This window comes from Terrabacter sp. Root85 (assembly GCF_001429185.1).
In the GTDB taxonomy this organism is placed as follows: domain Bacteria; phylum Actinomycetota; class Actinomycetes; order Actinomycetales; family Dermatophilaceae; genus Terrabacter.
In genome coordinates, this window is the sequence record NZ_LMIW01000014.1 from 1 (window position 1) to 57,198 (window position 57,198).

Annotated in this window: 46 protein-coding genes (1 of these 46 only partly in view); 28 read left to right on the plus strand and 18 right to left on the minus strand. The window is 71.0% G+C overall.

Annotated features, from left to right (window positions below; genetic code table 11):
* Positions 1-391: 391 nt before the first annotated feature.
* Positions 392-994: a DUF1326 domain-containing protein gene (locus ASE25_RS20635; RefSeq protein WP_056827239.1), complete on the plus strand. Its 603-nt coding sequence runs from the start codon at positions 392-394 to the stop codon at positions 992-994.
* Between the two features lie 5 nt (positions 995-999).
* Positions 1,000-1,818, plus strand: a complete 819-nt coding sequence (locus tag ASE25_RS20640) for a DUF2182 domain-containing protein (RefSeq protein ID WP_056776073.1) — start codon at positions 1,000-1,002, stop codon at positions 1,816-1,818.
* 51 nt (positions 1,819-1,869) lie between these two features.
* Here the strand turns inward: ASE25_RS20640 and ASE25_RS20645 are convergent, their stop codons facing one another.
* Positions 1,870-2,550 (minus strand): response regulator transcription factor, encoded by a 681-nt coding sequence (locus ASE25_RS20645; protein ID WP_200959199.1) that lies wholly within the window; start codon positions 2,548-2,550, stop codon positions 1,870-1,872.
* Positions 2,547-3,743 (minus strand): sensor histidine kinase, encoded by a 1,197-nt coding sequence (locus ASE25_RS20650; RefSeq protein WP_056827240.1) that lies wholly within the window; start codon positions 3,741-3,743, stop codon positions 2,547-2,549. The genes ASE25_RS20645 and ASE25_RS20650 overlap by 4 nt, the downstream gene beginning before the upstream one ends.
* Positions 3,744-3,942: 199 nt before the next feature.
* Between ASE25_RS20650 and ASE25_RS20655 the strand changes: the two genes are divergently transcribed.
* Together ASE25_RS20655 and ASE25_RS20660 are read left to right on the plus strand one after the other, a co-directional pair.
* Entirely contained in the window at positions 3,943-4,665 is a 723-nt protein-coding gene (locus tag ASE25_RS20655) for an ABC transporter ATP-binding protein (protein ID WP_056776077.1), read from the plus strand.
* On the plus strand, positions 4,662-5,405 hold the full coding sequence (locus ASE25_RS20660) for an ABC transporter permease (protein WP_082623021.1): 744 nt from the start codon (positions 4,662-4,664) through the stop codon (positions 5,403-5,405). Before ASE25_RS20655 ends, ASE25_RS20660 begins: the two co-directional genes overlap by 4 nt.
* A gap of 83 nt (positions 5,406-5,488) precedes the next feature.
* Here the strand turns inward: ASE25_RS20660 and ASE25_RS20665 are convergent, their stop codons facing one another.
* The 3 genes from ASE25_RS20665 to ASE25_RS23295 are packed head-to-tail and all read right to left on the minus strand — an operon-like array spanning position 5,489 to position 6,887.
* Positions 5,489-5,728 (minus strand): hypothetical protein, encoded by a 240-nt coding sequence (locus ASE25_RS20665; protein WP_056827242.1) that lies wholly within the window; start codon positions 5,726-5,728, stop codon positions 5,489-5,491.
* On the minus strand, positions 5,725-6,462 hold the full coding sequence (locus ASE25_RS20670) for an RNA polymerase sigma factor (protein ID WP_056827243.1): 738 nt from the start codon (positions 6,460-6,462) through the stop codon (positions 5,725-5,727). The genes ASE25_RS20665 and ASE25_RS20670 overlap by 4 nt, the downstream gene beginning before the upstream one ends.
* A complete protein-coding gene (locus ASE25_RS23295; RefSeq protein WP_200959201.1) occupies positions 6,459-6,887 on the minus strand; it encodes a hypothetical protein in 429 nt (142 codons plus the stop codon). The genes ASE25_RS20670 and ASE25_RS23295 overlap by 4 nt, the downstream gene beginning before the upstream one ends.
* A gap of 2 nt (positions 6,888-6,889) precedes the next feature.
* Between ASE25_RS23295 and ASE25_RS20680 the strand changes: the two genes are divergently transcribed.
* The 5 genes from ASE25_RS20680 to ASE25_RS20700 all read left to right on the plus strand — a co-directional run bounded on the left by ASE25_RS20680 (position 6,890) and on the right by ASE25_RS20700 (position 12,636).
* Positions 6,890-7,351: a hypothetical protein gene (locus tag ASE25_RS20680; RefSeq protein WP_082623022.1), complete on the plus strand. Its 462-nt coding sequence runs from the start codon at positions 6,890-6,892 to the stop codon at positions 7,349-7,351.
* Between the two features lie 2 nt (positions 7,352-7,353).
* Entirely contained in the window at positions 7,354-8,235 is an 882-nt protein-coding gene (locus tag ASE25_RS20685) for a patatin-like phospholipase family protein (protein WP_157623558.1), read from the plus strand.
* Positions 8,232-8,861, plus strand: a complete 630-nt coding sequence (gene folE, locus ASE25_RS20690) for a GTP cyclohydrolase I (RefSeq protein ID WP_200959203.1) — start codon at positions 8,232-8,234, stop codon at positions 8,859-8,861. Before ASE25_RS20685 ends, folE begins: the two co-directional genes overlap by 4 nt.
* 99 nt (positions 8,862-8,960) lie before the next feature.
* The gene (locus ASE25_RS20695; protein WP_056827246.1) at positions 8,961-11,084 is read left to right on the plus strand and encodes a bifunctional lysylphosphatidylglycerol flippase/synthetase MprF; all 2,124 of its coding nucleotides are present in this window, start codon (positions 8,961-8,963) and stop codon (positions 11,082-11,084) included.
* A 166-nt stretch (positions 11,085-11,250) separates the two neighbouring features.
* Positions 11,251-12,636, plus strand: coding sequence for an NAD-dependent malic enzyme (locus tag ASE25_RS20700; RefSeq protein ID WP_056827247.1), 1,386 nt, complete (start codon positions 11,251-11,253; stop codon positions 12,634-12,636).
* A gap of 12 nt (positions 12,637-12,648) precedes the next feature.
* Here the strand turns inward: ASE25_RS20700 and ASE25_RS20705 are convergent, their stop codons facing one another.
* Both ASE25_RS20705 and ASE25_RS20710 read right to left on the minus strand, forming a co-directional pair.
* A complete protein-coding gene (locus tag ASE25_RS20705) occupies positions 12,649-13,056 on the minus strand; it encodes a DapH/DapD/GlmU-related protein (RefSeq protein ID WP_056776093.1) in 408 nt (135 codons plus the stop codon).
* A gap of 302 nt (positions 13,057-13,358) precedes the next feature.
* On the minus strand, positions 13,359-15,431 hold the full coding sequence (locus ASE25_RS20710; RefSeq protein ID WP_235508781.1) for a nickel-binding protein: 2,073 nt from the start codon (positions 15,429-15,431) through the stop codon (positions 13,359-13,361).
* A gap of 74 nt (positions 15,432-15,505) precedes the next feature.
* Between ASE25_RS20710 and ASE25_RS20715 the strand changes: the two genes are divergently transcribed.
* Positions 15,506-16,516: an aldo/keto reductase family protein gene (locus tag ASE25_RS20715; RefSeq protein ID WP_056827248.1), complete on the plus strand. Its 1,011-nt coding sequence runs from the start codon at positions 15,506-15,508 to the stop codon at positions 16,514-16,516.
* 88 nt (positions 16,517-16,604) lie between these two features.
* On the opposite strand, the gene ASE25_RS20720 is transcribed toward ASE25_RS20715, so the two are convergent.
* Entirely contained in the window at positions 16,605-18,548 is a 1,944-nt protein-coding gene (locus tag ASE25_RS20720; RefSeq protein WP_157623560.1) for a hypothetical protein, read from the minus strand.
* 185 nt (positions 18,549-18,733) lie between these two features.
* Here ASE25_RS20720 and ASE25_RS20725 point away from each other — a divergent pair, with 185 nt between their 5' ends.
* Entirely contained in the window at positions 18,734-20,392 is a 1,659-nt protein-coding gene (locus tag ASE25_RS20725; protein ID WP_056827250.1) for an NERD domain-containing protein, read from the plus strand.
* Between the two features lie 7 nt (positions 20,393-20,399).
* Positions 20,400-20,897 (plus strand): hypothetical protein, encoded by a 498-nt coding sequence (locus ASE25_RS20730; protein WP_235508782.1) that lies wholly within the window; start codon positions 20,400-20,402, stop codon positions 20,895-20,897.
* A gap of 45 nt (positions 20,898-20,942) precedes the next feature.
* Here ASE25_RS20730 and ASE25_RS20735 read toward each other — a convergent pair whose 3' ends face one another.
* On the minus strand, positions 20,943-22,595 hold the full coding sequence (locus ASE25_RS20735) for an HNH endonuclease signature motif containing protein (protein ID WP_162260627.1): 1,653 nt from the start codon (positions 22,593-22,595) through the stop codon (positions 20,943-20,945).
* A gap of 162 nt (positions 22,596-22,757) precedes the next feature.
* Between ASE25_RS20735 and ASE25_RS20740 the strand changes: the two genes are divergently transcribed.
* The 5 genes from ASE25_RS20740 (at position 22,758) to ASE25_RS20760 (ending at position 28,914) form a co-directional block, all read left to right on the plus strand.
* On the plus strand, positions 22,758-24,176 hold the full coding sequence (locus ASE25_RS20740) for an aminotransferase class V-fold PLP-dependent enzyme (protein WP_056827253.1): 1,419 nt from the start codon (positions 22,758-22,760) through the stop codon (positions 24,174-24,176).
* A 143-nt stretch (positions 24,177-24,319) separates the two neighbouring features.
* Positions 24,320-26,440 carry a CARDB domain-containing protein gene (locus ASE25_RS20745; RefSeq protein WP_056827254.1) on the plus strand — a complete coding sequence of 707 codons (2,121 nt, stop codon included), beginning with the start codon at positions 24,320-24,322 and terminating at the stop codon, positions 26,438-26,440.
* Positions 26,437-26,910: a hypothetical protein gene (locus tag ASE25_RS20750; RefSeq protein WP_056827255.1), complete on the plus strand. Its 474-nt coding sequence runs from the start codon at positions 26,437-26,439 to the stop codon at positions 26,908-26,910. The genes ASE25_RS20745 and ASE25_RS20750 overlap by 4 nt, the downstream gene beginning before the upstream one ends.
* Positions 26,911-27,047: 137 nt before the next feature.
* Positions 27,048-27,989: a universal stress protein gene (locus tag ASE25_RS20755; RefSeq protein ID WP_056776110.1), complete on the plus strand. Its 942-nt coding sequence runs from the start codon at positions 27,048-27,050 to the stop codon at positions 27,987-27,989.
* A 25-nt stretch (positions 27,990-28,014) separates the two neighbouring features.
* Complete coding sequence (locus ASE25_RS20760) at positions 28,015-28,914, plus strand: universal stress protein (RefSeq protein WP_056827256.1); 900 nt, start codon at positions 28,015-28,017, stop codon at positions 28,912-28,914.
* Positions 28,915-28,940: 26 nt separating this feature from the next.
* Here the strand turns inward: ASE25_RS20760 and ASE25_RS20765 are convergent, their stop codons facing one another.
* From ASE25_RS20765 to ASE25_RS20775, 3 genes are all read right to left on the minus strand, one after another.
* Positions 28,941-30,233 (minus strand): nuclease-related domain-containing protein, encoded by a 1,293-nt coding sequence (locus ASE25_RS20765; RefSeq protein ID WP_082623023.1) that lies wholly within the window; start codon positions 30,231-30,233, stop codon positions 28,941-28,943.
* A 175-nt stretch (positions 30,234-30,408) separates the two neighbouring features.
* The gene (locus tag ASE25_RS20770; protein ID WP_056827258.1) at positions 30,409-30,963 is read right to left on the minus strand and encodes a universal stress protein; all 555 of its coding nucleotides are present in this window, start codon (positions 30,961-30,963) and stop codon (positions 30,409-30,411) included.
* Positions 30,960-32,423, minus strand: a complete 1,464-nt coding sequence (locus ASE25_RS20775; protein WP_056776119.1) for an MFS transporter — start codon at positions 32,421-32,423, stop codon at positions 30,960-30,962. Before ASE25_RS20775 ends, ASE25_RS20770 begins: the two co-directional genes overlap by 4 nt.
* A 233-nt stretch (positions 32,424-32,656) precedes the next feature.
* Here ASE25_RS20775 and ASE25_RS20780 point away from each other — a divergent pair, with 233 nt between their 5' ends.
* From ASE25_RS20780 to ASE25_RS20790, 3 genes are all read left to right on the plus strand, one after another.
* On the plus strand, positions 32,657-33,094 hold the full coding sequence (locus ASE25_RS20780) for a ChaB family protein (RefSeq protein ID WP_056827259.1): 438 nt from the start codon (positions 32,657-32,659) through the stop codon (positions 33,092-33,094).
* Positions 33,095-33,309: 215 nt separating this feature from the next.
* Positions 33,310-34,854 carry a S8 family serine peptidase gene (locus tag ASE25_RS20785; protein ID WP_082623033.1) on the plus strand — a complete coding sequence of 515 codons (1,545 nt, stop codon included), beginning with the start codon at positions 33,310-33,312 and terminating at the stop codon, positions 34,852-34,854.
* Between the two features lie 174 nt (positions 34,855-35,028).
* Complete coding sequence (locus tag ASE25_RS20790; RefSeq protein ID WP_056827261.1) at positions 35,029-35,952, plus strand: universal stress protein; 924 nt, start codon at positions 35,029-35,031, stop codon at positions 35,950-35,952.
* 64 nt (positions 35,953-36,016) lie between these two features.
* Here the strand turns inward: ASE25_RS20790 and ASE25_RS20795 are convergent, their stop codons facing one another.
* Entirely contained in the window at positions 36,017-36,451 is a 435-nt protein-coding gene (locus ASE25_RS20795) for an SRPBCC domain-containing protein (RefSeq protein ID WP_235508783.1), read from the minus strand.
* A 133-nt stretch (positions 36,452-36,584) separates the two neighbouring features.
* On the opposite strand from ASE25_RS20795, the gene ASE25_RS20800 reads away from it, so the two are divergent.
* On the plus strand, positions 36,585-36,965 hold the full coding sequence (locus ASE25_RS20800) for a VOC family protein (protein ID WP_056776130.1): 381 nt from the start codon (positions 36,585-36,587) through the stop codon (positions 36,963-36,965).
* Between the two features lie 18 nt (positions 36,966-36,983).
* On the opposite strand, the gene ASE25_RS20805 is transcribed toward ASE25_RS20800, so the two are convergent.
* Positions 36,984-39,407 carry a Tex family protein gene (locus ASE25_RS20805; protein ID WP_369793522.1) on the minus strand — a complete coding sequence of 808 codons (2,424 nt, stop codon included), beginning with the start codon at positions 39,405-39,407 and terminating at the stop codon, positions 36,984-36,986.
* Between the two features lie 36 nt (positions 39,408-39,443).
* A complete protein-coding gene (locus ASE25_RS20810) occupies positions 39,444-40,910 on the minus strand; it encodes an amidase (RefSeq protein WP_056827263.1) in 1,467 nt (488 codons plus the stop codon).
* 156 nt (positions 40,911-41,066) lie between these two features.
* Between ASE25_RS20810 and ASE25_RS20815 the strand changes: the two genes are divergently transcribed.
* From ASE25_RS20815 to ASE25_RS20825, 3 genes are all read left to right on the plus strand, one after another.
* A complete protein-coding gene (locus ASE25_RS20815) occupies positions 41,067-41,501 on the plus strand; it encodes a hypothetical protein (protein WP_056776140.1) in 435 nt (144 codons plus the stop codon).
* A 114-nt stretch (positions 41,502-41,615) separates the two neighbouring features.
* Positions 41,616-41,897 carry a hypothetical protein gene (locus tag ASE25_RS23300; protein ID WP_056776142.1) on the plus strand — a complete coding sequence of 94 codons (282 nt, stop codon included), beginning with the start codon at positions 41,616-41,618 and terminating at the stop codon, positions 41,895-41,897.
* On the plus strand, positions 41,894-42,760 hold the full coding sequence (locus tag ASE25_RS20825) for a hypothetical protein (protein ID WP_056827264.1): 867 nt from the start codon (positions 41,894-41,896) through the stop codon (positions 42,758-42,760). The genes ASE25_RS23300 and ASE25_RS20825 overlap by 4 nt, the downstream gene beginning before the upstream one ends.
* A 97-nt stretch (positions 42,761-42,857) precedes the next feature.
* Here ASE25_RS20825 and ASE25_RS20830 read toward each other — a convergent pair whose 3' ends face one another.
* Entirely contained in the window at positions 42,858-43,286 is a 429-nt protein-coding gene (locus ASE25_RS20830; RefSeq protein WP_156415561.1) for a hypothetical protein, read from the minus strand.
* A 476-nt stretch (positions 43,287-43,762) separates the two neighbouring features.
* Entirely contained in the window at positions 43,763-44,419 is a 657-nt protein-coding gene (locus ASE25_RS20835; RefSeq protein WP_056776149.1) for a DUF6318 family protein, read from the minus strand.
* 323 nt (positions 44,420-44,742) lie between these two features.
* Here ASE25_RS20835 and ASE25_RS23305 point away from each other — a divergent pair, with 323 nt between their 5' ends.
* The 3 genes from ASE25_RS23305 (at position 44,743) to ASE25_RS20850 (ending at position 49,573) form a co-directional block, all read left to right on the plus strand.
* On the plus strand, positions 44,743-47,559 hold the full coding sequence (locus ASE25_RS23305) for an McrB family protein (RefSeq protein ID WP_056776151.1): 2,817 nt from the start codon (positions 44,743-44,745) through the stop codon (positions 47,557-47,559).
* A 19-nt stretch (positions 47,560-47,578) separates the two neighbouring features.
* On the plus strand, positions 47,579-48,811 hold the full coding sequence (locus ASE25_RS20845; RefSeq protein WP_056776153.1) for an McrC family protein: 1,233 nt from the start codon (positions 47,579-47,581) through the stop codon (positions 48,809-48,811).
* Between the two features lie 174 nt (positions 48,812-48,985).
* Positions 48,986-49,573 (plus strand): DoxX family protein, encoded by a 588-nt coding sequence (locus ASE25_RS20850; RefSeq protein ID WP_082619794.1) that lies wholly within the window; start codon positions 48,986-48,988, stop codon positions 49,571-49,573.
* A 203-nt stretch (positions 49,574-49,776) separates the two neighbouring features.
* Here ASE25_RS20850 and ASE25_RS20855 read toward each other — a convergent pair whose 3' ends face one another.
* Positions 49,777-53,742: a S8 family serine peptidase gene (locus ASE25_RS20855; protein ID WP_162260628.1), complete on the minus strand. Its 3,966-nt coding sequence runs from the start codon at positions 53,740-53,742 to the stop codon at positions 49,777-49,779.
* 243 nt (positions 53,743-53,985) lie between these two features.
* Here ASE25_RS20855 and ASE25_RS20860 point away from each other — a divergent pair, with 243 nt between their 5' ends.
* Positions 53,986-57,198, plus strand: the 5' portion of a protein-coding gene (locus ASE25_RS20860) for a TM0106 family RecB-like putative nuclease (RefSeq protein ID WP_056827266.1). 138 nt of this gene lie beyond the right edge of the window; the window shows 3,213 of its 3,351 coding nt (coding positions 1-3,213); the start codon lies at positions 53,986-53,988; its stop codon lies off the right edge, out of view.

Sequence of the window (57,198 nt, forward strand, 5' to 3'; positions counted from 1 at the left end):
CACGACACAACGCTCGGCATACGGGGCCTCCTCGAGGAGAACGGACACCCCAACGTAGGAGCGTCGGCGACCCCGAAGGATCACCCACATATCAAGCATGACAGCAAGAGCGCTTCCGCGTTCCGTGAGCGCACTGGGGCCGACCCGGCCCACCGGGGCACGCACGGATCCGGAAGCACCTGCCTCGGCCCGTCGCCGCCCGCCGCCGGGCGACAAACGAGTCGAAGTATCCCAAACAGTTCACGGGGACGGAGGCCCCCGGACCCTCCGGGGACACGTCGGGCTGGTGGGGGCGCCGCAGATCGCGCCGAACGGGGAAATGGCCCCTCAGTTTCGTTGACGCGCAACGCCGTTGGGGAAAAACTGGAGGGCACGAGGAAGGGGTTCGACGATGGCGTGGAATCTGACCGGTAGCTACGTGGAGACCTGTTCGTGCGAGCTCATGTGTCCGTGCAACCTCTCCCTCGATCACGGCGCAACCTACGACTTCTGTCGGGTGACCCTCGCCTTCACCATCAGGGAGGGCCAGGTCGAGGGCACTGACATCAGCGGGCGGAGGGTCGTGTTGATCGCCGACACCCCGAAGGTGATGACCCAGGGCAACTGGCGGCTCGGGGTCTACGTCGATGATGACGCCAGCGATGAGCAGTTCGACCAGCTGGTCAAGGTCTTCGGCGGGCAGCTGGGTGGGCCGATCGGTGCTCTGGCGCCCTTGGTGGGGGAGGTCGTGGGGGTCGAGCGCGCCGCCATCGACATCTCGGACGACGGGCTGCTGCACCGTGTGCGGGTGGGTGACTCGATCGACTTCGAGATCGAGGACATCGTCCCGTTCGGCGTCGAGACCGGAGAGCCGGTGCGTTTCCACGGAATGTTCCACCCGGTCGGTTCCGACCTGACGATGGCCGAGGCACGCCGCACCCGCATCAACGCGTTCGGGATCTCGTACGAGGGCAAGACGGGCCTGTCGACGTCCACGTTCGCCTGGGCCGCCTGACCTCGATGCGCGCGCCGGCCGAGCCGGGGGGTGATGCGGGTCCGGGTCCGGCGATCGCCGCGATGCGCACGCGCGTGGGTCTGGTTGTCGCGCTCTTCGCCCTCGCCGCGCTCGGCTGGCTGCTGACTGCGCGTGAGATGCGCGGGATGGATGCCGGACCCTGGACGAGTCTCGGCAGCCTCGGCTGGTTCCTGGGCATCTGGGTGGTCATGATGGCGGCGATGATGTTGCCTTCCGTCGCACCCACGGTCGCCTTGTACTCCCGTCTCACCAGGACCAGTGCGCCGCTGTCACCCTGGATGTTCGCCGCGGGGTATCTGCTGACCTGGGCCGTCGCGGGGGTCATCGCGTACGGCATCGGGGTGATCGTCGGTGCCATCTTCGGGGATGCACTCGCGTGGGACAACGCCGGGCGGGCCGTCGCGGGCGTCACTCTGGTGGTCGCCGCCGTGTACGAGCTCACCCCCCTCAAGGACGTGTGTCTCGGCGCGTGCCGCAGCCCTCTTGGTGCGCTTCTGGGCTCGTGGCGCGGTGGATTGAGGGGGGCCCTGAGGATGGGAGTTCGCAACGGGGCCTGGTGTGTCGGATGCTGCTGGGCCCTGATGGCTTCCCTCTTCGCGCTGGGCGTCATGAGTCTCACGTGGATGGCTCTCGTGGCGGGCATCATCGCCCTCGAGAAGCTGCTCCCGTGGCGGCGCGTCGTCACGTACGCGACGGCCGCGCTCCTGCTGGTCCTCGGCCTGCTGCTGTTGTCCGCCCCGAATGCGCTGCCGGGACTGACCACCCCGTCGGGCATGACGATGTCGGTCGGCCTGCCTCGATGACGTGGGCTGACCCGGCGTAACTGCCGGGGCCGTGGCCCGCGTGGGCCGGGTTCAGGGGGCGTGCGGCTCCACGAGTCCGCTCTCGTAGGCCATGACGACGAGCTGGGTGCGGTCTCGGGCTCCGAGCTTCATGAGGAGTCGGCTCACGTGGGTCTTGGCCGTCGCCGGGGTGACGAAGAGCTCGGTGCCGATCTCATGGTTGGACAGGCCCCTGGCGACGAGCAGGAGAACCTCCCGCTCGCGCTCCGTCAGCGCGTCCAGGGACGCGGGCGGGTCGGGTCGTCCGACCACGTCGGCCGGCTCTCGCCGGACGAACTCCTCGATGAGCAGGCGCGTCACCGTGGGCGCGAGCAGCGACTCACCACGCGCGATGACTCGGATCCCGTCGAGCAGCTGTGCGGGCGGCGTGTCCTTGAGCAGGAAGCCGCTGGCTCCGGCGCGCAGGGCTCCGAAGACGTACTCGTCGAGGTCGAAGGTCGTCAGGACGAGCACGCGTGTGGACAGGCCGAGGGCGGCGATGGCGCCTGTCGCCGCGAGTCCGTCCATCACCGGCATCCGGATGTCCATGAGCACGACATCCGGCTCGAGCTCGCGCGCGAGTGCGACCGCCTCGGCGCCGTTCTCGCCCTCACCCACGACCTCGAGGTCGGGCGCGGAGCCCACCAGCACGCAGAACGCTCCTCGCACGAGGGCCTGGTCGTCCACCACGACGACGCGCACCGGCGCACTCACGGCGTCTGCACCGCATACGGCAGCGTGGCGTGCACCCGGAACCCGCCTCCGGGCCTCGGGCCGGCCTCGAAGCTCCCGCCGTAGAGCTCCACCCGCTCCCGCATGCCCACCAGTCCCTGGCCGGCGCCCGGGGCGACGCCGACGTCCGACGCCGGGACGTCCCCACGGCGCGGACGCCTGGCTGGTCCCTCGTCGAGCACCTCGAGGTCGACCTCCTCCTCTGAGCAGGCGATGTGGACGTGAGCGACGGGTCCGCCGTGCTTGAGGACGTTCGTCAGCGCCTCCTGCACGACGCGGTATGCCGCGAGGTCCAGGCCGGCGGGCAGGCTCGCGCCGTCGCCGGTCGAGCTCACGGTGACCCCGACACCGGTCCGGCGCGTCTCGGCCACGAGCCGTGGGATGTCGGCGAGCCCGGGCATGGGGTGCATCGCGGTCTCACCGTCCTGGCGGAGCACCCCGAGCATCCGACGCATCTCGGTGAGCGCACCACGGCTGGTCGACTCGATGACCGCCAGGGCGTCTCGAGCTGCCGTCGGGTCTGTGGCGATGACGTGGCTCCCGACACCCGCCTGGACCGCGATCACCGACATCGAATGAGCCACGACGTCGTGCAGCTCGCGGGCGATCCGAAGCCGCTCCGCCGTCACGGCCGCGCGGTCCCGGTCCTCCCGCTCGCGCTCGAGCAGGCGGGCTCGCTCTTCGATCGCCGCCCACCGGAGGCGTCGCTGGCGCAGGTTGTCGCCGGCCAGCCACGCGACCGCTGTCGCGAGCAGGGTCGAGACGACGTCGCTCGGGGAGACCACGCCTGCGGGTTGGGCGGCGATGGCCAGACAGAAGGCCCCCACGGTCGCGCCGAGCGCCAGGAGCGAGTCGCGGCGTCGACCGTGCAGCGCGAGTCCGAACAGCAGAGCGAAGGCGCTGACCCCGGGGTAGGGGGCGTAGTGGAGCAGCGAGAAGGCCACGAGGGTCAGGAGCGTCACGGTGAGGGCGAGCCACGGGGCTCGGCGGTGCACGGCGTACGGCGCCGTCATGAGGATGCCCAGCACCCAGGCCCACGCGTCCACCGGCCGCTGCCCTGCGCGGACGGCCACGCCGAACGACAGGACGAGCAGGACGAAGAGGCCGAGCGCGACGAGAGCGTCGGCGACCCGTGGGTCCAGCCGCCGCGGGCGTCGCCGCCAACGCGTGTCCATACCTGAAGGGTAGGGAGCGCGGGCCTCCGTGGGATCGGCTTCGGGGCGTACGCCCCGGGAGGTATGCCGTCTCGTGGGCGACCGATGACCCCACCCCCAGGCGCACGCGGAGGCTCGGCCGCACGGCCGACGACCGAGGACCCCGTGGAGCCGGATCGTTGGTCTCAGCCAAACCGGCCCGACACAGGAGCTCAGCACCATGCCAACACTCTCGTTCCACCAGCTCACGAAGCACTACGGTCCCGTCACCGTCCTCGACGGCTTCACGGCGACGGCCCTTCCCGGCCGAGTCACCGCGTTCCTCGGCGTCAACGGGGCAGGGAAGACGACGAGCATGCGGATCATGCTCGGTCTCGCCGACCCGACCAGCGGGGAGGCGACGATCGATGGCGTCCGCTACGCCGACCTGCCCCATCCGACTCGCGTCGTCGGCGCGGTCCTCGACCAGGGATTCCACCCGAACCGCTCTGCCCGCAACCACATCCGCCTGACCGCGAGGCAGGCGGGGGTTCCCACCGACACGGCAGACGACCTCCTCCACCGCTTCGGTCTCGGGGCCGCGGCCGGTCGCCGGGTCGGTGGCTTCTCGCTCGGCATGCGTCAGCGGCTCGCCCTGGCCTCGGCGCTCGTGGGCGACCCGTCAGTGCTCGTCCTCGACGAGCCGCTCAACGGCCTCGACCCGGACGGCATCCGCGAGATGCGCCGCTTCCTGCGGTCCTTCGCGGACGCCGGCGGCACCGTCTTCCTGTCGAGCCACCTGCTCAGCGAGGTCGCGGCGGTCGCTGACGACCTCGTCGTGATCCACCGCGGCACCCTCGCCGCCGCCGGCCCGGTCCGCGACATCGTCACCGACGACACCGACCTCGAGTCGGTCTTCCACGACCTCATCCACTCCACCGACACCCAGGAAGTCTGGTCATGAGAACCCTTGTCTCCCTTGAGCTCTACAAGCTTCGCACCACCCCCGCTGCGTGGGTGAGCCTCGGCATCACCCTCGTGCTCGGAATGGCCTCCGTCGCCGCCAACGCACTCGTCCCCAGTCCCGGGGGACCGGCCTTCGGGTCGACGGACCACGTCAACCACACGCTCTCCGTGTCAGCGCTCACCTCGATGGTGATGTTGGCCATCGGGGTGCTCGTCGTCGCCGGCGAGTACCGACACCGCACCATCATGCAGACCTTCCTCGGCGAGCCCCGCCGCGCCCGGGTGCTCGCGGCCAAGGCCGTCACCGTCCTCGGGCTCGGTGCACTCCTGGGCGCCGGCACCTTCGGCATCGCCTACGCGGAGGCCGTGATCATCTACGGCGCCCGCGGGGTGCACTCGCTGCCGATCGATGTGGCCCAGCTCTGGATCGGCGCCACGGTGGCCTCCGCCCTCTACGGCCTCGTCGGCGTCGCACTCGGGGCACTGACCCGCAACACGGTCGCTGCCATCGTCGGGGCGATCACCTGGGTCATGATCATCGAGGTCGGCATCCTCGCCAGCGCCCTCCCCGAGGTCGCCCAGTGGCTCCCCGCGGGGGCTGCCATCGCCCTGACCAGCGTCGGCACGGCAGCGCACGGGATGCTGAGCCCGACGACTGCTGCCCTCGTGCTCACCGGTTGGGCGTTGCTCATCTCAGGGGTCGCGGCCCGCTTCAGCCTCACCCGTGAGGCGCACTGAGCCACCAGCAGGCGACCACGTCTCGGGTCCACACCGGACCCGAGACGTGGTCGCCTGCCGGGTGGCGGAGCTGGGCCCGAGCCTCACCGGCCGTCGAGCAGCCGCATCAGCGACTCGGCCTCCTCGTCGCAGGCTGCGCACCCCCGCAGGTGGGCGGCCATCGCCTCGTCCCGGTAGGTGGGGTCGTGCACCAGCGCCTCGGCATAGCTGTCCATCCGTTCGAAGCACTCGTCGCACGAGAGCCAGGGGGTCGTGTCCTGCAGCAGCGCACTGACGTTGCGTGGTGTCAGGGCGGCCGAGTCGGGGCGAGGTGTCGTGCTCATGGAGTGCCTGCCGTGGGGGTGGGGGAGATGCGTGAGCGGGCGTCAGAGGGGGCCGGATCCGGCGGGTTTGCCGGGTGGACGGGCAGGTAGCCGTTCGCGGTGAGCTCCGCCCGCAGGCGGACCCGGAGGTCGTGCAGCGTCTTGTAGAGGGCTCCTCGGTTGGTGCCCAGGCGGTCGGCAAGAACGTCGATCGGGATGCCGTCGACGAGGAGGGCGATCGCGATGCGTCGCTGGTAGGGCGTGAGAACGCCACGCATCGCTGCGGCCACGGCCGCCGCGAGGTCGTTTCCCTCCGCATACAGCTCGGGGTCCTCGTGCCGCGGCGCGCTCGGCACGTCGAGGTCACGGAGCTCCACCTCACGGTGCTGCCACTGCAGCCGCCGGACCTCGGTCGCCGCCTGGAGGATGGCGAACTTGAAGGCCCACGTCGTGAAGCGGCTCCGCCCCTCGAAGGTGTGCAGCTTGGCCAGCAGTGCGGTCATGGCCTCGTCGGCCGCCTGGTTGACGATGACGTCGACCGCCGACGGGGAAGGATCGGGCAGCGCGGGACGCATGCGCCACACCTGGTGCGCGGCGGCCCGGAGCATCAGCGTGTGCAGCTCTCGCAGGGCCGCGGACTGTTCGGGTCCTCCACCGGTGAGCGCCTCCACCCAGTCCATCGGGCCTGGGGCATCCGACGGTGGTGACGACACCGAGGTGTTCGAGCGCTGCTCGTCCCTGCTCACCGCGGTCATCGGCCCACCTGCGGCGCATTGAGGCCGTCGAGGCCGTCGACCGGGGACAGGATGCGTGCCGCGAGCTCCGGCGGGCAGCCGGCGTCCACGAGCTCGAGCAGCGCGTGCAGGTCGACCCGCTGCCGGGCCAGGTCCCGAGCGAGCAGGGCCGGGAAGCCCGCCTCGCGCAGCCGGCACCTGCGCCACTCGACGACGTCGAGCGGTGGTCCGGCGGACTGGCAGGGGACCGCGGTGGCCGGGGTGTGGGTCTGGTGCGGGGTCATGCCCTGTTGGCGGTGTGCAGCGTCGCCGGTCTTACCGGTCGGGGACAGCGCGGTAAGACCGATGACGCGTGGACGCACTAACACCCCGTCAGCGTCCCACTCGGCCGGCTCGATGTCGCGGAGCAGCCCGGAGGGCACCGAGCCACCAGTCCAGGAGGACACGCATGGTCACCATCGGCAGTCCCAGCACCACCCGTCGGGTCGAGCGCCCCGCACGTGATGACAGGAGTGACCCCACCTACCAGGCGTATGCCGTGCTGCGCGCTGCCTTCGTCGTCGCCCCGGTCGTCTTCGGTCTCGACAAGTTCACCAACCTCCTCGTGCAGTGGGACCAGTACCTGGCCCCCGTGCTGTCCCGGCCGTTGCCGGTCACACCGCACGAGGCGATGTATGTCGTCGGCGTCGTCGAGGTGGTGGCCGGCCTGGTCGTCGCCCTCCACCCGCGTCTCGGCGCCATCGTCGTGGCCGCGTGGCTCGGCGGCATCATCCTCAACCTGCTGCTCCTCCCCGGCTTCTACGACGTGGCCCTGCGCGACCTCGGCCTGCTGTCGGCGGCCGTCGCCCTGCAGCGGCTCGCCACGCGCTTCGACCCGCGCCCCGTGCTGTGGCCGGTCCGGCGGGGCTGACCATGAGCACGGCCTTCGTGCTGACCGGGGGCGGCAGCCTCGGCGCGGTGCAGGTCGGGATGCTCCTGGCCCTGCGCGACTGCAAGATCGAGCCCGACCTGCTCGTCGGCACGTCCGTCGGCGCCGTCAACGCGGCCTACCTCGCCGGACCCGGGAGCACGCGGGCCAGACTGGAGGCCCTCGTGGGCCTCTGGCAACGGATGCGTCGCCAGGACATCTTCGCCCCGGACCCGCTTCGGTGGCTCGGGGCCGCACGCGGGACCCAACCGTCGCTGTTCGCCGGCACCGGCCTCGAGCGCCTCCTGCAGAGCAACCTCGGCTACGACGTCCTCGACGACGCACGTGTCCCGGTCGAGGTCACGGCCACGGATCTCGTGACCGGTCAGGGCATCGTGATGGGCACGGGTGCAGCCGTCAGCGCCGTCCGAGCCAGCGCCGCGGTCCCGGGGCTGCTCCCGCCCGTGGTGCGTCAGGGCAGGACCCTCGTCGACGGCGCCATCGGCGAGCTGGACGTGCTGGCCCACACAGCGGCGCACGGCGTCACGGACATCTATCTGCTGCCCGCCGGCTACCCGTGCGCGGGAGCAGGTCCGACGACCGCGCTCGGCTCGGTCCTGACGGCGCTGAGCCTGCTGCTGCACCGCCAGCTCATGGCGCAGGTCCGCGGCTATGACGGCGGTGCGCGGCTGCACGTCCTGCCCCCGCTGTGCCCCCTGTCGGTGTCACCCGCCGACTTCAGCCAGACGACCGCTCTCGTGGCGCGGGCCCACGAGAGCGCCCGCCGTTGGTTGCGGTCGGCCTCGTCCCGTCCCCGGGGCGACGCGGGCGTCCTGGCCCTCCACGACCATGACGGGCTCCGCGCCCGGGAAGGAACGAGCGCATGAGCCCGTCACCGGAACAGGCTGGACTTCGTGATCGCGCCCGAAGGCACTGGGCGGGAACCGGTGCCGTCACCGAACCGGACCTGGCGCGCGCGGCCTCCGGAGCCCGAATCATGCTGGAGGCACTGGGAATCGACCTGGACAACGAGTCGCTGGCGCGCACACCGGAACGCATGGCCGCATCGCTCGCAGAGCTGATGAGCCCACGACCGTTCCAGATGACGACGTTCCCCAACGACGGCGACTACGACGAGCTGATCGTCGCGAGGGGCATCCCGGTGCGGTCCCTCTGCGAGCACCACATGCTCCCGTTCGTCGGGACCGCGCACATCGGCTACCTCCCGGGCGGGCGCATCCTCGGCCTGTCCAAGCTGGCTCGTGTGCTCGAGCACTTCTCGTCGCGTCCCCAGGTGCAGGAGCGACTGACCGTCCAGGTCGCCGACTGGCTGTGCGCCCAGCTCAGCCCGGTCGGGGTCGGCGTGGTCGTCGAGGCCGAGCACCTCTGCATGACGCTGCGCGGCGTGCAGGCCCCGGGCACCACGACCATCACCTCGAGCCTGCTCGGCGCCCTCCGGGACGACTCACGCTCGCGGGCGGAGTTCCTCGCCCTGACGCAGGCATCCCGCTGAGGCGTCGGCCACGTCGGCCGCGTCGGCGGCGTCGGACGGGCTCGTCGGACATCCAGCACGTCCTCGACGCGAGGGGTGGTTGGCAGGACAATCGAAGGCATGTCCCGTCTCTGGACGGTGACGAGTCGCCTACCGCTGACGAGCATTCTCGTCGTCGCCACCCTCGCGCTGTCGGTGTGGACCCGGTCCCTCTGGGACCCGCTCCTCGATCGGCCGCTGAACGACTCCGTGAGCTACGGCCTGCCCGCGTTCGAGCAGGGTTCCTGGCCCACCGTGCTGACCGGTGCCTTCTTCGCGGCGCGCCCGTTCCAGTACGTCCCGATCCTGCTGGGGCTCATCGTGTTCGGGGGCTTCGCGGAGTGGCGCCTGGGCTCGCTCCGCTACGCAGTGGCGCTCGTGTCCTGCCACGTCGTAGCCGTCCTGGGTGCCGCCGGTCTGCTGTGGCTCACCCGTGACCACGGCTACGCGTGGACGACGCACCTCGCCGCAGTGCGCGACGCGGGGCCGTCCGCCGGGTTCCTCGGCGCGGCGGCCGCAGCGTCGGTCACGCTGTCACCCCCGTGGCGTGGCCGGGTCCGGGCGTTGCTCGGCGCCTACGTCGTGCTCTTCGTCATCCACATGGGCGCACTCGCGGACCTCGAGCACGTGCTGGGGGTGGGTTTCGGCCTGCTCCTCGGACCGACTCTCATGGGCCGCGCGCCGTTGCTCACCTTCCGCCACCTGACGCGACGAGACTTCCGCCTGCTCGCGTCCGGCTTCTTCGTCATCGCCGCGGTCGAGGTCGCGCTACGCCCCTTCACCACCGCGGACGGCCCGTTCGCGGTCACCCTGAGCCCGGAGGCCCGGGCCGCGGAGCTCGCCGACACGGACGTACTGCTCGGCGTCCTCCAGATCGTCCTCTGGCTGTGGCTCGCCCGGTCGCTCTACAAGGGCCGGCGACTGGCCTGGCGCTGGGCCGTGGGGCTCCTGCTCGTCGTCATGGTCATCCAGGTCCTGAACCTCGGCTACATGATCGCGGTGGGTGAGCAGGGACTCCTCGCTGCCGGCTGGGAGCTCTTCGGCAACGGGCTCGGCCTGTCCGTGTGCCTCGTGGGCCGCCATGCGTTCCGCAACCCGTCGCCCCGCCGCGCTCGCCGCACCAGCGGCAGCATCGTCGCTCCCGCCGACGACGACCAGCGCTCACGGGCCACGCAGCTGCTGCGGCAGCAGGGCACGGTCAACCGTCTCGCGTGGATGACGACCTGGCCGGAGAACCGCTGGTTCACGCCGGCCTCCGTGTCGGGATACGTCGCGTACCGCGTGCACGCCGGCGTCGCGGTCGGGCTGTGTGACCCCGTGGCCTCGGCCGAGGAGGACCGGTCCATGCTGCTCGGCGCCTTCGCGAACGCCGTGCACGCCCAGGGATTGGTGCCGTGCCTCTTCACCGTGACGGGAGAGGCCTCTCGACATGCGCGAGCGCAGGGATGGCACTCCCTCCAGGTGGCGGAAGAGGCCTGGGTCGACCTGCCCACGCTGGACTTCGTCGGCAAGGCATGGCAGGACGTGCGCACCGCCCTGAACCAGGCGGCCAAGCTCGGCATCGGCTTCCGGATCGGCCCACTCAAGGACATGCCACGCGGCATACAGATGCAGGTCAAGGCGATCTCGTCCGAATGGGTCGAGGACAAGGGGCTGCCCGAGATGGGCTTCACCCTCGGTGGCGTGGATGAAGCCCTCGACCCTCACGTCCGAGTCGGCCTGGCCATCGACGGTGACGCCACGGTCCACGGGGTCACGTCGTGGATGCCGTTCCACGCGAGCGGGGGTGGGGACCCCGCCGGCTGGACGCTGGACGTCATGCGGCGCCTGCCCGGAGGCTTCCGCTACTCCATGGAGTTCCTCATCGCCTCGGCCTGTCTCACCTTCAAGGAGGAGGGCTGCGCCCTCGTCTCCCTCTCGGGTGCCCCGTTGGCCCGGACCCGGCCCTCTGCGGGTGACGAGTCCTTGGACCGGGGCACGCTCGACGTCTTCCTCGACCGACTCGGCGAGTCCCTGGAGCCGTACTACGGCTTCAGGTCCTTGCATGCCTTCAAGTCGAAGTTCCAACCGAGGCACGAACCGCTCTATCTCGTCTTCCCGGACGAGGCCGCGCTCCCGCGCATCGGGCTGGCCCTGAGCCGCGCGTACCTGCCGGATGCCGGGATGCGAGACCTCGTGGCCCTGGCCCGTTCGGGGCGGCAGTGAACAGACGGGCGCGCGTCCGGGCCGGTCACGAAACCGATGCGCCGGCCACGACCTCTGCGGCATGCCGGCGACATTCCCGACGAGACGGTCGGCATCCGAGCGGGCCGACCGTCGCGGGTGGAGGATGAACGGGTCGGGCACCGTTGCTCCACGCGAGAGGACTGTCATGGCCATCCCGAGTCCTGGGTACTCGATCACCGTCCGGGTCGAGGTGCCGGCCGCCGCCAACGCGACGTCGGCCCTCACCACCGCCGTCTCGTCCACCGGCGGAGCCCTCACGGCGCTCGACGTCGCCGAGAGCCGCACCGACCGGCTCGTCGTCGACGTCACGTGCGACACGCGGGACGAGGCGCACGGTCACCTCATCACCGAGGCGATCGCCGCGATCCCGGGGGCGGTCGTCCGCAAGGTCAGCGACCAGACCTTCCTGCTCCACCTCGGCGGCAAGATCGAGGTGAACCCGAAGGTGCCCCTCAAGCACCGCGACGACCTGTCACGCGCGTACACGCCCGGAGTCGCCCGCATCTGTCAGGCGATCGTCGAGCACCCGGAGGACGCCCGCCGTCTCACGATCAAGCGCAACACCGTCGCCGTCGTCACCGACGGCTCGGCCGTCCTGGGGCTGGGCAACATCGGCCCGCTCGCGGCCCTCCCGGTGATGGAGGGCAAGGCCGCGCTCTTCAAGCAGTTCGGGGGAGTCGACGCCTGGCCGGTCTGCCTCGACACCCAGGACCCCGATGCGATCGTCGAGATCGTGCGCGCGATCGCCCCTGTGTACGGCGGCATCAACCTCGAGGACATCTCTGCCCCAAGGTGTTTCGAGATCGAGTCACGCCTGCGTGACCTCCTCGACATCCCCGTCTTCCACGATGACCAGCACGGCACCGCGATCGTCGTCCTCGCCGCGCTCAAGAACGCCCTGCGCGTCGTCAACAAGTCCATCGACGACGTGCACATCGTCGTGTCCGGCGTCGGCGCCGCGGGTCACGCGATCATCCGTCTCCTGCTGACCCAGGGTGCCCGCAACATCGTCGCCTGCGGTCGCTCGGGTGCCGTCCACAACGGCAACGAGGGCATGGAGCCCTTCCGCCAGTGGATCGCCGACCACACGAACACCGGTCACCAGAGCGGCACCCTCAAGGAGGTCCTCGTCGGTGCGGACGTCTTCATCGGCGTCTCGGCGCCGGACCTGCTGACGGGTGACGACATCGCGACCATGGCTCCCGACGCGATCGTCTTCGCCCTCGCCAACCCCGTGCCGGAGGTCGACCCGATCGCCGCGAGCGAGTACGCCGCCGTCGTCGCGACCGGCCGCTCCGACCACCCGAACCAGATCAACAACGTCCTCGTCTTCCCGGGCTTCTTCCGCGGGCTGCTCGACGCCGGCGTCTCCGACATCACGGACGCCATGATGGTCGCCGCGGCGACCGCCATCGCCGACTCGGTCGAGCCGGGCGAGATCAACCCGAGCTTCATCATCCCCAGCGTCTTCGACGCGAGTGTCGCGCCGGCGGTCGCTGCGGCGGTGTCCCGGGTGGCCGGCACCCGCTGACCGGACCCGGCGTCAGGCGGCGCGGCGGTGCTGGGAGCCGGCGCGGACGACAGAGCCCTCGGAGATGACGTCGTCGCTGTCGACGCGCACGCCGTCCCAGACGTGGGCGTTGGCGCCGATCTTGACGCGTGCGCCGATCCGGGCATCGCGCCCGACGACGGCGCCGGCGGCCACGTGTGCCGTGGTGCCGATGCTGGCTCCGGCGTGGACGACCGCGCCGCGGTCGATCCAGGCGCCGCTCGCGATGCGGGCTCCCGCGCCGACGACCGCTCCGCGGTCGACGTAGGCGTTCTCGGCGACATAGGCCGCAGGGTCGACGTGGGCGTGCGACTCGACGAAACCGCCACCGTTGTCGTGGCGGGCGTAGCGCAGCACGGTTCCGTTGTCCTCTTCGAACTCCTCGTACTTCCTTCGCCTCATGGTGCACCCCCTTCGGGTCGTGCGTGGACCGTCTGTCCACGCGTGCCTCGTCTGGATCAACGTTCAAGTGAACATGAAGATTCCGTCGAGGTGATGACTGGTTTCTACCCGCCCAACGCGCGGGCCAACCGTGCGGTTCCATCGGCTGGGACGGTGCCGGGACGACCGGGGATGACAGGTGGGCGACCGCGTGGGTGCAGGACGACGTGGCCGTATGCCGTCACCTCGGGGTGGCGGCATACGGCTGGGTCGTCAGGCGGTTGGCAGTGGTGCGGGTGGGGCGGATGGAGCGGATGGGGCGGTCAGACGCCCTCCTGCACCTCGTAGATGGCGTCGGCGACGAGCCCGTGGGCGTCGCGGTGCACGATGTTGGCGGCCTCGGCGTCGGGAGCCTCGACGAGGCAGAAGATCTGGCCCCGGCACTCGTCGACCCAGTAGCGCAGGTAGTTGACACCGTGGGGGTCCTGCGTGGCGAGGTCGGCCCGGTGTGCCTGGGCGACCGCGTCCATCGTGACCCCGTCGCCGAGGGAGTGGACGTCCATGAAGAGCGGCATGCTCGTGGTCCTTTCGGGATGGGAGAGCCCCTCGAGATAGAGGGTCCACGAGTCGAGATCGCGCTCTGAGCAGTACTCGATGCCCTCGAGGAGGTAGCGCCGTGCGTCCTCATGCCGCCGCTGCAGCACGGCGCTCGACGCGAGGTTGCAGTACGCGCGAGCCGCGTGCTCGTGGAGGTCGGCGGCGCGTGCCTGCTGGAGGCTGTCGTCGAGCATCGCGGCCCCGGAGGCGAAGTCACCGGCCGCGATCTCGATCGTGCCGAGGTTGTTGAGGGCGTGCACGCGCACCTCGGTCTGCTGCGCCAGGTCGTCGAGCGAGTCGGCGAGGTCCAGCGTCCGGTGCGCCCACTCCCGGGTGCCGGCCAGGTCGGTGGCCAGCATGCGGAGCTGCGCGAGGTTGCTGTAGGCCAACGCCAGCTCGAAGGTCGAGCCCCCTTCGAGCACGTCGACGGCGACCGCGGCCTGCGTCTCGGCCTCGGCCTTGCGCTCCGCGAACCAGCTGAGCCGTGACAGGCACCGCCACGCGTCGCCGACCCGCGTGGCGTCGTCGGCGGCGTCCCAGATCCGGCGGGCCGCGTCGCCCGCCTCGATGGCGCCCTCGATGCGGTCGGTGAGATAGAGCTCGTAGCCGAGGGCCCAGAGCAGGTCGGCCCGGCGGCGGGCGGGCACCTCGGTGTCAGGCAGGGTGTCCGCGTGCTGCAGGGCGCGGCGGTACTGGTCGACGGCTTCCCGGTGGGCGCCGAGGCGAGCGGCCCGTGCCCCGGCCTCGGGCGCATGGGCCAGCACGGCCCGGCTGTCCCCGGCAGCGTCGGCATGGTGCGCCAGCCGCGCCGGGTCGGCTCCGCGACTCTCGAGCGCCGCGAGGAGTCGGCGGTGGATGTGGAGCCGTCGTCCGGCAGGAACCTCGTCGGCGACGGCGAGCCTGCCCAGCTCGTGACGGAACGTGACCTCCCGACCCGACATGACGACCAGTCCCCGGGCGAGCGGCTCGTCGAGGACGGCCAGGCCCTCGCTCAGGAGTCCTTCGAGCAGGTCGCTCTCGGCTCTCGACCCGGTCAGGGCGACCACTTCGAGGGCTCGCTGTGACGACTCGTGGAGACGGGCGACGCGGGCGAGCACCGCGTCGCGCACGGTCGGGGGCACGCCGGCCGTGTCGCCGGAGAGCACTTCGGTGACGAAGAACGCGTTGCCGCCCGTGACGTCGTGCAGTCGCTCCACGTCGATCCTGGTCTGCGACAGCCGGTCGCGCGAGCGTTCGGCGACGAGGGTCGCCACGGCCCTTGGGCTGAGCGGCGGCAGGTCGATCCGCCGGGTCCCACTGGCGGATGCGGTGTCCCCCAAGAGGATTCGCAAAGCGCTGCCGGCACCCGCGTCCTCGGGGCGGTAGGTGACGAGCACGAGGGCATGGCACCCGTGGACGCGCCGAGCCATGTGGCGCAGGAGGTCCAGGGTGGCCTCGTCGGCCCAGTGCGCATCCTCGATGACGAGCAGGTAGGGCCGGTCCGGGGGCGCGTTTCGGAGGGTGTCCACGAGCCGCGTGAAGACGTCCTGCCGACTCGCCTCCTCGGGCCACAGGCCCGCTGGGAGGGAGGGCACCATGTCGCGCAGCGGACCGAGCGGTGCAGGGGTGGCGGATCCGTCGCAGCTGCCGATGGCGACGCGTGCGCCGGTCTCGAGCTCGGAGGCCGCGGCGGAGACGAAGGTGGTCTTGCCGATGCCGGCCTCGCCCGAGACGTAGACCAGTCGCCCGTGCCCAGCGCGTGCGTCGTCCAGGTAGCCAGCGACAGCGCGAAGGTGCTCGACGCGCTCGAGAAGCGTCACGTCGCGATCGTACGTGCGTCCCCTCGACGGGGAGCGGGGTCCGAGCAACATCGCCGGCGGCATACGGTGGACGGATGAACTTCCGATACCTCGGCAACAGCGGACTCAAGATCTCCGAGATCACCTACGGCAACTGGCTGACCCACGGCTCGCAGGTCGAGAACGACGTGGCCACCCAGTGTGTCCGGGCGGCGCTCGACGCCGGCATCAGCACCTTCGACACGGCGGACGTCTACGCCAACACCAAGGCCGAGAGCGTTCTGGGCGACGCCCTCAAGGGCGAGCGGCGCGAGAGCCTCGAGATCTTCACGAAGGTCTACTGGCCCACCGGACCCGGCGGCAAGAACGACACGGGCCTCTCACGCAAGCACATCATGGAGTCGATCAACGGCTCGCTCGAGCGCCTCCAGACCGACTACGTCGATCTCTACCAGGCCCACCGCTACGACACCGAGACGCCGCTCGAGGAGACGATGCAGGCCTTCGCCGACGTCGTCCGCCAGGGCAAGGCGCTCTACATCGGCGTCAGCGAGTGGACCGCCGACCAGATCCGCGAGGGCGTCACTCTCGCGAAGGAGCTCGGCTTCCAGCTCATCTCGAGCCAGCCGCAGTACTCCATGCTGTGGCGTGTCATCGAGGGCGAGGTCGTGCCGACGTGCGAGGAGCTCGGCGTCAGCCAGATCGTGTGGAGCCCCATCGCCCAAGGCGTGCTGACGGGGAAGTACCAGCCCGGCCAGCAGCCGCCCGAGGGCTCGCGCGCCGCCGACGAGAAGGGTGGCGCCGACATGATCAAGCGCTTCATGAACGACGACGTGCTGACCCGCGTGCAGAAGCTCAAGCCGATCGCTGACGAGGCCGGTCTGACCATGGCCCAGCTCGCCGTCGCCTGGGTGCTCCAGAACCCCAACGTCGCAGCCGCGCTCGTCGGCGCCTCGCGTCCCGAGCAGGTCGCCGAGAACGTCAAGGCGGCCGGGGTGAAGCTCGAGCCCGAGCTCATGACGAAGATCGACGAGGTCCTCGGCGACATCGTCGAGAAGGACTCGGGCAAGACGAAGGAGACGGCGCCGCAGCAGCGCGTCGCCTGACGTCGGACCCTGACACCCGACAACGTATGCCGCCCAGCCGGGTTCGCGAGGCTGGGCGGCACACGTGTGTGGCCGGGCGGTCAGCCGGTCATGACGGCGTGAGCTTCGTCAGACGCGTGGACCAGTTGCCGAGAGAGGTACGCGTGCCGCCGCAGCTGCCGATCGGGGGAGTCAGGTACTGCGCCAGGGTGCAGGTCTGGGCGATGTACTCCGAGGCGATCCAGATGGACCGGCCGTCGGTGACGGCCGCCCCGTAGTCCCCCCAGCGGGTGCGGATCGGGGTGCCGACGAAGGCCTTGTAGCTCGTGAAGCCGTCCGCCGGGCCGATACCCTCGGCCACGATGTGGATCGGGCCGACTGCTCCGCTCGACGAGATCGGAGCGTAGGCCGCGCTGGGGAAGTGGTCCCGTCCGACGACGCTGAAGGCGATGGCGCCCTGACCGGTGGTCAGCATCGTGATGGCCGGGTAGGTCAGGTTGTTGCCCGCGAGGGCCAGGTAGCCCTGCTTCTTGATGTTGCCGCCGACCTTGCCGGCGCCGTTGATCTTGGGCTCCACCGAGAACCAGGCGATGCCGGCCCGCAGCTCGCCGTTGACCCGCACCGCGGTGTCGACCGAGCCCCAGAGGACGCCGTTGGTGAACCACGTCTGCTGCATGCGGGTGTCGTTGGAGTCGAGGTGCGAGATGACCTCGTCGTGCGCCGGCTCGGGCGGGTTGAAGAAGAGCTGCCAACAGCCTGGACCGAACGGGGTCGCGATCGTCGTGTCGTTGATGCACTGGCCGAGCGGGAAGTCGCCGGCCTTCTGGTCGGCCTTCGGCGGGAAGACGTACGTCTCGCTGTTGACCAGCTTGTTCGTGACCGCAAGCGCCGGGGTGGCGGCGTCGAGCGATGCGGTGTTGGTCAGCGCCCACAGGCCGATGCGCCGAGCGGTCCCGGTCGGGTTGCCCGTCTCCGAGCCGTCACCGGCGGCCGAGCTGAGCAGGTACTCGCTGCCGTTGGCGGCGCTCTCGTACTGGCCCGCGGGTGACGTTGCCGGCCACACGGTGAAGCCGGGCGTGCCGGCCAGGTCGAGATTCGGCACCAGCGTCATGCGGACCGCTGCCGGGTGGGTGGCGAGCTGCGCCTTCGAGAACGCGAAGACCTGGGCGGCGTTGAAGCTCGGTCCGAAGAGGTCGTACTCGTTGGTCGTGATGTAGATGCCATTGGCGTCCCCACCGATGTGCGGGTAGTCCTGGAAGCACGGGCCCGGTGTGACGCCGTCGGTCGTGCAGCCGTGGTTCGGTGTGCCTTCCGTGCCGTCATTCTGGGCAGGCACCGAGTAGATGGTCCACGTGCCCGTCGGGTTGCTCGTGTTCGAGACGGCCACGTCGATGGTGTTCCTGCCGTTGAAGTCGCCGTTCGCGTCCACGTGCAGCGTCGTGATGGCCACGACAAAGCGCTGGAAGTCGGGGTCGTAGTGGCAGATCGGGTCGATGACGTCGGGCCCGACGACGCCGGTCGTGCGGTTGATGGCCGCGGGGTAGCCGAAGAAGGTGTTGAGGTCTTGCACCCCGGTCAGCGGCACGGCGTTCGAGTCGTAGACGCGCAGCACGCTGTTGACCGACTCGACGGTGAAGCCGTTGCCGACACAGAGGGCCTGGTCAGGTGGCTCGAGTGAGAACTGGTTGCCGCCGTTGGCGAGGCGCTGGTCGCGGTGGTTGAGGCCCTGGATGCTGGCCTGGACCGCCGGGTTCGTCGCAGCGACGGCGCTCGACGCCACCACGGGGGCATCGAGCGGGTGCTTGGGGAAGATGCCGTGCTTGAAGTTCGGGTCGGGGCGGGTCGACGGGACGCCACCCTGCTCGTCGTCGGGTCCGGCTCTGAGCTCGGGCTGCTGGAGCCCGTCGGCGCCGGTGCCGAGGGTGCGGATACTGGTCGTGCCAGAGGACGTGATCTGGCGGGTGTCAGAAGGGGCGGCGTTCGCGGCTCCTGGCAGACTCAGCAGCGCTGCGGCGATGGCCGCGGCTCCGCTGGTGGCGATGATCTTTCGCATGAGCACCTCCGGGAGAATCTGCGCGGACGTGTCGAGCGGAGCCTGGCCACCTTTCGGATGTTCGCTGGTGTGGGAGCGCCGCTCGCACAACTTTCGAGCGTACGCCGGTGCAGCGGCCGCGGGTGCGGTTCGACGGATCTGCGCAACTACGAGGTCGGGTCGCGCAGCACGGCTACCCTGCGGGCATGGCACAGGGGGAGGGCGCGCGGTTCGCGCACGAGTCGGAGCGTCTCGTCTGGGAGCGGCTGGCGCGTGGCGTCACGGAGGGCACGGTGCTGCTGCCCAACATCCGCCTCACCTCACAGCTCAAGGACCACGAGCTCGACGTCGTCGTGCTCATGCCTGGCGTGGGCGTCGTCGTCGTGGAGGTCAAGGGCGGCAGCGTCTCCGTCGACGCGCAGGGCCACTGGTGGTCCGGTGGTGGTGCGCGCCGCAGCCGGGTGCGCCCCGTCGAGCAGTGCCGCGACGGCAAGTACGCCCTGCGCGACTTCGTGGAGGCCGACCCCCGCTGGAAGAACCGCCGCAGCCGGGTCCGGTTTGGCCACGCGGTCGTCGTCCCGTTCACGGACATCGCGGACGACTTCGCCACCCCGGACTGCCCGCGCTGGATGATCAGTGGCCGCGGAGACCTCGACGACCTCGCTGGCCGGGTCCACGACGTCGTAGCCCTGCAGGAGAACGACCAGCGCGTCCCCACTGCCGAGGACGTCGAGCTGATCGTCGAAATCCTCTCGGGCAGAGGCTTCCCCGTACCCGACATCGCCGCTGACGCGGACGAGCGGGAGGCAACGTCGGACCGACTGACCCAGGAACAGGCGGCTCTGCTCCAGGTCACACGGCTCATCAGGCGGATGGAGATCCGGGGTGGTGCCGGCAGCGGCAAGACGATCCTGGCCCTCACCCAGGCCAAGGACCTCACCCGTGGCCAGGGTGATCGCAAGGCGCAGCGTGTGGCACTCGTCTGCTACTCGATCGGCCTCTCCCAGTACTTCAAACGGCAGCTCGCCAGCGTGCCGAGGCACCATCGGCCGGCCTTCGTCGGTTCCTTCGAGGACCTCGCCAACGAGTGGGGGATCGACACCGCGTCGCACGACCGCAACGACGCAGCCTTCTGGGAGCGTGATCTGGCCGCCCGGATGACCGAGATCGCTGCAGCACTCCCGGACGGCAAGAAGTTCGACGCCGTCATCGTCGACGAGGCCCAGGACTTCGCCGACCACTGGTGGTACCCCCTCATGAAGGCGCTGCGCGACGAGGACGAGGGCGGTCTCTACGTCTACTCCGACGAGAACCAGCGGATCTTCGCCCGCTTCGGCCGGCCGCCGGTGCCACTGGTCCCACTCGTGCTCGACCACAACCTGCGCAACACGCAGCAGATCGCCCGGGCCTTCGGGCCGCTCGCACCGATGCGGATGCACCTCCGGGGAGGAGTCGGCGCCGATGTCCGCTTCGTCGCCTGCCCTCGGGACGAGGCGATCGGCAGCGCCGACGACCAGGTCGACCTGCTCCTCGAGGAGGGATGGCAGCCGCAGCACGTCGCGCTCCTGACGATGGGCTCACGGCACCCGACACAGGTCGAGCGTCAGGAGGCGGACGGCCACGTCGGATACTGGCGGTCCTTCTGGGACGACGACGATGTCTTCTATGGCCACGTCCTCGGCTGCAAGGGACTCGAACGCCGCGCGGTCGTCCTCTGCGTGAACGCGAAGAAGACCGAGCGCGCCCGCGAGATGCTCTACGTGGGCATGTCGCGCGCCACCGACGAGCTCGTCGTCGTGGGGGACCCGGACTTCATCCGCGAGATCGGTGGCGCCCAGGTGGCTCACCGGCTCGGCATCGGGTGACGCAGCCATGTCAGGCGGCGCCGGGGCTGGGGACAACTTCGACGGGCTGCCTCGCGTCCGGATGACGATGGCGGGCATGACCTTCAAGGACCTGCCCCCTCGGGCGAGTGAGATCCCCCTGACCAACCGTCGCGTCGCTGCCGACGTCATCGACCTCATCATCGGCGACACGGACCGCGCCACCGGGTGCGTCGCGCTGATGATCTGCGATGCCGAGGACCGCGGCATCCAACCGATCCTGCTCCACGACGTCCCGCCGGACGCCGAGGCCACTGGCCTGGCCCAGCTGCTCGGCATGCTCCTGCCGCTCGTGGCCGACAACGACGGCTCCATCCTCATCGGTCGGGGCCGACCGCGAGGGACGGCGCCCGACGACGTCGACCGTGACTGGCACCAGCTGGCGATCGACCGCTGCGCCGACCACGAGGTCGACCTGCTCGGCTTCTACCTCGCCACCGGCGACGGAGTCTTCCGCCTGCCCGAGCCACTCACCGCCGCGTCGTGAGGGTGTCTGGCAGGGACCCACCGCACGTTCGGAATCACCGCACGTTCAGAAGGGTGGGGGCTCGAGATCGGTCGAGCGATGCCGGGTCGACCGATCTCGAGTTGGGGGCGCGAGCGACGTGTCTCGGACGCCGTCGAGCCAGTCCCTTGGGTAGGTGTCGTAGATGCGACCGGCCTTGGTGCGCCAGCGAACCCGGTCGCCCTCGCGGCGGACGAGCCAGTGGCCGTTCGTGTGCAGGTTGTGGTGGGGACGGTGCTTGCTCGTGAGGTTCGTGACCTCGGTCAGGCCGTGCGGCCAAGGGACGTCGTGGTCGAGGTCGCATCGAGCGGCCGGCACGGTGCACCCCGGCGCGCGGCACGTCCCGTCGACGGCCTCGACATGCGCTCGCATCGCCGGGGTCGGCCGGTAGGCCTGGGTCTCGAGGTGCACGGCAGCGCCGGTGTCCGCATCGACGGCCAGCCGACGCCACGCCGAGCCGTCGTTGAGCATGATCTGGCGGGCGTGGTCCGCCGTCACCCAGCCGTGGCCCGGGACCTCGCAGGGGGTGTCGGTGAGCCCGACGGCCGTCGTGAACGGGACCACGAGCGTCACTGTCGCTGACGGCCGGCGACCCAGACGCGTGAACCACTCGCTGCCTGAACGGCATCCGTCATCATCAGCGCCAGTCGCGCCGGGCATCGGCGGGTCGGTGCCGACGGGCGCGGGCCAGCCGAACATCAGGGTGTCGGTGATGACGTCGGCGCGCAGCGAGTCGAGATCGCGCGGGTCGCCCTGGGCCCGAGCGGCCCGGGCGACGGCATCGGCTCGCTCCATCGCGGCGATGATCTTGTCGGCGTCGTTGACGACGGTGAGCACGCCGAGGCCCTCGTGGTCGATCTGCGCGTGGGCGCCTCGACGACGTCGGGCGGCGCGTCGCCGCTCGCCGGCCTCGCGGTCGGCGGCCAGGCACGCGCGGGTGAGCCGTTGGCGGAAGAGGCTGGGGGAGAGTGGAGCGCCGTCCTTGGACCGGAGCACGGAGTCGACGATGCCCGGCCCGCACTCAGGCGGTAGTGGGGCGATCTCAGCCTGGATCGTGCACGCACGGTAGAGCGTGAGCGCGCCGTGCTGCAGGCGACCGCGGAGGGCGGCAGCCCCAGGAGTGCTGGCGGTGGCCAGGTCGAGCCGACCCCGCACCTCGTGGGTGCCGAGCCCGGTGGCCGTGCACACCTCCAGCGCGGTCAGCTGGTCGGCGTCGATCCAGCCCGCAGGAAGCGGCCGGTCGAGGTCGGCGAAGCGTGCCAGCTCGTCCGCCTCGATCGTCGAGCGAAGCCGAGCCAGGGCCTCGAGGGCGACCGCATCCAGCACCGCCTTGCAGCGTTCGACGGACTCGACGACCCTGAGGTCCGCGTCGGCCAGCGCCTCGAGCTCCGTCCGCGCCTCGTCGTCCTGCGCCGTCGTGAGATCGTCGGCGACGGCCTCGACCAGCTCGCCGACGAGCGCCGGCAGGACCTGCGTGAGCACCGCCTCGGCCACGTGCTTGCGCAGCGTGCGCTCGAGACGTGGCAGGTCGCGCTGCCGGATGGGCACTCGGGTCGCGACCCTCGATCGATAGAGGGTCGCGAGACGGTCGAGGTCGACGACGGCGTCGGAAGCCTGGGCAAGGTCGGTCGAGGAATGACTCCTGACTGCCGCTGCGCCGTCCATACCCCATGAGAACACCTGTTCGAGTCGATGGTCAAGGGGTGGAGCAGGCCAGTCTCGTTGTCCGGCAGCATGATTGGCATTGCCGGATCATGCGCACTGTCATGCCTCGGCCATCGATGACCTGCCCCAGCTGTCGGCCCCCTTGTGCGTGTGCGCCTCCCGGAGGAACGTGCGGGGATGGATGTCGACCTGCAACAGCTGTTCGCTCGCGCCGCCGCCGAAGGGGCACGGCACCGCGCCACCGTCGCAGACCGGCCGGTGCAGCCAGCGGCCGATCGCGCCGCTCTGGCGGCAGCGTTCGGCGGCCCGCTACCAGCGAGGAGAACCGATCCCACCCGTGTCGTCGACGAGCTGATCGCCGCCGCGCGCCCAGGCCTCGTCGGCACCGTCGGTCCACGTTTCTTCGGTTTCGTCATCGGGGGAGCGTCAGCGGCAGCCACGGCCGCCGACCTGCTCGCCGCGGGCTGGGACCAGTGCGCCTACAACGAGGTCCTCTCACCCGCCGCGGCGGCGGCCGAACGTGCGGCCGGAGGCTGGGCCAAGCACCTGTTGGGAGTGCCCGAGTCCGCCTCGGTGGGTTTCGTCACCGGTGCCCAGGCCGCGAACACCGTGGGCCTCGCGGTCGGACGGCAGCGGGTGCTCGCCGACGTCGGGTGGGACGTCGCGCGGGACGGTCTCTTCGGTGCTCCCAGGATCGCCATCGTCGCGAGTGAGGAACGGCACGCCACGATCGACCGGGCCGCTCGGCTGCTCGGGTTCGGCACGGGCAGCATCGAGCCCGTCGCCGCCACCCCGCAGGGCGCCATCGACGTCGACCGTCTCCGAATCGCCCTCGAGTCCGTCGGCAGCCGGCCGGTGATCGTCTGCCTGCAGGCGGGCAACGTCAACACGGGGGCGTGCGACGACCTCAGGACCGCGACGACGATGGCGCACGAGCACGGCGCATGGGTCCACGTCGACGGCGCCTTCGGGCTCTGGGCGGCCGCGAGCCCCCGGACCGCCCATCTCGTCGACGGGGTCGAGCTCGCCGACTCGTGGGGCGCGGACGCCCACAAGTGGCTCAACGTCCCCTATGACTGCGGACTCGCCTTCTGTGCCGACGCGGACCTGCACGCAGCCACGATGTCGTACGCGGCGGCATACCTCACCGGGTCGGGCGCGGAGTCCGACCACGTCCTCGGCGACCTGACGCCCGAGTCATCCAGACGGGCAAGGGGCTTCGCGGTCTGGGCCGCCCTGCGCGAGCTCGGCACCGAGGGTGTGGCCGAGCTCGTCGACCGATCCTGCGCCTTGGCGCTGCGCATGGCCCAGCGCCTCGCAGTCGGCGGTGCCACCGTGCACAACGACGTCGTGCTCAACCAGGTCCTCGTCAGCATCGGCGATCCCCGTCGCACGGACGCGATCGTCGAGGCCGTCCAGCGTGACGGCACGTGCTGGGTCGGCGCCACGACGTGGCACGGTCGGCGGCTCATCCGCGTGTCGGTGTCCAACGCCACGACCAGCGAGCACGACATCGACATCTCCGCCGACGCCATCCTGCGTGCCGCCGGAGCCGAGTCCCCAGCGCACGTCCAGCAGAATCCCAGCCCCTCCTGACCGATTCTTGACCCGTGCATCCGTAGCCGCCCGGTCCTCCGACTCGTTGGACCCGACGAGCGAGGTCCTCGTGCCCTCTCTCGACGGTCCTCGGACCGGACACCTCGGGGGTGTCATCCACTTCGGATCAAGGAGCTGCACCCATGCTGCCGACCTTTCCCTCGCGGGCCCGCTCCCGCTTCCGCGCCGGCGCCGGCGCCCGGGGCAGAGCCGTCCCGCTCATCGCTGCCGCGGGCCTCGTCGCCGCCCTGGGGGTGGCCGCCCCCGCGCTGGCCGCCACACCGACCGGGGGAGCCGTCACCGACACGAGCACCAGCGTCCGGTGGACCGCCGGCCCCTTCGTCGCCCCCAACGTCACCGGGACGACGGGCGACGTGACGTGCGGGCCCGGGCTCTGCGACGACTTCGCGCTGCACGTGTCGACCCCGAGCGGCTACGGGGAGACCCACCAGCTGACGGTCAGGGTGGGCTGGGCCAATGCTGCTGCCGACTTCGACATCTACCTGCTCGACCGGAACGGCTCGGTCGTGGCGTCGTCCGCCTCGAGCGCGGACCCCGAGACCATCGTCGTGGCACCGACCAGCGGCGACTACACGGTGAGGGTCGTGCCGTATGCCCCGCTCGGTGAGTCCGTCACGGGCACGGCGACCCTGACCGACGTCCCGGCCAACCCCGCGCCGAGCACGGCCACGCCGCCGACCTACAGCCAGTACGGCGCACCCCAGTCGTTCGGGCGCGCGCACGACGCGGGCGAGCCGTCGATCGGCAGCAGCCACACGACCGGTTCGACGTTCTACCAGGCCCTCTACGACACGTACCGGGCGACGTGGGACGACAGCGTCACGCCGTCCGCGGTGACGTGGTCGGACGTCTCCGCGAAGCCGGCCAACGGCTGCGCCACGGGCGGATCGACGTCGCTCGACCCGATCGGCTTCACCGACCGGGCGACCGGACGCGTCTTCGAGAGCCAGCTCGCCGGCAAGACCTCGCTCATGTGCTACTCCGACGACGAGGGCGCCACGTGGTCGCCCAGCCAGGGCGGGGGCCTCAACTCGGGTGTCGACCACCAGACCGTGGGTGGAGGTCCCTACTCGCCGAACGGCGTCGGTGCGCTGCCGACGTCGAGCTACCCGAACGCCGTCTACTACTGCAGCCAGGACATCGCGGACGCCAACTGCGCCTCGAGCCATGACGGCGGCGTCACCTTCGGACCCGCCATCCCGATGTACTCGCTCCTCGACTGCGGTGGCCTGCACGGTCACGTCAAGGTGGCCCCGGACGACGGCACGGTCTATGTCCCCAACAAGTCGTGCGGCGGCAACCAGGCGGTCGCGGTCTCCGAGGACGGCGGCACGACGTGGTCGGTCCGCAAGGACCCCGCCAGCACCGCCGGCGACTCGGACCCCAGCGTCGGCATCGGCTCCAAGGGCACGGTCTACATGGGCTACCAGGCCGCGGACGGGACCCCCCGAATCGCCGTGAGCCGCGACAAGGGCAAGACGTGGACCGACGACCAGAACGTCGGCGCGGGCCTCGGGGTCCACAACACCGTCTTCCCCGCCGTCGTGGCCGGTGACGACGACCGCGCCTCCTTCGCCTTCATCGGCACGACCACCGCCGGGAACTACCAGGACGCCACGACCTTCAAGGGCGACTGGCACCTCTACGTCGCGACGACGTACGACGGCGGCAAGAGCTGGGTCACCGTCGACACGACGCCCGGCGACCCCGTCCAGCGTGGCTCCATCTGCACGGGTGGCACCACGTGTGGCAACGACCGCAACCTCCTCGACTTCATGGACGTCACGGTCGACCGGACCGGCCGGGTCGAGGTCGGCTATGCCGACGGGTGCACCGGTGCCTGCGCGCAGCCGGGCGGCGCCCAGAACTTCGATGCCTATGCGACCATCGCGCGCCAGCAGGCGGGCAACACGTTGTATGCCGCCTACGACGCCCTGCCGAACATCACCCCGACCTCCTTGTCCGTCACGAAGGCCGGCGGCCTCTATGCCGCGTCGACGACCGTCGCCAACCCGGGCAAGGCCGCCGCCCGGGGCGTCACGACGCGACTCCGCGTCGACGGGGTCAACGTCGCCACCTCGTCGCCGGTCGACGTCCAGCCCGGCCGCTCGGCGGCCGTCAGGTTCCCCGGCGTCCGTCTCGGCAAGGGCACGCACGTCGTCGCCGTCGTCGTCGACCCGGACGGACGCATCCGGGAGTCCGACGAGGCCGACAACGAGCGCCGGCTCCAGGTGACGAGATGAGACGGCTCAACGAGCGGTCGGGACCTCGCGTCGCCTTCGCCGCCGGGGCGCTCGTCACGGCGCTCGTCCTCGCCGGCTGCGAGAACGACGAGCTGGAGTCGGCCATGGCGGCGCAACCGAGCTCGAACAGCGCGGCCCTCGTCTGCGCGAAGGACGCCAAGCCGGTGACGCTGCCGGCGTCGTTCCCCGCGAGCGCGGCCGTGCCGGATGGGTACGTCGTGACGGGCGTCGAGGCCCGCAGCGCCGGTCGCACGGTCGTCACCGCGGTGTCGCCCAAGCCGTTCAAGCAGACGCTCGCCGACATGCAGACCGCCTACTCGACCCGTGGGTGGTCGGCGTCCGAGGGTGAGGTGGAGGAGCGGGACGCCGAGTCCAACTTCGACGGCAACGGGCTCCGCGGCCGGTGGGCCATCCGCGAGATCCCCGACTGCACCGACAACACCTCGGTGAGTGTGCTCATCGGCACCTGACACCCGGTCGGCGGCGGGAGAGCCCGCCCGCCGCCGACCTGTCTGAGCAGTCACAACTCCCTGCCGACGCACGCCCGACGCGGGACGATGGGAGTGGCCGGAGCATGCGGCCCCGACCGCCGTGGAAGGGGAGAGCGATGAGCGCCGCAGTCAGCTCGACGAACGAGTCGACCCACGAGTCGACCGACGAGACGATGGACCCCGGCATCGTCGTGGGCTACGACGGGTCACCGGGAGCACGCCTCGCCCTCGACTGGGCCGTCGAGACCGCGAAGCGAGACGACCGCCAGCTGACGCTGCTGCACTGCGTCGGGCTGACGATGACGCCGACCTTCCGCGCCTACGACCCCGGGGTCCAGGCGCACGCGTACGACGAGATGTCGCGAGGCGTCCTGGCGGAGGCCATCGACATCGCCACGAAGACACTGGACCGCAAGGACGTCCACCCGCTGAGCGTCATCGGCGGCGCCGCCGCCGAGCTCGTCGGCATCTCAACCCGGGCCGACCTCGTCGTCACCGGGTCACGCGGTCACGGGGCAGTCTCCGGTGGCCTGCTGGGCTCGACGGCGTATGCCGTCACGGCCCACGCCCACTGCCCCGCGGTCGTGGTCCGTGGGTCCTCCGTGATCCACGCGGGTCCGTCGCACCCTGTCGTCGTCGCCTTCGACGACTCCAAGAAGTCCCAGAAGGCGCTCGAGACCGCCGTGCAGATCGCCACGGCCGCGGAGGCGTCGCTGCACATCGTCGCCGTCGACAACGTGGGTGGCCTCGAGGCCTGGCCGGAGACCGACACGATCCTGGGTCGCGAGGAGATGATCGACCAGATGCACCTCCACGTCGGCCAGCTGCTGCGCGACGTCGCGGAGGACGCACGACGCGCTCACCCAGGGCTCGACGTGCAGACCACCGTCCTCGGTGGCGGAGCCGGTGCAGCAGTCGCCGCCTACGCCGTGGACGTGAGGGCCGGCCTCATCGTCATGGGGTCTCGAGGTCACGGGGGCTTCACCGGAATGCTGCTCGGCTCGGTCAGCCACCGGGTCGTCCACGACGCGCCGTGCCCCGTCATGGTGATCCGCTGACGCGGCCGATGACTCGACGTCACTGGTGGTCAAGGGAACTCGCATCCAGGATGTCGGACCGGCCTGCGGCCAGATCGTCGTGGGCTACGACGGGTCCCCGGCCTCGCAGTGTGCCCTGGTCTGGGCCGCGGCGGTCTCCCGCGCTCTCGACGACAGCCTGAAGATCGTCCATGCCGTCGAGCTCGACCTGGTGCCGAGCCGGCGCGGCTACGCGTTGCGCCCGCTGAGCCCCTCGCTGGAGATGGTGGCCCAGACGATCGTCGGCGGTCCGTCGACCTGGCCCGGCCCAGCGCTTGCCCGAGGGCGGGTGCGTGCGGTCCATGCCGTCGGTGGGCCGGCCCCCGCGCTGGTCGATGCCTCGATGTCCGCCGAGCTCGTCGTGCTGGGGACCCGCGGCCGGGGACGTGCCCGCACCGCGCTCATCGGCTCCGTCTCCTACGCGGTCGTCGCCCATGCGTACTGCCCCGTCGTCGTCCTGCACGACCTCGTCCGCTTCTCGTCCGACGCGAGCGGTGACGCGCGGGTCCCGGGTCCGGGCGGCGAGGTCGTCTGCGCCATCGCCGGCGGGGACGGGGAGGAGCACGCTGCGCGCGTGGAGCGGATCGTGTCCGCCGCGACCCGCATCGCTGTCGCCTGCAGTGCGTCGCTGCGGCTCGTCACCGTCACACGTGGAGGCGTCAGTGACGCTGCGAGACAGAGGATTCCGTATGCCGTCGCCTCCCTGACCTCACGGCACCCGGCGCTCGTGGTCACCGTCGAGATCCTCACCGGCGACCCCGTCACGGCACTGGCGGAGGCCACGCGGCATTCCGGACTGCTCGTCGTCGGTGCGCCACTCCGAGGTGGGGCCACTGCCGTGCTGTCCGGGCAGGCTTCCTACCGGCTCATCCGCGACGCGACCTGCCCGGTCATGCTCGTGCCCTGATGGGATGCGTCATCCGCCAATGCCGGTCAGGGGCTCGGCCGAGCGGGTAGAGCCTTCGCGAGCTCTTCGGCCAACCGCGTCACCTTCTTCTCGGCCGCAGCTTCGACAGCCCGGGCCTTGGCATCGCTCGCCCCTTGGGGGTAGGTGAAACGGAGAGAGATCATGAACGGCTGCCGCGCGCGTGTGCCGGCCCGCCATCCGTCGAGCCTCGTGTTCACGGGAATCCAGGCGGAGACCTCGCCCGGGGTCATGTCGACCCGCGCCCCGGTGGTTCCGTTGGCCGCGAATCGGCGGTCGACTGAGCCCCCTGTCCTGACCATCACGTCTGGGCTCTGAAAGGCGTATCGCGGCTTTGCCAGCCACCACGAACAGGTGTCCTCGTCGGGCGTCGGAACCACCAGCGCCGACTGTGCCCCCGTCACCTTCTGGACTGTGATCCGGCCCAAGGACTGACAGGCCTTGGCGGAACTGGGTCCGTCCGGCGGGTAGGACCCCGTGGCAGCAGGGGAGACGACGGACCCGAGTTGAGCTCCGAGGTTGCTGAAGAGGTGCGGACCCACGTGGCTGAACGCCCACAGGGCAATCAGGCCGACGAGCGCGGAGACCACCGATCCGCGGCGGCGCGGCCGACGTCGAGCACGTCCGCGCTGTCGCGGTCGGGAGGTGTCGCGGACCATGACCGGTGACGGCGTTCGACGAGCCGTCGATCGTTCGGCCCCGAGGACGTCGGCGACCGTCAGCACGTCCGGGTCTGTGCCCGCAGGTTCCGTCGATGCCGACGGATAGGTGTGGGCGACTCTGCGGGACAGCAGGTCCGTGCCCTCGGTCCCGGGGGCCTGGGGTTGGGCGAGGAGCCAGGCAGCGAGGCCGTCGAAGGGGATGATCTCGACCCCTCGCACGCGCTGTCTCTGAAAGGACGTGGAGTGCCCACCCGCCAGGGCGATGACGGGGACGACGGGAAGGCCGAGCGTCTTCTCCATCTCACCGGCGAAGCGCGCCACGGCGTCGAGCTCGCGTCCCTTGGGTGAGCTGCTGCTCGTGTGTTGCCACAGGTTCCCGTCGTGGACGCTGGTGCCACCGGCCCAGTTCTTCGTGTCGACGAGGTAGAGGCCCGACGGTCCGATGACGATGTGGTCGAGGTTCGTCCGGGTGCGTCCCGGACGCAGGAGACGGTCGTGGTGGACGTGCCACCCGGGCGGCAGGACGTCCAGTGCGGCAGCCACTCGACGCTCGCCGTCGGCACCGGCTGACCAGGCTCCGGCCTGCGCCTCGAGAGCGTCCGCGTGGGCGCGCCTGCGCGGCCTGATTCCTGAGCTCATCGGCGCGCGACTGCGCCGACCCACCTGCTGCCATCCGAGCCCCCTGCGCCCCTGTCGCCGGTGACTCTAGGCACGGCGTGGTGGGTCCCGGGCCCGAATCGGTGCAACTCGCAGAGAATTCGGGTCCCGGGACCGGGCCACACGGCATACGGCCTCGTGAGAGGCGACGAAGGCGTCAGCCCGAGGGCGGGCGCTGGAAGCCGGGGCGCCCGGCGGTGCCGGCGGCGCGTTCGACCGAGCGGCCGAAGCTGCTGGCGGCCGCCCCGAGCGTGCTCGACCCGCGGTCGCCGAGCGCGGGTGGCACGACGACGACAGGGCAGTGCGCTGCGCGCACGAGACGGCTGCCGAGCCAGCGCGCGCCGACCTCGGTCGAGTGACCGGCGTCGATGACGACGAGGTCTGCGCCGCGGCTCTCCTCGACGAGGACGGCGCGACGCTTGCCCGCCACGACGCGCGTCTCGACGAGGTGGTCGCGGCCGAGGACGTGCGCGACGTCCTCGGCCAGGCGTGACTGCTCCGCAGAGAGGGCGCTGTCGTCGGAGACGACCGACGGCACGCGGCCGCCGGTCGCCGTCTCGGGTGCGTGCGGGCGCCAGGCCCGGACGGCCACGACGCGTCCACCGCGCGCCGCGGCCTGCTCGACGGCCCAACGAAGGGCACCGGGGGAGCCGCTCGTCGGGCTCACGCCGACGACGATCGTGGGCTGGCGCCCCAGGTCCGCGACGTTCATGCCGCGGCCCCCGACTCCTCCGAGACCTTGCTCAGCGGGTCGGCGACGTCCTCGAGGGACTTCTGCTCCGCGTCGATCCCGATCGCCAAGGCCACGGCTCCGCCGATGATCATGATCACCGCACCGGCGACGTAGCCCCACGTGAGCGGGCCGCGGTCCTTGCCCTCGCCGATGAGGGCGCCGTAGAGCACGGGCGCGACGGCGCCGGCGCACTGGGCGACGACGAAGAAGTAGCTGATCGCCTGGCCGCGCACCTCGAGCGGGAAGATCTCGCTCACGGTGAGGTAGGCCGCGGACGCTCCGGCCGACGCGAAGAAGAACGACACGCACCAGAAGATCGTGTGCGTCGTCGCGGTGAGGATCTCGGCATGGAAGGCCCAGGCCGACACGAGCAGGACGAGCCCCGCGATCGTGTAGGTGCTGAAGATCATCTTGCGACGCCCGATGGTGTCGAAGAGATGACCGAGCAGCAGCGGCCCGAGGAGGTTGCCGGCCGCGAACGGCAGGAAGTAGAGCGACGTCTGGGCCTTGCTGATGCCGTAGAAGTTCGTCAGGACCAGGGCATAGGTGAAGAAGATCGCGTTGTAGAGGAAGCTCTGCGTGACCATCATCGTCAGGCCGAGAACTGTGCGCCGCCCGTACCGCCGGACGAAGACGTCCCACAGCACCTTCGGCCCCATGCGGTCCTCGGCCTTGACGAGAATCGCCTTGCTGTCGTCGACCTCCGGGATCTCGCCGCCCTCGCGACGCACCCGCTCCTCGATCTCGTCGACCGTGCGCTCGGCCTCCTCCGCGCGACCGTGGGTGAGCAGCCAGCGCGGGCTCTCCGGGATGTGCCGGCGCAGCCAGATGATCGACAGGCCGAGGATCGGGCCGATGAAGAACGCCAGGCGCCAGCCGACGTTCTCGGCGACGTTGTCGGGGTTGAGCAGGTAGAGGTTCGCGAGCGCCCCGAAGAACGCGCCGAACCAGTACGTCCCGTTGATCGCGATGTCGACGCGACCGCGGAAGCGCGCGGGGATCAGCTCGTCGATGGCCGAGTTGATCGCGGTGTACTCACCACCGATGCCCATGCCGGCGACGAACCGGCAGACCCACAGGAACCACATGTTCGGTGAGAGGCCGGCCAGGCCCGATCCGATCAGGTAGATGACCAGGGTGATGATGAACAGCTTGCGGCGCCCGAGCCGGTCAGTGAGGCGACCGAACGTCAGCGCTCCGACCACCTGGCCGACGAGGTAGACCGTGCCCGTCAGCCCCACCTGCGTGGCGGACATGCCGAGCGTCTTCTGGAAGCCCGACTCGGACACGATCTGGATCTCGAGTCCGTCGAGGATCCACGACACCCCGAGCCCGAGAACGACCGACCAGTGGAACTTCGTCCACGGGAGCCGGTCCATGCGGGCGGGCACCAGACTCCTGATGGCACCGTCCGTGCGTTGTGCGACAGCCTCGCTCATCCCCATCTCCTTCGATCCGAATCGCTGTGAACCGTCGGGTCAGGGCGCGCGGCGCCGCGTCCTCACCGCCGGAGTCCGTACCCCGTGGCCCGGCACGACGAACGTGCTTCGTGACGGTTTGCCCCGGTGCCCTCCCGAGTGCGTATGCCGTCGGGTGGTCCCACGCCGTCCCGCTGGGTACGTCAGATGACGGGGGCACAGTCGCCCTCCCTCGACAGCGCAGGAGGAACGACATGCCGGCCAGGAAGCCAACGCGCGGAAGCACGGACCTGCCCTCGACCCTCGAGCGGTCGTCGAAGAAGGCGCAGGAGACGTGGCTCGCGACGCATGACGCCGCGGTCGAGCAGTACGGCGAGGGCGAGCGAGCCCACCGCACGGCGTTCGCCTCGCTCAAGCACTCCTTCGAGAAGGTCGGCGACCACTGGGAGGAGAAGGCCGAGAAGGGACCGAGCGACCGCCAGGCCGAACGCCGCGGTGCCGAGGCCAGGGCCCACCGCGACGACGGGGACTCGGCCGGCGGGGTCGACGCCAACGCCTCGAAGCAGCACCTCTACGACATCGCCAAGCGCCTCCAGGTGTCGGGGCGCTCCACCATGAGCAAGGCCGAGCTCGTAGAGGCGATCCAGCGCGCCAACGACCGCGCCACGGCCGCCGCGCGGGACTCGACCTGAGGAGTCCTCGACTCGAGTCCTCCACTCGCACGGGAGAATTCGCTCGCGGAGACCGCAAACGCCCGAATCGTTCCCAGCGATCGTCGAGCAGACTCTCAGGCTCCTGAGAAGGCCGGTGCCGACGACCCGACAGCCCTAGCGTGGACAACTGGGCCGCCACAGGAGTCGGCCCGGAGCGGTGGGACGCACACGCCGCCACCGCGGAGGAGAGCACCATGTCCGTGTCACGAAGGGGTGGATCTCGGGGGACTGCAGTACTCGGGGCGGTCGCGGTCGTCGCGGCCGCCGCACTCGCGACCGGGGTGGCGTCGGCCGACGCCTCCACGACCGGCGCGAGCTCGACCTATCTGGTCGTCTACAAGGAGAAGACCTCCACGAGCGGCGCGGGCAGCGCCGTCGCCGCAGCGGGCGGTCAGGTCGTCGCGACCTACGCCCCCATCAGCGTCGTCGTCGCGCGGTCGGCCAGCCCCGACTTCGCCGCGAAGATGCGTCGGGTCACGGGTGTCGAGGGCGCCGTCGCCACGACGAGGTTCGCCACCGCCGTCGACGGCGGAGCGGTCTCGGCCGACACCGCAGCCGCGACCACGACCCAGACCACCGCGAACGGGGCAGCACTCCCGGGCCTCAACGACTCGCTGTCGGGGCTGCAGTGGGACATGACCCAGATCAAGGTCGGTGAGGCACACGCCATCAGCACCGGTGACCCCTCGATCCTCGTGGGAGACATCGACACCGGCCTCGACTACACGCACCCGGACCTCGCGGCGAACGTCGACTCCGGCGCGAGCGCCAACTGCGTCAGCGGAGTGGCAGAGCCCGGCGCGGCGGCGGCTGCCGACGACAACGGTCACGGCACGCACACGGCCGGCACGATCGCCGCCGCCGCGAACGGCATCGGCATCGTCGGGGTGGCACCGAACGTGAAGATCGCCGGCATCAAGGCCGGCAACGCCGCCGGCTTCTTCTTCCCCGAGGCCGTCGTCTGCTCGTTCATGTGGGCGGCCGACCACGGCGTCGACGTGACGAACAACAGCTACTTCGCCGACCCGTGGCTCTTCAACTGCCGCAACGACGCCGAGCAGCGGGCCATCTGGACCGCCGAGCGTCGCGCCATCAAGTACGCACAGAACAAGGGTGTGCTCGTCGTCGCGGCCGCGGGCAACCAGGCCGACGACCTGTCGCACCCGACCCTGGACGCGACGAGTCCCGACGACACGAACCCGGTGCTGCGGACGATCAGCAACGCGTGTGCCGTCGTCCCGACCGAGGTGCCGGGCGTCGTGGGCGTCAGCGCCACGGGCAACCAGCAGATGAAGTCGTTCTACTCGTCCTACGGCATCTCGGCGGTCGACGTCGCGGCGCCGGGCGGCGACTCCATCCTGCAGCTGACGCCCGCCGCTCCCAACGGCCGGGTGCTCTCGACCTGGCCCGCGGCGCTCCTCACGGTGACGTGCCTGCCGGCACGCCGCCTCGTCGATGCGAGTGGCGCGACGTACTGCTACCAGCAGGGCACGTCGATGGCCTCCCCGCACGCCGCGGGCGTGGCGGCGCTCATCGCCAGTGTCACCGGCGACACCGGTGGTGCGCTCGCAGCCGATCTGCAGCGTGCGACGAACCCGATCGCGTGCCCCGCGGACGTCTCGCCGTACGCCTTCTTCCCGGGCGTCGACGACGGTGCCGCACAGCGGTGCCAAGGCGGCCGCGGCCAGAACGGCTGGTTCGGCTCTGGGGAGGTGGACGCGCTCAAGGCCGTCGGCTGACCCACCACGCAGTCCGCCGGGCCGGGTCGCTCGACCCGGCTCGGCGGCATACGCCATCGGGGACGCCTGCCCTGTCTGAGTGGTCACAAAGGACCTGCGGCGTCCGGGCCCGGCGGGACGATGGAGGTGGACGGAGCAGAGGCCCGGCCATGTGAACGAGAGAAGGGGAGCACCATGAACGGCCAGGTGCGGACCACGAACGGGATCGTCGTCGCCTACGACGGTTCGGCATCATCACAGCTCGCGCTCGAGTGGGCCGCGGAGACGGCTCGGCAGCAGGGCAAGCACCTGACCCTGGTGCACAACGTCAACCTGGCCGCCACCCCCGCCTTCCCGGCGATGGACCTCTCCGAGATCGAGCCCTCGCTCGAGCACGCCGCCAAGGCGATCGTCGACGAGGGTGCGGTCCGCGCCGGCGCCACGCTCGACGCCTCCCAGGTGACGACGCAGTACTGGCTCGGCAGCCCCGCCGCCCAGCTCGTCGAGATGTCGAAGGACGCCGCCCTGGTCGTCGTCGGCAGTCGCGGGCGCGGGCGCATCCTGGCCGGGCTGCTCGGCTCGACGTCGTATGCCGTCGCCGCGCACGCGCACTGCCCCGTCGTCGTCGTGCGCGGACCGGAGGGCAAGACCCCCGACGACGTGCCGATGCCGCCCCGTCCCGGGCGCGGGCACGACGTCGTCGTCGGCATCGACGACTCGGACGCCGCGATGCGGGCCGTCGACGCGGCCGTCGAGGTCGCCGAGCGCGAGGGGGCCGTGCTGCACATCGTGCGCGTCGCGCACTCGCCGTCGATGGAGGCCTGGACGTACGTCGAGACCGCCAAGGGCGGGACGGAGGAGACACACGCGATCCGCGACTACGCCGAGCAGTCCGTGCTGCGCGCGGCCGAGCGCGTGCGGGCGCTGCACCCGAAGGTCATCGTCACGACGGAGGTGCTCTACGGTGACCCGGGCCAGTCCCTCGCCGACCTGGGCTCGACGGCAGGGATGATCGTCGTCGGCTCACGGGGGCACGGCGGGTTCACGGGCATGCTGCTCGGGTCGGTCAGCCACCGCGCCATCCACGACGCGGCCTGCCCCGTCATGGTCGTCCGCTGAGCGACGGCGTCGAGCGTCGGCGACGGCGTCGTCGGCGCCTGACCTCTCGGCCCGGGCGCCGGGCTCAGGCGTCGAGAGCCTGCGCGAAACGGCCGAGGGCGTCGTCCCAGCGGGACTTGTCGCCGGCGCCGTCCTCGGCGATGCCCTGACCCTCGTGGTAGAGGTCGACGCGCGTGCCGTCACCGTCCGGTTTGAGCTGCAGGTCGACGATGCTGAGCGGGCCGTCCGCATGGGGGTGCCACGACACGCGTACCTGTTCCATCGGGTGGTAGCTGCGCACGACGCCATGGGGACCGTCGGAGCTGTGCCACGACTCGCCCTTGTTGCCGAGCGTGACGCCGGGGCCGAGGAGCGCCTCGGTGCCGCGGGCGCTGATGAGGTGCTGCCACACCCGGTCGACGGGCGCGCCGACGGTCAGGCTCGAGTGCACGCCCGCGGGAGATCCTTCGAGCTCGGCATCCTCCGCGTTCTCGGGGATCGACTGCGTTGAACTGCTCATGGGCACCTCCGGGTCGTACGGACCGGCCCCCTGATGGGGCCGGACCCACCACAGACAGTCGACCAAAGACTGGCCCGGAAGACAATGGGTGAAGGCCCCCTCTTCGGTCCGCATCGGGCCTAGCCTCGGGAGCATGATCGACCACTTCGGCGTCAACTGCTCCGACCTCGAGGCCAGCGCCCGCTTCTACGACGCGGTGCTCGGCGTCCTCGGCTACACCCGTCAGATGGACGTCGGCGTGGCCATCGGCTACGGCACCGAGGGTCACCCGGACTTCTGGATCAGCCGATGGCAGGGGACCGAGCCCAACCGCGAGATGCACTGCGCGTTCCAGGCCGACGGCGTCGACGCGGTGCGGGCCTTCCACGCCACGGCACTCGCGCTCGGTGCCGAGTCGCTGCACGAGCCGCGCCTGTGGCCGGAGTACCACCCCGGCTACTACGGCGCCTTCGTGCGCGACCCCGACGGCAACAACGTCGAGGCCGTCTTCCACCGCGCGGGTCCCGACGCCTGAGGCGCCGTCGCCGCGCGGTCAGCCGGTGAAACCGGCGCGCCGCAGGGCGTCGGCCATGGCGCCGTCGGCAGGAGCCTCTTTGCGGGGGCGGTTGCCCTGGCCCGTCTGGCTCTGACCACGGCCCTGGCCGCCGCGGCCCTGACCACCGCGCTGCTGGCCTCCCTGCCCCTGACCCGTTCGCTCCTTCGGGGCGCCGGGGGTCACCTCGTCGTCGAGGCGCAGGGTCAGCGAGATCCGCTTGCGGGGCACGTCGACCTCGAGGACCTTGACCATGACGACGTCGCCGGACTTCACGACGTCGTGCGGGTCGCGCACGAAGCTCTTGGAGAGCGCCGAGACGTGGGCCAGGCCGTCCTGGTGGACGCCGATGTCGATGAACGCACCGAACGCCGCGACGTTCGTCACGACGCCCTCGAGCGTCATCCCCGGCTTGAGGTGCTTGATCTCCTCGACGCCGTCCTTGAAGGTCGCCGTCTTGAAGGTCGGTCGCGGGTCGCGCCCGGGCTTGTCGAGCTCGCTGATGATGTCGGTGACGGTCGGCAGGCCGAAGCTGTCGTCGACGTAGTCGGCGGGCCGGATCGACTGCAGCGCAACGGTGTTGCCGATGAGCGAGGTCAGCTTCTGCCCGGTCGACTCGAGCATGCGCCGGACGACGGGGTAGGCCTCGGGGTGCACGGCCGACGCGTCCAGCGGGTCGTCGCCGCCCGGGATCCGGAGGAAGCCGGCCGCCTGCTCGAACGCCTTCGGCCCGAGGCGCGGCACGTCCTTGAGGGCCCTGCGCGTGCGGAACGGTCCGGTCGCGTCGCGGTGCGCGACGATGCTCTCGGCGAGTCCGGGGGTGATGCCCGAGACGCGGGTGAGCAGGGGAGCCGACGCCGTGTTGACGTCGACGCCGACGGCGTTGACGCAGTCCTCGACGACCGCGTCGAGCGAGCGCGAGAGGGCCGTCTGGCTGATGTCGTGCTGGTACTGACCGACGCCGATCGACTTCGGGTCGATCTTGACGAGCTCGGCGAGGGGGTCCTGCAGGCGCCGCGCGATCGACACGGCGCCGCGCAGCGACACGTCCATGCCGGGCAGCTCCTGCGACGCGAAGGCCGACGCGGAGTAGACCGAGGCGCCGGCCTCGGAGACGACGGCCGACGTCAGCTTCAGCTCGGGGTGCGCCTTGATGAGGTCCGCGGCGAGGCGATCGGTCTCGCGCGACGCGGTGCCGTTGCCGATGGCGATGAGGTCGACCGAGTGTTCCTTCGCAAGCCGTGCGAGGGTCGCGAGCGAGCGGTCCCACTGGTGCTGCGGGACGTGCGGATAGATCACCTCGGTCGCGACGACGCGGCCGGTCCCGTCGACGACGGCGACCTTGACGCCGGTGCGAAGGCCCGGGTCGAGACCCATCGTGGCCCGCGCACCGGCGGGGGCAGCGAGCAGCAGGTCGCGCAGGTTGGCCGCGAAGACGCGTACGGCCTCCTCCTCGGCCGCTCGGCGCAGCTGCATCCGGGCGTCGATGCCGAGGTGGACGAGGATCTTCGTGCGCCAAGCCCAACGGACGGTGTCGGCGAGCCACTGGTCGGCGGGTCGCCCGGTGTTCTCGATGCCGAAGCGCCGAGCGATGGCGCGTTCGTATGCCGTCGGGCCGGGCGGCTGCTCGGCCGCCGGGTCCTCGGGGTTGATCTCGAGCGAGAGGACGTCCTCCTTCTCGCCGCGGAAGAGGGCGAGGATGCGGTGCGAGGGCAGCTTGGCGAGGGGCTCGGCGAAGTCGAAGTAGTCGGAGAACTTCGCGCCCTCCTCCTCTTTGCCGGAGCGGACACGCGAACCGACGTGTCCCTGCTTCCAGACGCGCTCGCGCAGGTCACCGATGAGGTCTGCGTCCTCGGCGAAGCGCTCGACGAGGATCGCGCGGGCGCCGTCGAGAGCGGCGGCGGCGTCGGCGACCTCACGGTCGGCGTCGACGAAACGCGTTGCAGCGGTGGCGGGGTCGGTGCCGGGGTCGCCGAGCAGCAGCTCGGCGAGGGGCTCGAGTCCTGCCTCGCGGGCGATCTGCGCCTTGGTGCGGCGCTTCGGCTTGAACGGGAGGTAGATGTCCTCGAGGCGCGCCTTGGTCTCCGCGGCGAGGATCTGCGCGCGCAGGGTGTCGTCGAGCTTGCCCTGCTCCGCGACGGAGGCGAGCACGGCAGCGCGTCGCTCCTCGAGCTCGCGGAGGTAGCCGAGACGCTCCTCGAGCGTGCGCAGCTGGGCGTCGTCGAGGCCGCCCGTGACCTCCTTGCGGTAGCGCGCGACGAAGGGCACCGTCGAGCCGCCGTCGAGCAGGCCCACGGCCGCGGCCACCTGTCCGTCGCGGACACCGAGCTCGTCTGCGATGCGACGTTCGATGGACGGCACCTTCACCTGCACGCTCACGGGGGCTGAACTCCTAGACGTCGACGACACACCGGGGTCACGCATTCTGCCGTGCGAGCCCGATCGCCCCTCGGGCGGGCCTCATGGACGACCCTGCTCGTGTCGAGGTGCGGGGGTGGCAGTCGCTCCTCGTTCTTTCTCGGGGATGGGCCATCGCGGCGCTGCCGAGCCGTCCCGGTGGCGCTCGTACCAGTCGACGGCGCGGAGCACCCCGAGGTCGTCGAAGCGTCGCCCGGAGACCTGCAGGCCGATGGTGCGCCCGTCCGCGGTGAAACCGCAGTTCACCGATGCCGCGGGCTGACCGGACATGTTGTAGGGCACGGTGAAGCCGATGTGCGCCATGCCTTCGTCGTCGTCGCCCCACGGCATCGGCCACGCTGCCGGAAACGCCGTCATCGGTGCGACGGGGGAGAGCACGAGGTCGAAAGGCTCGGTGGCGGCGATCGTGGCCTGCTGGAGGGACATGATGCTCGCGTAGTCGCGCATGACGGACGGCCCGTCGACGTCGCGTACGGCGAGCACCCACCGCCGGATGAACGGGAGCACCCGCTCGCGGGCCTCCGGTGTCAGGGCGTCGAAGTCGGTGAGCGAACGCATCCGCCAGAACTCGTCGAGATCCCGCAGCATCCTCGGCGCCATGAACGGGGCCAGGGGCACCACCTCCGCCCCGGAGCCGGCGAAGAGCGCGGCGGCAGCCTCGACCGCGTGCGCCACGACGGGGTCGACCGGCAGCCCGCACCCGGCATCGAGCAGCAGACCGATGCGCAGACGGGAGACGTCGAGGGGGTCTTGGGGCAGCACGGCGGCGAGGTCGGCGGGCGGGAGGCTCGTCCAGTCCCGCGGGTCGGGGCGGCTGATCACCGACAACAACAGCGCCGCGTCTGCGGCCGACCGCACGAGGGGGCCGGCCACTCGGCCGAGGTACGGGGCGTCGAGGGGGACGCGTCCGGCGCTCGGCTTGAGGGTCGTCAGGCCGAGCCAGGTGCCCGGCAGACGGATCGAGCCGCCGATGTCGGTGCCGACGTGCAGCGGCCCGTAGCCGCCAGCGGCGGCGGCACCGGCGCCCGAGCTCGAGCCCCCCGTCGTCAGGGAGGGGTCCCACGGCGAACGGGTGATGCCGTGCAGGCTCGAGACGCCCGAGCTGAGCATGCCCCAGTCGGGCATCACCGTGGAGCCGAGCACGACGCCGCCGGACTCCTCGATCCGCTCGACGACCGGGCTGCTCCGGGTCGGGACGACGGGCTCGACGCCGGCGTTGCCGAAGGGCATCGGGACGCCGGCGCGACCGAGGTTCTCCTTGATCGTCACCGGCACGCCGTCGATCGGCCCCGCGGGTTCACTCCTGCGCCAACGGGCCTCACTGTCGCGGGCGGCAACCTCGGCACCCTCGAGGTCGAGCCGCCAGAAGGCGTTGAGCAGAGGCTCCCGGGTCTCGATGACGTCGGCGACGTCGTGCAGCACGTCGACGGGAGAGAGGTCGCCCGAGGCGTACGCAGCGACGAGCTCGGTGGCGGTGAGGCTGGCCGGTCGGCCAGACGTGTGCGGCATGGACGTCCTTCCGCGGCGGTCGACCTCGCGCCGCCCGCTGGCGAGGAGATCGTGGCATCGGCCCTGGTGCCAGAACGCTACCTCTCGCGGTGAGGCGTCGTCGGGGCGTGTGGACAACGCCGGTCGACTGTCACCGGTGGCGGCCATGCTCTTGGCATGCGCTTCGACGAGCTTCCGCGAGACTGGGCCCAGCGACCGATCACCGACCCCGACGTCTTCGAGGGGGTGGTCGACCTCATCGTCACCGAGCAGACGAGGTGCGACGGAGCGACCTACCTGCTGTTCATGCACGACAACGGGCGGCTGCTCCAGCCGATCTGCCTGCCCGACGAGCCGCGGCGCGTCGATGTCGGCCAGGTCCTCGAGGGCGTCGGGCTGCTCCTCTCCGAGATGGCGCGGCATGACGTGCACGACGTCGTCATGGTGATCGCGCGGCCCGGCCGGGCGGCGCCCACCCCTCGTGATCGTGACCTGCGGGCGGCGTTCGAAGACGCCTGCCGCACGACTGGGTTCACCCTGCACGCTGTTGCGATCGCGGCCCCGGACGCCGTTGCGGCGCTGACGGCGGAGGGTGGCTGCGCCGCGGCCTGAGACGGACCGTCGGGGAACCGCGGAGTGGGTATTGACGCTGTGGCGTTCCCTGCGTCCTCGGGGGTGGGCGGGGTAGCGTCGTCGCGACCGCGCGACGCAACCCGTGGAGGACCGATGTCCCAGCAGGCCCACAGCAGTGGGAAGACCGTGACCCGTTCGTACCGGACCGGGGTCGGTGGCGCGTGGTGGACGGCCCTCGTCGTCGTGACCGTGCTGCTCGGCTTCCTCGGTCGCACCGACAGCGGCTTCTGGAGCGGTTTCCTGTGGAGCATCGTCGGGTTCGTCGTGGGCTCGCTCGTCGCCATCGCGGTGGCCGGTCGGCTCGTGCCGGCGCGGTCCGCGGACGAGGCGTTCGCGGATCTCGGCGGCTCGGGCGGTTGGGAGGGCGCGCGATGAAGTGGCTGCTCCTGATGCTGGCGTTCGTCCTCGGCGCTGCGATCACGTGGTTCCTCACCGTCAAGCACGCGAGCCGCACGGTGCAGGAGGGTGCTGGCGCCGCCGCAGAGCTGTCGGCGCCCGAGCCCACCCCGGTGGTCTCCCCGAGCGAGCCCGTGGCAGGAGCCGCGGGCGTCGCCGGAGGGGCCGACCTCGCCGCCGCGGCCGGCGCGGGAGTCCTGGCCACCGAGCCCGCCGGAACGTCGCAGAGGTCGCACGACGAGGTCGACGTCGACGCGGCTGGATTCGGAGGGCCTCACACGCCGCTCTCGGAGTCTCGGAGCGCGGCGGAGTCGTGGGATCGCAATGCCGAGGACGAGGACGCGCTGCTGTCGAGGGCCTCGGAGGACGACGCCGACGACGCGCCCGTCGCAGAAGCGACTCCGAACGATGGCGCGGCCGCTGCCGTTGCACCGGTCGTCGACGCGACCCCGAACGATGGCGCGGCCTCTGCCGTTGCACCGGTCGTCGACGCGACCCCGAACGATGGCGCGGCCTCTGCCGTCGCACCGGTCGTCGACGCGACCCCGAACGGTGACCTGGCAGGCGTGGGTGAGCCCGAGGCTGTTGCGGCCCTCGAGGAGGAAGTCGAGGAGGATGACGCAGGTTCGTGGGCGGACGAGGTGCCTGATGTCGAGCCGAGCCAGGAGGACGACCTCGACGCGGACGTGTCGGTGGCGCGGGCGACCAACATCGTCCCCGTCGCCGACGCCACCCCGAGCGGCGACGTGGCCGGGGTCGCTGGACCGGGAGCACTGCCGACGCAGGGCGAGCTCACCTTTGACGAGCCGGATGACTCCGTCCCCCCGGAGGAGAAGCCCTGACCCGGCTCGCGCTCGTCACAGGACCCCGTGTGCACTGGACGGTGCCCCGGCAACGCTCGCTGCACACACCACCAGGTCATGACGGCTCGGCGCGACGTCAGTGGTTGACGAGCACACCCTTCGCCTCACGCACCGTCACCGTGGTGGAGGGGCCGGGCACGGTCACGGTTGAAGGGATCTCGTCCCACGTCGACCCGTCGAGGCTGAAGTCGGCCCCGAAGGTGGTGTCGACGCGAACGGGGTACTCGCCCTTGGCGCGGTAGACGTGCGTGACGTCGCCGTCCGGGTAGACACCTCCGGTCGAGGTGGTGGGGCCCGTGCTCGAGCCGTCGCCGAACACGTAGGTGAACCCGACCAGCTTCGGACGAATCTGGACCGGGATGCCCCGCAGGACCGACCGGTCGACCTCGCCGGGCTGGAAGCCGTGCGACGTCCAGTTGACCTTGTAGAAGGTGCGGAGGTTGACGAGTGTCGTGTTGCCGGCCGGCTGGCTGGAGATCTGCGGCTTCGACCAAGGCGTCCTCATGAACGCCGCCTTGAGGTCAGCCATCGTCAACGTCGGCCGCGCCCCGGGTGCGACGTCGGACGCGCAGGTGAGGCCACGCGTGCGCCAGGGCTCGGTCACCTCGCCGGCCGTCATGGTGCGGCGCCAGATCCGAAGTAGGGGACCGAGCTCGCCTTCAGGGCAGTCGCGCAGCGCGTGAGCGCACGAGACTTGCTCGGTTAGAGAGTCCGGCTTTGCCTGCGGGCAGTCATTGAGCGAGACGTACTCGTAAACAGGGGCGGTACTGGGCCTGTCAACAATGGAGCCGCCCTTGTCTCCTGGGAACTTCTCAAGCGCCAGCACCTGTTCTCTTGACAGCAGACCGGTTACGACTGCCGTGTCATCGACCTCACAGACATCTAGTTGGTCGCAGCTCCCATCAGCGGCGCTAGCCGAGAGAGACGACGTGAAGGCGAGGACAGCGCCAGCGAAGCATGCGCTCCACGGCGCTCGAGACTTCATGACGAGGCTTTCTGGAGGCGCGTGATGATCCAGCGCTTATCGAAGTCGACAGTTGCGACGAAGGCCAACTTTGCTGAGCGGGTGGTGTCGACTGTGCGGCCGGACTCGTCGAGAACCGGCACGGCCCTCTGGTTGAGGTCGACTAGGACCTGGCGCGTCCTCGAGGAGAACTCAGTGGTGGATGCGTAATTGAGCTTCGTGAGGTCGCCGCCATAGTGGTGGCCTGCCTTCTTGAGATCGGCCACACCGTTGCTCAGAGCCGCGCACATCTTGCAAGCGTCACTGGAGAGGTCATTCAAGACTGACGGGTCACTGGTCTTGAATGCCCTATTTAGCTGAGTGAAGTAGAACTTCGTGTAGGCGGCCGCGCCCTCGATGGTCTCGGGTCGGGCGGCGGCGGGGATCTTGGCGATGATGGGGTCGACCGTTGCGGTGGGGCTCGGGGTGGCCGAGGTTGTGGTGGTCGTGGGAGCAGAGGAGCTCGTGACGGCCGAGGTCGACGGGGGAGTCGTCACCGCAGGACCGGGGTCGCTGCCCGTGCACGCACCCAGCGCCGCGAGCGCGACGGGGGCGACGGCATACGCAAGGAGCGTGCGGTGCCGGTGCGGGCGTGCGGCGGCGGTCATCGGCATCCCCTGTCGATCGTCGATCATCGTGCGGTTGCGTCGTCTGAGGTGCGTTGTGCACCCTTTGTTCCACGACGGCAACCTACGACGATCGTGCCGCACCCGCACGCCGAGCCCCGTCCGTCATCCACAGGCACCCCGGGTGCACCGAGCCGGGATGCTCGGGTGACAATGGTGGCGATTCGCTGCCGTCAGGGGCCGTTCGACGCTGCGATTACTGGGGTCTCACCGGCGACACACCCACGAGTTCGGAGCATGGGCGACCGGCAGGTAACCTTTTCGCGGTCCTGTGCGCACCTCCACGCGCGCAGTAGCTATGCGCCCTAGAAGTGGGCGTGCAAGGGAGCCCCATGTCTCGCACTGACACCGTCGACGTCAAGCGTTGGCGCGCCAAGTACGCCCTCATCGAGCGGGCCGCCGAGGCGGACAAGGACGCCCAGGCCCTCTTCGCCGAGCTCGACTCCGAGCGGGCCGCCCGCAACGGCGAGCTGCGCGAGATCCTCGCCGACCTCGTGGCCTCCAGCGACCTCGTCGCCTTCAAGGAGGCGATGAACCAGTGGACCCGCAAGGACGGTCCCTACGTCGGCTTCGGCCCCATCGGCGGCCCGTGGCTCGCCTCGCTCATGCGCCGCTCCGAGGAGGAGTACGCCGAGGTCGTCGGCCTGCTCAAGCTCACCCTCCAGACCCCGGCCTCCCCGCAGGACGCCGGCGACAAGCTCCAGGCCATGGAGGCCTTCCTCGCCCGCGGTGGCTCGCGCGGCCAGCGCGCCCCCGGACCCGGCCACACGGCATACGTGCTCTCGCTCTTCTGGTCCACCGACGACGGCGGCGAGTGGCCGCTCATGTGGGAGAACGCCCCGCACATGCTCCAGCGGCTCGGCTGGCTCGAGCGCGGCCTGAGCCACGCGGAGCGCTACGTCGCCTTCGCCGACCTCTGCGCGGCCCTGCGCCCCGAGGACCCGAAGTATGCCGCCCGCATCCTCTGGTACCTCAAGGAGACCGAGGCGTTCGTCGGGATCGCGCCCAAGGTGCTGGACGTGTGCGTCGAGGCGGCCGAGATCGCGGCGGACTTCCGCCCGTCGACCGGCTACGGCGACGGCCGGCGAGAGGACCGCGCGGCCGATCTCGCACGCCAGCTGCGCGGCGAGGCCGACCACATCAGCGACAGCCTCATCGACCGCCTCTCCACCGAGACGGGCCTCTACCTCGAGGCCCCGACGCTCGCCCTCCAGCAGCACACGGGTGAGGACGCCGCCTACCGCTCCGACCTGTACGCCGCGTGGATCCTCGTCGGCGGCGCCGGCGCTCCCGGCTTCCGCCTGTGGGTCACCCCGTCGGGCGTCGCGTTCGGACTGCACGGCGGCTGGGAGGGCGAGAGCGACCAGCAGCACCGCGAGGTCGGCACCATCGTCCAGGAGCACCTCCCGCGCGGCCTCAGCTTCCTGCGCGTGCACGAGGACGGCCGCACCGACCGGCTCGAGCCCGCCGGGCGCGAGTACCCCGGCGGCGAGGCCTTCGTCGGCCGCTGGTGGAAGGGCGACGAGGCCGTCGGACGCGCCGACTTCGCCGACGACGTCATCGCGACCGCGCGGGCCCTGACGCCGCTGCTGCGCTTCATGACCTCCAGCCAGCGCGGGCCCCTCGACGACCCCAGCCTCGAGCTCGCCTCCATGGTCGACCTCGACAGCGAGGTCGAGATCTTCAAGGCCGAGCGGCCCTACCCCAGCGAGCGCGACGCCTGGCACCAGGAGCAGCGCCGCGTCTTCGTCGCCTGCCTGTCGCGGGAGGGCCTCGAGGCCTTCGACCTGCCCACCTTCAAGCGGATCGTGTCGACGCGCGGTTACGGCGACATCGGCGCGCAGTCCGTCCTCATCAGCAGCATCAACGCCCTCGACGCCGCCGGCATCGACGAGCTGCGCGTCATGGTGCGCGACCTGCTCTGGGGCGAGGGGCGCGACGAGGAGCGGATCAACCGCGTGCTCGGCTCCGACGACGTCCCGGTCCAGGGCTTCGGCGAGAGCGTCGTGCTCAAGCTCTTCGCCATCGCGCACCCCGAGCACTGGCTGCCGCTCTTCGCCCTGGGCGGGGACTCCGGCAAGATCGCGATGCTCGGCCGCCTCGGCGGGCCGGCGCGCTGGACCGAGGGCAAGTCCCGCGGCCGCACGCACGTCGAGACCAACGCCCTGCTCAAGCAGACGCTCGACCCGCTGCTGCCGGACGACCCGTGGGGCCAGGCGCAGCTCGCGTACTGGCTCATGCGCCGCTCCGACAAGGCGCTCATGCCCGACCACGACGCGCTCGGCGAGGCCGCCGCGGAGCTGCTCATCGAGGAGGACTTCCTCCGCGAGATCCAGGGCCTGCTCGAGGAGAAGAAGCAGGTCATCTTCTACGGCCCTCCCGGCACCGGCAAGACCTACCTCGCCCAGCGGTTCGCGCAGGCGCTGCAGCCCGACCCGGCCAAGCGCGACATCGTCCAGTTCCACCCGAGCAGCAGCTACGAGGACTTCTTCGAGGGCTTCCGGCCGCAGATCGACCACCAGGGCCAGATGGTCTACGAGCTGCGCAAGGGCCCGCTCGCCCTCCTCGCGGAGGCGGCCGAGGCGGATCCGCTGACACCGCACATCATGATCATCGACGAGATCAACCGTGCGAACCTCCCACGCGTCTTCGGTGAGCTGCTCTTCCTGCTCGAGTACCGCTCGCACTCGGTCAAGACGAGCTACCGGCCCGACGAGGGCTTCGAGCTTCCGCCCAACCTCTACTTCATCGGCACGATGAACACCGCCGACCGCTCCATCGCGCTCGTCGACGCGGCCCTGCGCCGGCGCTTCGACTTCGTCCCGTTCATGCCGCACGACGGGCCGATGGAAGGCCTGCTGCGCCGGTGGCTCGAGGTCCACGACGGGCCCGTGTGGGTGGCCGAGCTCGTCGACCGCGTCAACGAGGACCTGCGTCGGGCGCTGCGCGGCCCGCACCTGCAGATCGGCCACAGCTACTTCATGCGCCCCGGTCTCGACGGCGACGAGGCCACCCTGCGCCGCATCTGGGACTACAACGTCTACCCGTTCATCGAGGACCAGCTCTACGGGCGCGAGCACGAGCTGGCGCAGTTCCGCTGGGAGAACGTCCGAGCCCGCTACGGCCAGTTCGACCTGACGAGGCCGTGACCGTGGAGTCGATCATCCGATGACCATCGAGCTGGCCCCGATCCCCGAGCACGGACGCTCGGGTCCGGTCCGGCTGTCCCGGGAGACCCGAGCGGCTCTCGTCGCGGCGGCGGGGGAGCGGCTCGTCATCCACGCGACCGCCGACCCCGACGTCGTCACGATCGGTGCGACGAGCTGGGTCGGGGCGCTCGCCGTGCCCGGCCTCGTCGTGCGCGTCACGCCGAAGGTGTCGGTCACGAACTTCTTCGCGATGCTCGGCGCGGGCGTCTCGCCCGACGCGTTCGACCACGAGCACGTGACGTGGAGCGACACCGACGAGCTCATCGACGGCGTCGCGTACTTCGCGATCCGGCTCATCGACTCGTCGACGATGCGCGGTCTCGTGCACGGCTACGTCCCGCGCGAGGAGCGGATGCGGACCATCCGGGGGCGGCTGCTCGTCGAGGAGTTCGCGCGCCGGCCGTGGAGCGCTGCCGAGCCGCAGTGCCGCTTCGACGACTTCACGGCCGACATCGTCGAGAACCAGCTCTTCCGCTGCACCCTGCAGGCGATGCTGTCGTGGCCCCAGCTCGCGCCGCACGTCCGCCGAGAGGCCCTGCGCGTGCTCGGCCGCTTCGACGGCGTCGCCGACACCCCGGCGACGAGGCACGCGGCACCGCTGCCCATCACGCGGCTCAACGAGCACTACGAGGACGCGATGCGGCTCAGTCGCCTTGTCCTGCAAGCGATGTCGCTGAGCCACGAAGCCGGTGACCAGCAGGCCAACAGCCTCATGGTCGACATGGACGACCTCTTCCAGCGCTGGATCGCCCAGGAGCTGGACCTGCGCCTCGCCCCGCAGATGCGCATCGAGCGCGACGAGGACGTCTGGCTCGACGAGGGCCGGGCCGTCACGATGGCCCCCGACCTCGTCGTGCGCCGCGGCAGCGAGGTCGTCCTCGTCGGCGACGCGAAGTACTCGATGGGCGCCGACGGCTACATGGCCTCGCGCGACTACCTCGAGCTCGTCGCCTACACGACGGCCATGGGCCTGCCGACGGGCCTGCTCATCCACTGCAACAGCGACCGAGCGCCGGAGTCGGAGATCGTCATCCGCAACGCGGGCACGCGGATCCTCTGCCGTCCGATCCGTCTCGACGGGTCGTATGCCGCCGTGTGCCGTTCGCTCGACGCGCTCGCTGAGCTGGTGCGCGAGCTCGCTGACGCCCCAGGGGAGCTCGAGGTCCCCACCCTCATCCGCTCGCGCCGCTGACGCGGCGGAGCGTCGGCTCTCGGAGCGGATCGCCGCGCTCTCCGGAGCCCGGGCGCCCCGGTGTCCGGCAGATCACACCCCGATGGGGGAGCGTTGTGGACCGGCCACTACTACGCTGTGTAGTACCGACAGAGAAGCTGCCGGAACACACACCGAGTTCTGGAGTTGAGTTCCATGGGCACCATCCCGCGCGACACGCACACCGAAGGTAGTGCGCCGGTCACCACGCACGACCCCACCAAGGGCGTCGTCACCTTCCAGGAGGAGGTGGTCCGCTCGGCCGTTGCCCGTAAGTTCCTCGCTGGTCTGCGCATCGTGCTCGGCTTCACCTTCCTCTGGCCCTTCATGGACAAGCTGTTCGGGCTCGGCTACATGACCCCGTCGGCCAAGGCCTGGATCCACGGCGGCACGCCCGCCCAGGGCTTCATGAAGCACGCCGAGGGCCCGTTCGCCTCCTTCTTCAAGAACATCGCCGGCCCGTGGGCCGACTGGCTGTTCATGGCCGGCCTCCTCGGCATCGGCATCGCTCTCCTCGCCGGCGCCGGCCTCAAGATCGCCGCCTGGACCGCTGCACTCCTCCTGGCGCTGATGTACCTCGCCGAGTTCCCCCTCGGCACGACCGGCGTCTACACGAACCCGCTCATCGACAGCCACTGGATCGAGGCACTGGGCGTCGCGGTTCTCGCCACGACGCTCGCCGGGGACACCTGGGGCCTTGGCAAGTGGTGGGGCCGCCACGTCGGTAACGGCCTCCTGCGGTGAGTCGGGTCGGTGGCCGCGTCCCTGACCCGGCCACCAGCACGGGCCCTCGGGCCCGAGCAGCAAGGCGGCCTCCTCGGAGGGCCGCCTTCCTGCTGCGTGCGGCAGACCCGGGCGGACCGACCCACGGTCGCGGGGACAGACGTATGCCGCCCGGCCGAGGCGGCCGGACGGCATACGTCGTCGGGATGGTGCGCGGTGACCGCTCAGCTCACGCGCAGGGTGACCGCCGTGGACGTCGAGGGGACGTAGGCGCCAGAGCCGTTGTACGTCGCCTTGACGGAGTGCGTCCCGCGCGAGAGGACGGGCGCCCACAGCGTTGCCTTGCCCTTGCTCACCGTCGAGGTGCCGAGCACGCGCGAGCCGTCACGGAAGGTGACGGTGCCCGTGGCCGAGCTCGGCGAGAGGGTCGCAGTGAGCACCGGCCGTCCGCCGTAGCGGTAGGCGCTGCTGCTCGACGAGAGGCTCGTGCGGCTCGACAGCCCCTTGACGGTGACGACGGCGGACGCCGACGTGCTGCCGGCGAGCTTCGCGTCACCGTTGTAGCGCGCGGTGAACGCGTGGGCGCCGCGGCCGAGGCTGCTGCTGAGTGGCAGGACCGCCTTGCCGCCGCTGAGCGACACCGTGCGCACGACCTTGCCGCTCAGGATGAACGTGACGGTGCCCGTCGCGGTGGACGGGGACACGGTCGCCGTGAGCGTCGAGTGCCCGCCATACGTGTAGCTGGACGGGCTGGCCGTCAGCTTCGTGGTCGACGTCGTGCGCACCGTGACGACCTTGGCCCGGGAGCCGTCGGTGTTGAGGTGGTGCAGCAGGAGCAGACCCTGCGGCTTGTCGACAGCGGCGGAGGCCTCGTCACGTCGGACCTCGAGCTTCTCGCCGGGGAGGTCGCTGTTGAGGAGGGTGCCGAAGTCCCCGTAGGCCGACAGGCCGGGGGACGCGAGGCTGATCGTCATCGGCTTGGCGGCCGAGCCGACGGCGTCGACGGCGGAGCCCTGGGCGAGCGAGCTGACCCAGTAGCGGACCTTCGGTGCGGCACCCGTCACGAGGCCGGCGTTCTGGAGGACCTCGACCGAGACGGGCATGACGAGCGAGTCGCTGTTGAAGACGTTCGTGTCGAACGACCCGTCGACCCCGTTGACGAGCTCCTGGTCGAGCACGTCACCGAAGCCGGCACCCGGCCGCAGGTCGACGAGCTCGGCCACGAAGTAGTCGTAGTCGTCGGTCGTCGACAGCCGCGTGTTGTAGACCGCGGCGTCGGCCGTGCCGTCGGCGTTCGTGTCGAGGAAGACGTCGAACTCCGTGGACGTGGCAGGCGTGCGCCACGGGCCGTGGGTGTTGATGCCGAAGGTCAGCATCGACGTGGCGAGACCGAACACGGGTGCGTCGGTGGCCGCACCGACGTAGCGCAGGTCGGCCCCACGGTCGTCGGCGGTTGCGTTGCAGTCGACGACGCGGGTCGACGAGCAGTCAGCGCGGCGCGGGCTCGTGCCCTGCAGCTCGAACGTCGAGACCGTCGAGACGTACGACGTGGTGTCGGTGCCCTGGTCGATGGCGGTGCCCGTGAGCGGCAGCATCGAGGTGGCGATGCCCGCCGGGAGGCCGGACTGCTTGGTCACCGTCGTGCTCGAGGGCGACGACATCGTCGATGCCGCGCGCGGAGCGGACCAGACCGGCACACGCAGCGTGCCACCGGACGTGCCCTGGACCGGCTCGAGCAGCATGCGGCCGCTCGCGTCGGCGCGGTAGCTGCGCTGGATGCCGATCTCGAGCGGGTCGGCCACGGTCGTCGGGTCGGCGACGGCCCGCAGCGCCGAACGCGTGAAGGTCGCCGTGACCAAGACGTCGACCGAGCCGTTGCCCGGGACGCGGACCTGCGACGGGCTGAAGGAGTACGTCACACCCGGCGTCGGGTGGGCGGCGTCGTAGGACAGGACGTAGGCCGCCGACGTGACCGGGCGCTTGTTGACGATGCGCACGGTCTTCGTCAGGGTCTGCGTCGGGGCGGTCACCGCGACGGGACCGAACGAGACGCTCACGGCGCCCTTGTCGTCGGTGACGTACGCGAGCGTGCTCGTGCCGACGGCCGCGTCGGCGACGACGCGACCGGCGCCCACCCGCTCGGGACCGTAGACGTCGCCCGTGTGGTCGGGACCGACGAAGACGTCCTGGGTCGCGGTGTTCATGATCGAGGCCTTGACCTCCTCGACCGTCCACGTCGGGTGCGAGCCGCGCACGAGCGCGGCCTCACCGGCCACGTGCGGCGACGCCATCGAGGTGCCGCTCTCGGCGATGCCCTCGTTGCCCGTGCCGACGGCAGCCGAGAAGGTCGTGACACCGGGAGCCGCGACGTCGGGCTTGACGCCACCGGCCACCCCGACGCCTCGCGACGAGAAGCCGGCGAGCTGGTCGATCGCCTTGGGGTTGCGGATGGAGACGCCGTTGCGGAGGTCGTTCGTCATCGTGACGCGGACCTCGTTGGACGCGTCGAGCTGCGCCTTGATGGCCACGGTCGCCTGGTTGACGGTGAGCATCGCGGGGATGTCGGCGTCGCCGGTGACACCGGCCGAGAAGGCATTGACGTCGCTGCCGTAGATGACGCCGACGGCGCCCGCGTCCTGCGCGAGCTGGGCGCGCGCGGCCGAGCCGCAGCGACGACCGGTGCCGTCGAGCCACATCTGCAGGACGACCTTGCCGGTCACCTTGGCCTGGTCTGCCAAGGAGTAGGGCCAGCAGCCGTCGGTGTTGTTGCCGGCGTTGGGGTCTTGCGACCAGTCACCGACGGTGACGACCGGGACGTTCGTGACGCCGGGCTCGGCGGTCCAGTCGTAGGCGACCGACTTGAGAGCGGCGAAGACGTTGTCCTGGGTGCCGTCGACCGTGTCGGCCGGCTCGATGCCGGCGGGGGAGTCGACCTTGAGGCCGTCGACGACGTCGTTGCCGTCGTCGGACGCGGCGACCGCGAGCACGCGCGGCGCGTTGCCCGGGGAGCCGCCGACCTCGTAGACGTCGCCGGAGTTGCCCATGGAGGCGACGACGACGGTGCCGAGCGCGGCGAGGTTGTTCGCGGCGACGGCGTCGGGGTCCTGGGGCGAGCCGTAGGAGCTGCCGAGCGACATGTTGACGACGTCGAGGCGGTCGGACAGGTCGCCGTCGCCGTTGGGGTCAGCCGCCCAGTCGAGCGCCTCCCCGACGACGTTGGTCGAGCCGTCGCAGCCGAAGACCTTGAGGGCGTAGAGGCTCGCCTCGGGGGCGACGCCGGGGCCGATGTCGAGGCTGGCCGGGTCGATGTCCGACGCGTAGCCACCGGACCACGTCGTGCCGTCGGACGCGACGCCGAGACCGGCGGTCGTGCCCGCGACGTGCGAGCCGTGGCCGTTGCAGTCGAGCGGGTTGGGGTCGGGCTGCGGGTTCGGGTCGTAGGTGTCCGAGGTCGGGTCGGCATTGTAGGCGTCGCCCGCGAAGTCGTAGCCGCCGACGACCTTGGCGGTCGGCGTGAAGGTGTTGGAGGCGCCGGCCGCGGTGAATGCGTCGACCGTGCCGGGGCCGTCGAAGTCGGCGTGGGTGTAGTCGATGCCGGTGTCGATGATGCCGACGCGGACGCCCTTGCCCGTCTGCGACAGCGCCTTCCACACCTTCGGCGCGCCGATGAGCGGCACGGAGGAGGAGTTGGTCGGTGCCTTGGGCGTCAGTCGGTGGATCGCCTTGACGCCGGGGATGCCCGCGAGGGCGGTGAGCTTCGCGGCGTCCGTGCGAACCGCGATGCCGGCGTATGCCGCGTGCACCTTGTAGAGCGTCCGTGCCTTCGTCGCCGTGGCGGCGAAACGGGACTCGACGCCCTTCTGGGCTGCCTTGACCGCCGAGGTCTGGGTGCGCGCCGCGCTCTTGGCGGCAGCGAGGCCGCGCCCGCGGGCCTGACCGAACGCCGTCGTCGCGGGTGCGGCGTCGAGCTCGATCATGACGTCGACGGGGCCGGTGGCCTTGCGCAGGCCGGCGTCCACCTTGTCGCCCGCGGCCACGCGCTGCGTGCCGAGGCCGAGGGAGCCGGCGCTCGTGACACCATCGGGAACCGAGGCGTTGCTGCGGTGCTTGACGGACGGGTCAGGGCTCGCCGACACCGGCGTGGCCCCGAGGGTGGTGGCGGCCAGGGCCGCGATGGCTCCTGCACTCACCGAGCTCATCACGCCACGGCGCGAGCGCCATGGTCCCCGAGTGTTGTCGGACAACGGATCCTCCTTGCGTGGCTCCATTCGCCCGCGATGCGCCTGCGCACCGCGTGCGCAGGGACGCTCGCCCCCGAACTTGCCTGCCACGCCGGATGCAACCTATCCCCGTTCGAGCCGTTCCGGCGCGTTCCGGGCAAACTGATTCGCGGGGTGTCGAGGGTGTCGGTGCCGGACGGCATACTCGGCGCCATGCAGCGCATCGACGGTCACCTCGTCCTGAGCCCCACGGACCTGACGAAGCACGTGGCCTGTGCGCACATCACGACGCTCGACCTCGAGGCTCTCGACGCCCGCCCCGGGACGAGTGCCGGGACCAGCCGCAGGGCGAGCGGCGCCGACGACTCGCTCAACCTCGTCTTCGCCAAGGGGCTCGAGCACGAGCGCGCCTATCTCGAGCGTCTCGTCGCCGAGGGGCGCGTCGTCGAGGACATCGCGGCCCTTGGGGTGCGGGGTGTCGAGGCCGAGGCGGCGACGCTCGACGCCATGCGCCGGGGTGTCGACGTCATCTACCAGGCGACGTTCTTCGACGGGCACTGGGTGGGGCTCGCCGACTTCCTGCTGCGCGTCGACGAGCCGAGCGACCTCGGCCCGTGGCGCTACGACATCGCCGACACCAAGCTGGCGCGGCGGCTCAAGGTCCCAGCGCTGCTCCAGATGGCGACGTATGCCGCCCGGCTCGAGCTGCTCCAGGGCGTCCCGCCGCAGTGGCTGACCGTCGTCACCGGCGACACCGAGTCGCACCCGTGGCGGCTCGTCGACGTGGCCCCCTACGCCCGCCGTCGGCGCGCCGAGCTGCTCGACGCCATCGCCAACCCGCGCGAGACGGAGTCCGCGCGCGTCCAGCACTGCGGTCAGTGCCGGTGGAAGGAGCGGTGTGCGCAGGAGTGGCTCGACCGCGACGACCTCATCCAGGTCGCGGGCATGCGCGCCGACCACCGCGCCGCGCTCATCGACCTCGGCATCCCGACGCTTCGTTCGCTGGCCGAGTCCAGCGAGGAGCGGCTGGCCCCGGCCCTGTCCATCGCGACCCGGCGTCGGTTGCTCCAGCAGGCCAGGCTCCAGCTCGCCGAGCGCGAGACCGGGCGGGCGCAGTTCGAGCTCCTCGACCCCGAGCCGGCCCGGGGGCTGCAGATGCTGCCCGAGCCCGACGAGGGCGACGTCTACCTCGACTTCGAGGGCGACCCGTGGGCCGAGGGCGGTACGGGGCGCGAGTACCTCGCGGGCATCTGGACGCGGCAAGGGGAGTTCGTCGAGTTCTGGGCGCACGACTTCGCCGAGGAGGGGCGCCTGACGACCGACCTCGTCGACTGGCTGACGGAGCGGTGGCAGCGCTTTCCCGACCTCCACGTCTACCACTACGCGCCCTACGAGACGACGGCTCTCAAGAGGCTCGTCGGCCAGCACGCGACGCGCGAGGCCGAGCTCGACCAGCTGTTGCGCCACGAGGTCTTCGTCGACCTCTACGCCGTCGTGCGCCAGGGCGTGCGCATCAGCAAGGGCTCCTACTCCATCAAGAAGCTCGAGGAGTTCTACTGGGGCCACACGCGATCCGCCGACGGCGCGGGTGTCGCCGACGGTCTCTCGTCCGTCGTCGAATACGAACGCTGGCTCGCCGGTCGCGACGACGGGTCGGCCGACCAGGCGATCCTCGACGACATCCGGCGCTACAACGAGGAGGACGTCCGCTCGACGCTGGCGCTGCACGAGTGGCTCGAGGAGCGACGCGCCGAGCTCGCACGCGCGGGGCACACGCTGGGCCGGCCGGTGCCCGAGCCGCTGCGCGAGGTCAGCGACGAGGAGCGTGCCGAGATCGCGCTCTCCGAGCGCCTGGTCGCCGACGGCCACCTGCTCCTCGCCGGACTCGTCGGGTGGCACCGGCGCGAGAAGCGCCCGGAGTGGTGGGACTTCTTCCGCTACAAGGAGCTCGAGACGGCCGAGCTCGTCGAGGACGGCACCGCCATCGGCGACCTCGGTGAGCCCGAGGAGATGCGGGTCGTCAAGCTCTCCAAGGTCTGGCGGTACCCCTTTCCGCCCCAGGACTGCAAGGTGTCGGTCGGCAAGTACGTCCCCGACGTCGACACCCACGCACCGGTCGGCAAGGTCGTCGACCTCGACCCGGTCGAGGGCTGGGTCGAGCTGTCGATGAAGAAGTCGCTGGAGCCGCCACGTCCGCGCGGCCTCGGGGGACCCGGACCGGTCATGGACCAGGCGCTCCGGGCGAGCATCGCCCGCACCGGCGAGCTCGCGCTGGCCGGTGGGTCCAACCTCGCGACGCGGCTCGTCGAGCGGGTCGTCCCGGCCGCCGACCTGCTCGCGCCCCTTGCCGGAGAGTCGCCCAAGGACGTCGTCGTCCGCGTCGGTCGCGGCTTGCGCGGCGAGATCCTGGCCGTCCAGGGGCCCCCCGGCACCGGCAAGACGTATGCCGGGTCGGCGCTTATCCGCGAGCTGCTCGACGCCGGCCTGCGCGTCGGCGTCACCGCGCAGTCTCATGCGGTCGTGCTCAACCTCCTCGACGAGGTGGCCCGTCCTGCCTGGCACAAGGACGGCACCAACGTCGAGGAAGGCGACGAGCCGGACGACCCGAACGCCCTCATCCGCCACACGTCCGACAACGCCGCCATCGCGGCTGCGCTCGCGAGCGGAGAGGCGACCCTCGTCGGGGGCACCGCCTGGCTGTGGTCGCGCGACGACATGGTCGATGCCGTCGACGTGCTCGTCATCGACGAGGCCGGCCAGTTCTCGCTCGCCAACGCCGTGGCCGTGGCCCCGGCCGCGCGCTCGCTCGTCCTGCTCGGAGACCCGCAACAGCTGACCCAGCCGACCAAGGCGGTCCATCCCTACGGCTCCGGTGTCTCTGCGCTCGACCACCTCCGCGCCGGTGACGACGGGCTCGTCCACGACGTCATCCCTGCCGAGCGCGGTGTCTTCCTCGACCGCACGCACCGGATGCACCCGAGCCTGACGGCGTTCGTGTCGGAGCTCGCCTACGAGGGCCGGCTCGAATCGGCGCCGGGGCGCGAGCAGCTCCGCGTCGAGGCGCCCGGCGCCCTGTCGGGTGAGGGGCTGCGCTGGGCTCCCGTCGAGCACGACACGCTGTGCGAACAGTCGAGCCGCCAGGAGGGCCGGGTCGTCCGTGCCCTCGTCGACGACCTGCTCCGCGGCAGCTGGACCACGGCGGACGGCGACTCGCGTCCGATCGGTCTTGCCGACGTCCTCGTCGTCGCGCCCTACAACGCGCACGTCGCCACCCTCGCGGCCGAGCTGCCCGACGGCGCTCGGGTCGGCACGGTCGACAAGTTCCAGGGCCAGCAGGGCGCCGTCGTCATCTACTCGATGGCGAGCACCACGGCGGCCCTCGCGCCCCGCGGCGTCTCGTTCCTCTACGACCTGCACCGGCTCAAC

Excerpts from the sequence above, each read along its gene's own strand:
- ASE25_RS20790 (WP_056827261.1), top strand. The coding sequence starts at position 35,029 with ATGAACGGCCAGGTGCGGACCACGAACGGGATCGTCGTCGCCTACGAC.
- ASE25_RS20730 (WP_235508782.1), top strand. The coding sequence starts at position 20,400 with ATGTCAGGCGGCGCCGGGGCTGGGGACAACTTCGACGGGCTGCCTCGC.
- ASE25_RS20770 (WP_056827258.1), bottom strand. The coding sequence starts at position 30,963 with ATGAACGTCGCGGACCTGGGGCGCCAGCCCACGATCGTCGTCGGCGTG.
- ASE25_RS20765 (WP_082623023.1), bottom strand. The coding sequence starts at position 30,233 with ATGAGCTCAGGAATCAGGCCGCGCAGGCGCGCCCACGCGGACGCTCTC.
- ASE25_RS20780 (WP_056827259.1), top strand. The coding sequence starts at position 32,657 with ATGCCGGCCAGGAAGCCAACGCGCGGAAGCACGGACCTGCCCTCGACC.
- ASE25_RS20825 (WP_056827264.1), top strand. The coding sequence starts at position 41,894 with ATGAAGTGGCTGCTCCTGATGCTGGCGTTCGTCCTCGGCGCTGCGATC.
- ASE25_RS20785 (WP_082623033.1), top strand. The coding sequence starts at position 33,310 with ATGTCCGTGTCACGAAGGGGTGGATCTCGGGGGACTGCAGTACTCGGG.
- ASE25_RS20720 (WP_157623560.1), bottom strand. The coding sequence starts at position 18,548 with ATGCGAAAGATCATCGCCACCAGCGGAGCCGCGGCCATCGCCGCAGCG.
- ASE25_RS20635 (WP_056827239.1), top strand. The coding sequence starts at position 392 with ATGGCGTGGAATCTGACCGGTAGCTACGTGGAGACCTGTTCGTGCGAG.
- folE (WP_200959203.1), top strand. The coding sequence starts at position 8,232 with ATGAGCCCGTCACCGGAACAGGCTGGACTTCGTGATCGCGCCCGAAGG.
- ASE25_RS20830 (WP_156415561.1), bottom strand. The coding sequence starts at position 43,286 with ATGAGGACGCCTTGGTCGAAGCCGCAGATCTCCAGCCAGCCGGCCGGC.
- ASE25_RS20845 (WP_056776153.1), top strand. The coding sequence starts at position 47,579 with ATGACCATCGAGCTGGCCCCGATCCCCGAGCACGGACGCTCGGGTCCG.
- ASE25_RS20800 (WP_056776130.1), top strand. The coding sequence starts at position 36,585 with ATGATCGACCACTTCGGCGTCAACTGCTCCGACCTCGAGGCCAGCGCC.
- ASE25_RS20835 (WP_056776149.1), bottom strand. The coding sequence starts at position 44,419 with ATGATCGACGATCGACAGGGGATGCCGATGACCGCCGCCGCACGCCCG.
- ASE25_RS20680 (WP_082623022.1), top strand. The coding sequence starts at position 6,890 with ATGGTCACCATCGGCAGTCCCAGCACCACCCGTCGGGTCGAGCGCCCC.
- ASE25_RS20670 (WP_056827243.1), bottom strand. The coding sequence starts at position 6,462 with ATGACCGCGGTGAGCAGGGACGAGCAGCGCTCGAACACCTCGGTGTCG.
- ASE25_RS20705 (WP_056776093.1), bottom strand. The coding sequence starts at position 13,056 with ATGAGGCGAAGGAAGTACGAGGAGTTCGAAGAGGACAACGGAACCGTG.
- ASE25_RS20815 (WP_056776140.1), top strand. The coding sequence starts at position 41,067 with ATGCGCTTCGACGAGCTTCCGCGAGACTGGGCCCAGCGACCGATCACC.
- ASE25_RS20660 (WP_082623021.1), top strand. The coding sequence starts at position 4,662 with ATGAGAACCCTTGTCTCCCTTGAGCTCTACAAGCTTCGCACCACCCCC.
- ASE25_RS20700 (WP_056827247.1), top strand. The coding sequence starts at position 11,251 with ATGGCCATCCCGAGTCCTGGGTACTCGATCACCGTCCGGGTCGAGGTG.
- ASE25_RS20750 (WP_056827255.1), top strand. The coding sequence starts at position 26,437 with ATGAGACGGCTCAACGAGCGGTCGGGACCTCGCGTCGCCTTCGCCGCC.
- ASE25_RS20850 (WP_082619794.1), top strand. The coding sequence starts at position 48,986 with ATGGGCACCATCCCGCGCGACACGCACACCGAAGGTAGTGCGCCGGTC.
- ASE25_RS20740 (WP_056827253.1), top strand. The coding sequence starts at position 22,758 with ATGGATGTCGACCTGCAACAGCTGTTCGCTCGCGCCGCCGCCGAAGGG.
- ASE25_RS20810 (WP_056827263.1), bottom strand. The coding sequence starts at position 40,910 with ATGCCGCACACGTCTGGCCGACCGGCCAGCCTCACCGCCACCGAGCTC.
- ASE25_RS20725 (WP_056827250.1), top strand. The coding sequence starts at position 18,734 with ATGGCACAGGGGGAGGGCGCGCGGTTCGCGCACGAGTCGGAGCGTCTC.
- ASE25_RS23305 (WP_056776151.1), top strand. The coding sequence starts at position 44,743 with ATGTCTCGCACTGACACCGTCGACGTCAAGCGTTGGCGCGCCAAGTAC.
- ASE25_RS20755 (WP_056776110.1), top strand. The coding sequence starts at position 27,048 with ATGAGCGCCGCAGTCAGCTCGACGAACGAGTCGACCCACGAGTCGACC.
- ASE25_RS20650 (WP_056827240.1), bottom strand. The coding sequence starts at position 3,743 with ATGGACACGCGTTGGCGGCGACGCCCGCGGCGGCTGGACCCACGGGTC.
- ASE25_RS20775 (WP_056776119.1), bottom strand. The coding sequence starts at position 32,423 with ATGAGCGAGGCTGTCGCACAACGCACGGACGGTGCCATCAGGAGTCTG.
- ASE25_RS20655 (WP_056776077.1), top strand. The coding sequence starts at position 3,943 with ATGCCAACACTCTCGTTCCACCAGCTCACGAAGCACTACGGTCCCGTC.
- ASE25_RS20695 (WP_056827246.1), top strand. The coding sequence starts at position 8,961 with ATGTCCCGTCTCTGGACGGTGACGAGTCGCCTACCGCTGACGAGCATT.
- ASE25_RS20715 (WP_056827248.1), top strand. The coding sequence starts at position 15,506 with ATGAACTTCCGATACCTCGGCAACAGCGGACTCAAGATCTCCGAGATC.
- ASE25_RS20640 (WP_056776073.1), top strand. The coding sequence starts at position 1,000 with ATGCGCGCGCCGGCCGAGCCGGGGGGTGATGCGGGTCCGGGTCCGGCG.
- ASE25_RS20745 (WP_056827254.1), top strand. The coding sequence starts at position 24,320 with ATGCTGCCGACCTTTCCCTCGCGGGCCCGCTCCCGCTTCCGCGCCGGC.
- ASE25_RS20795 (WP_235508783.1), bottom strand. The coding sequence starts at position 36,451 with ATGAGCAGTTCAACGCAGTCGATCCCCGAGAACGCGGAGGATGCCGAG.
- ASE25_RS23300 (WP_056776142.1), top strand. The coding sequence starts at position 41,616 with ATGTCCCAGCAGGCCCACAGCAGTGGGAAGACCGTGACCCGTTCGTAC.
- ASE25_RS20685 (WP_157623558.1), top strand. The coding sequence starts at position 7,354 with ATGAGCACGGCCTTCGTGCTGACCGGGGGCGGCAGCCTCGGCGCGGTG.
- ASE25_RS20805 (WP_369793522.1), bottom strand. The coding sequence starts at position 39,407 with ATGCGTGACCCCGGTGTGTCGTCGACGTCTAGGAGTTCAGCCCCCGTG.
- ASE25_RS20665 (WP_056827242.1), bottom strand. The coding sequence starts at position 5,728 with ATGAGCACGACACCTCGCCCCGACTCGGCCGCCCTGACACCACGCAAC.